Source organism: Streptomyces sp. NPDC090499 (assembly GCF_044769305.1).
Lineage (GTDB): Bacteria > Actinomycetota > Actinomycetes > Streptomycetales > Streptomycetaceae > Streptomyces.
Genome location: NZ_JBIVXP010000001.1, coordinates 1 through 54,938 on the forward strand (window position 1 = coordinate 1; position 54,938 = coordinate 54,938).

The 54,938-nt window shown below is 71.5% G+C and carries 53 protein-coding genes and 3 pseudogenes (1 of these 56 running past the window's edge); 25 read left to right on the forward strand and 31 right to left on the reverse strand.

From position 1 onward, the window contains the following. The 4 genes and pseudogenes from ACIQVL_RS00005 to ACIQVL_RS00020 all read right to left on the reverse strand — a co-directional run. Positions 1-215: hypothetical protein (locus ACIQVL_RS00005; RefSeq protein WP_403473845.1), on the reverse strand; the 215-nt coding region annotated here is incomplete at its 3' end. A 125-nt stretch (positions 216-340) separates the two neighbouring features. After that, positions 341-697: pseudogene (locus tag ACIQVL_RS00010) on the reverse strand (DNA-3-methyladenine glycosylase); the annotation flags it as partial. A gap of 612 nt (positions 698-1,309) precedes the next feature. Then, a complete protein-coding gene (locus tag ACIQVL_RS00015) occupies positions 1,310-1,921 on the reverse strand; it encodes a DNA-3-methyladenine glycosylase (protein ID WP_403435505.1) in 612 nt (203 codons plus the stop codon). 23 nt (positions 1,922-1,944) lie between these two features. Further along, positions 1,945-2,193, reverse strand: a pseudogene (locus ACIQVL_RS00020) (DNA-3-methyladenine glycosylase); the annotation flags it as partial. Positions 2,194-2,345: 152 nt separating this feature from the next. On the opposite strand from ACIQVL_RS00020, the gene ACIQVL_RS00025 reads away from it, so the two are divergent. From ACIQVL_RS00025 to ACIQVL_RS00035, 3 genes are all read left to right on the forward strand, one after another. Then, the gene (locus tag ACIQVL_RS00025; RefSeq protein ID WP_403435476.1) at positions 2,346-3,128 is read left to right on the forward strand and encodes a sporulation protein; all 783 of its coding nucleotides are present in this window, start codon (positions 2,346-2,348) and stop codon (positions 3,126-3,128) included. 65 nt (positions 3,129-3,193) lie between these two features. Next, entirely contained in the window at positions 3,194-3,733 is a 540-nt protein-coding gene (locus tag ACIQVL_RS00030) for a YbhB/YbcL family Raf kinase inhibitor-like protein (protein ID WP_403473846.1), read from the forward strand. A 166-nt stretch (positions 3,734-3,899) separates the two neighbouring features. After that, positions 3,900-4,409 (forward strand): HNH endonuclease, encoded by a 510-nt coding sequence (locus tag ACIQVL_RS00035; RefSeq protein ID WP_362581043.1) that lies wholly within the window; start codon positions 3,900-3,902, stop codon positions 4,407-4,409. Positions 4,410-4,549: 140 nt separating this feature from the next. On the opposite strand, the gene ACIQVL_RS00040 is transcribed toward ACIQVL_RS00035, so the two are convergent. The 3 genes from ACIQVL_RS00040 to ACIQVL_RS00050 form a co-directional block, all read right to left on the reverse strand. Then, positions 4,550-5,494, reverse strand: a complete 945-nt coding sequence (locus ACIQVL_RS00040; protein WP_403383000.1) for an SPFH domain-containing protein — start codon at positions 5,492-5,494, stop codon at positions 4,550-4,552. A gap of 130 nt (positions 5,495-5,624) precedes the next feature. Further along, positions 5,625-6,059 carry an NfeD family protein gene (locus tag ACIQVL_RS00045; RefSeq protein ID WP_403435471.1) on the reverse strand — a complete coding sequence of 145 codons (435 nt, stop codon included), beginning with the start codon at positions 6,057-6,059 and terminating at the stop codon, positions 5,625-5,627. A 70-nt stretch (positions 6,060-6,129) separates the two neighbouring features. Then, the gene (locus tag ACIQVL_RS00050; RefSeq protein ID WP_403435469.1) at positions 6,130-6,921 is read right to left on the reverse strand and encodes an ABC transporter ATP-binding protein; all 792 of its coding nucleotides are present in this window, start codon (positions 6,919-6,921) and stop codon (positions 6,130-6,132) included. A 150-nt stretch (positions 6,922-7,071) separates the two neighbouring features. Between ACIQVL_RS00050 and ACIQVL_RS00055 the strand changes: the two genes are divergently transcribed. Continuing rightward, the gene (locus ACIQVL_RS00055; RefSeq protein ID WP_403473847.1) at positions 7,072-7,857 is read left to right on the forward strand and encodes a hypothetical protein; all 786 of its coding nucleotides are present in this window, start codon (positions 7,072-7,074) and stop codon (positions 7,855-7,857) included. Between the two features lie 168 nt (positions 7,858-8,025). On the opposite strand, the gene ACIQVL_RS00060 is transcribed toward ACIQVL_RS00055, so the two are convergent. The 3 genes from ACIQVL_RS00060 to ACIQVL_RS00070 form a co-directional block, all read right to left on the reverse strand. Beyond that, complete coding sequence (locus ACIQVL_RS00060) at positions 8,026-8,274, reverse strand: chaplin (RefSeq protein ID WP_403435465.1); 249 nt, start codon at positions 8,272-8,274, stop codon at positions 8,026-8,028. 171 nt (positions 8,275-8,445) lie between these two features. Then, positions 8,446-9,087 carry a response regulator gene (locus ACIQVL_RS00065; protein ID WP_403435463.1) on the reverse strand — a complete coding sequence of 214 codons (642 nt, stop codon included), beginning with the start codon at positions 9,085-9,087 and terminating at the stop codon, positions 8,446-8,448. Then, on the reverse strand, positions 9,080-10,225 hold the full coding sequence (locus ACIQVL_RS00070) for a GAF domain-containing sensor histidine kinase (RefSeq protein WP_403435462.1): 1,146 nt from the start codon (positions 10,223-10,225) through the stop codon (positions 9,080-9,082). Before ACIQVL_RS00070 ends, ACIQVL_RS00065 begins: the two co-directional genes overlap by 8 nt. A gap of 226 nt (positions 10,226-10,451) precedes the next feature. On the opposite strand from ACIQVL_RS00070, the gene ACIQVL_RS00075 reads away from it, so the two are divergent. From ACIQVL_RS00075 to ACIQVL_RS00085, 3 genes are all read left to right on the forward strand, one after another. Then, positions 10,452-11,147, forward strand: coding sequence for an SDR family NAD(P)-dependent oxidoreductase (locus tag ACIQVL_RS00075; protein WP_403435460.1), 696 nt, complete (start codon positions 10,452-10,454; stop codon positions 11,145-11,147). Beyond that, a complete protein-coding gene (locus ACIQVL_RS00080; protein ID WP_403435457.1) occupies positions 11,144-12,226 on the forward strand; it encodes an S-adenosylmethionine:tRNA ribosyltransferase-isomerase in 1,083 nt (360 codons plus the stop codon). Before ACIQVL_RS00075 ends, ACIQVL_RS00080 begins: the two co-directional genes overlap by 4 nt. Before the next feature lie 296 nt (positions 12,227-12,522). After that, positions 12,523-13,335 (forward strand): transglycosylase SLT domain-containing protein, encoded by an 813-nt coding sequence (locus tag ACIQVL_RS00085; RefSeq protein ID WP_403435456.1) that lies wholly within the window; start codon positions 12,523-12,525, stop codon positions 13,333-13,335. Between the two features lie 96 nt (positions 13,336-13,431). Here the strand turns inward: ACIQVL_RS00085 and ACIQVL_RS00090 are convergent, their stop codons facing one another. Next, complete coding sequence (locus tag ACIQVL_RS00090; protein WP_403474774.1) at positions 13,432-15,966, reverse strand: FHA domain-containing protein; 2,535 nt, start codon at positions 15,964-15,966, stop codon at positions 13,432-13,434. Positions 15,967-16,324: 358 nt separating this feature from the next. Between ACIQVL_RS00090 and ACIQVL_RS00095 the strand changes: the two are divergent. Both ACIQVL_RS00095 and serB read left to right on the forward strand, forming a co-directional pair. Beyond that, positions 16,325-17,506 (forward strand): annotated as a pseudogene (locus ACIQVL_RS00095) (streptophobe family protein); the annotation flags it as partial. Positions 17,507-18,482: 976 nt separating this feature from the next. Further along, complete coding sequence (gene serB / locus ACIQVL_RS00100) at positions 18,483-19,691, forward strand: phosphoserine phosphatase SerB (protein ID WP_403435454.1); 1,209 nt, start codon at positions 18,483-18,485, stop codon at positions 19,689-19,691. Between the two features lie 99 nt (positions 19,692-19,790). Here serB and ACIQVL_RS00105 read toward each other — a convergent pair whose 3' ends face one another. From ACIQVL_RS00105 to ACIQVL_RS00120, 4 genes are all read right to left on the reverse strand, one after another. Next, the gene (locus ACIQVL_RS00105; protein WP_403435452.1) at positions 19,791-20,309 is read right to left on the reverse strand and encodes a SixA phosphatase family protein; all 519 of its coding nucleotides are present in this window, start codon (positions 20,307-20,309) and stop codon (positions 19,791-19,793) included. Between the two features lie 90 nt (positions 20,310-20,399). Continuing rightward, on the reverse strand, positions 20,400-20,606 hold the full coding sequence (locus ACIQVL_RS00110; protein WP_403473848.1) for a hypothetical protein: 207 nt from the start codon (positions 20,604-20,606) through the stop codon (positions 20,400-20,402). 176 nt (positions 20,607-20,782) lie between these two features. Beyond that, complete coding sequence (locus ACIQVL_RS00115) at positions 20,783-20,899, reverse strand: SGM_5486 family transporter-associated protein (protein ID WP_089107830.1); 117 nt, start codon at positions 20,897-20,899, stop codon at positions 20,783-20,785. Positions 20,900-21,001: 102 nt separating this feature from the next. Beyond that, positions 21,002-22,366 (reverse strand): CynX/NimT family MFS transporter, encoded by a 1,365-nt coding sequence (locus ACIQVL_RS00120; RefSeq protein ID WP_403473849.1) that lies wholly within the window; start codon positions 22,364-22,366, stop codon positions 21,002-21,004. Positions 22,367-22,445: 79 nt separating this feature from the next. Between ACIQVL_RS00120 and ACIQVL_RS00125 the strand changes: the two genes are divergently transcribed. After that, positions 22,446-23,138 (forward strand): FadR/GntR family transcriptional regulator, encoded by a 693-nt coding sequence (locus tag ACIQVL_RS00125; protein WP_403435446.1) that lies wholly within the window; start codon positions 22,446-22,448, stop codon positions 23,136-23,138. Here ACIQVL_RS00125 and ACIQVL_RS00130 read toward each other — a convergent pair. From ACIQVL_RS00130 to fabG, 3 genes are all read right to left on the reverse strand, one after another. After that, positions 23,116-23,466 (reverse strand): hypothetical protein, encoded by a 351-nt coding sequence (locus ACIQVL_RS00130; protein WP_403473850.1) that lies wholly within the window; start codon positions 23,464-23,466, stop codon positions 23,116-23,118. The genes ACIQVL_RS00125 and ACIQVL_RS00130 overlap by 23 nt on opposite strands. A 173-nt stretch (positions 23,467-23,639) precedes the next feature. Continuing rightward, positions 23,640-24,407, reverse strand: a complete 768-nt coding sequence (gene fabI / locus ACIQVL_RS00135) for an enoyl-ACP reductase FabI (protein WP_046727988.1) — start codon at positions 24,405-24,407, stop codon at positions 23,640-23,642. A 5-nt stretch (positions 24,408-24,412) separates the two neighbouring features. Beyond that, the gene (gene fabG, locus ACIQVL_RS00140; protein ID WP_403435442.1) at positions 24,413-25,132 is read right to left on the reverse strand and encodes a 3-oxoacyl-[acyl-carrier-protein] reductase; all 720 of its coding nucleotides are present in this window, start codon (positions 25,130-25,132) and stop codon (positions 24,413-24,415) included. Positions 25,133-25,329: 197 nt separating this feature from the next. Here fabG and ACIQVL_RS00145 point away from each other — a divergent pair, with 197 nt between their 5' ends. The 3 genes from ACIQVL_RS00145 to tyrS are packed head-to-tail and all read left to right on the forward strand — an operon-like array spanning position 25,330 to position 29,607. Continuing rightward, the gene (locus ACIQVL_RS00145; protein WP_403473851.1) at positions 25,330-26,892 is read left to right on the forward strand and encodes a TldD/PmbA family protein; all 1,563 of its coding nucleotides are present in this window, start codon (positions 25,330-25,332) and stop codon (positions 26,890-26,892) included. Next, a complete protein-coding gene (locus tag ACIQVL_RS00150; protein ID WP_403473852.1) occupies positions 26,889-28,283 on the forward strand; it encodes a metallopeptidase TldD-related protein in 1,395 nt (464 codons plus the stop codon). The genes ACIQVL_RS00145 and ACIQVL_RS00150 overlap by 4 nt, the downstream gene beginning before the upstream one ends. A 55-nt stretch (positions 28,284-28,338) precedes the next feature. Then, positions 28,339-29,607: a tyrosine--tRNA ligase gene (tyrS, locus tag ACIQVL_RS00155; protein WP_403435438.1), complete on the forward strand. Its 1,269-nt coding sequence runs from the start codon at positions 28,339-28,341 to the stop codon at positions 29,605-29,607. A gap of 91 nt (positions 29,608-29,698) precedes the next feature. On the opposite strand, the gene ACIQVL_RS00160 is transcribed toward tyrS, so the two are convergent. Further along, entirely contained in the window at positions 29,699-29,977 is a 279-nt protein-coding gene (locus ACIQVL_RS00160; RefSeq protein ID WP_403435436.1) for a GlsB/YeaQ/YmgE family stress response membrane protein, read from the reverse strand. A gap of 245 nt (positions 29,978-30,222) precedes the next feature. On the opposite strand from ACIQVL_RS00160, the gene ACIQVL_RS00165 reads away from it, so the two are divergent. Both ACIQVL_RS00165 and ACIQVL_RS00170 read left to right on the forward strand, forming a co-directional pair. Further along, a complete protein-coding gene (locus tag ACIQVL_RS00165; RefSeq protein ID WP_403473853.1) occupies positions 30,223-30,654 on the forward strand; it encodes a DUF3099 domain-containing protein in 432 nt (143 codons plus the stop codon). Positions 30,655-30,886: 232 nt separating this feature from the next. Beyond that, positions 30,887-31,111, forward strand: a complete 225-nt coding sequence (locus ACIQVL_RS00170; protein WP_403473854.1) for a hypothetical protein — start codon at positions 30,887-30,889, stop codon at positions 31,109-31,111. Between the two features lie 43 nt (positions 31,112-31,154). Here ACIQVL_RS00170 and moaA read toward each other — a convergent pair whose 3' ends face one another. The 3 genes from moaA to ACIQVL_RS00185 all read right to left on the reverse strand — a co-directional run bounded on the left by moaA (position 31,155) and on the right by ACIQVL_RS00185 (position 34,271). Further along, positions 31,155-32,144: a GTP 3',8-cyclase MoaA gene (gene moaA / locus ACIQVL_RS00175; RefSeq protein WP_403435430.1), complete on the reverse strand. Its 990-nt coding sequence runs from the start codon at positions 32,142-32,144 to the stop codon at positions 31,155-31,157. A 154-nt stretch (positions 32,145-32,298) separates the two neighbouring features. Continuing rightward, positions 32,299-33,918, reverse strand: a complete 1,620-nt coding sequence (locus tag ACIQVL_RS00180) for a cation acetate symporter (RefSeq protein WP_403435429.1) — start codon at positions 33,916-33,918, stop codon at positions 32,299-32,301. Beyond that, entirely contained in the window at positions 33,915-34,271 is a 357-nt protein-coding gene (locus tag ACIQVL_RS00185) for a DUF485 domain-containing protein (protein ID WP_403435427.1), read from the reverse strand. The genes ACIQVL_RS00180 and ACIQVL_RS00185 overlap by 4 nt, the downstream gene beginning before the upstream one ends. 335 nt (positions 34,272-34,606) lie before the next feature. On the opposite strand from ACIQVL_RS00185, the gene ACIQVL_RS00190 reads away from it, so the two are divergent. The 4 genes from ACIQVL_RS00190 to ACIQVL_RS00205 all read left to right on the forward strand — a co-directional run bounded on the left by ACIQVL_RS00190 (position 34,607) and on the right by ACIQVL_RS00205 (position 40,452). Continuing rightward, entirely contained in the window at positions 34,607-36,133 is a 1,527-nt protein-coding gene (locus tag ACIQVL_RS00190) for a S8 family peptidase (RefSeq protein WP_403473855.1), read from the forward strand. Between the two features lie 62 nt (positions 36,134-36,195). Continuing rightward, positions 36,196-37,731: a S8 family peptidase gene (locus ACIQVL_RS00195; RefSeq protein WP_403473856.1), complete on the forward strand. Its 1,536-nt coding sequence runs from the start codon at positions 36,196-36,198 to the stop codon at positions 37,729-37,731. Positions 37,732-37,777: 46 nt separating this feature from the next. Next, positions 37,778-39,154, forward strand: coding sequence for a CoA transferase (locus tag ACIQVL_RS00200; protein WP_403473857.1), 1,377 nt, complete (start codon positions 37,778-37,780; stop codon positions 39,152-39,154). Between the two features lie 296 nt (positions 39,155-39,450). Beyond that, entirely contained in the window at positions 39,451-40,452 is a 1,002-nt protein-coding gene (locus ACIQVL_RS00205; RefSeq protein ID WP_403473858.1) for a CopD family protein, read from the forward strand. A 52-nt stretch (positions 40,453-40,504) separates the two neighbouring features. On the opposite strand, the gene ACIQVL_RS00210 is transcribed toward ACIQVL_RS00205, so the two are convergent. From ACIQVL_RS00210 to ACIQVL_RS00245, 8 genes are all read right to left on the reverse strand, one after another. Continuing rightward, the gene (locus ACIQVL_RS00210) at positions 40,505-41,551 is read right to left on the reverse strand and encodes a zinc-dependent alcohol dehydrogenase family protein (protein ID WP_403473859.1); all 1,047 of its coding nucleotides are present in this window, start codon (positions 41,549-41,551) and stop codon (positions 40,505-40,507) included. A gap of 36 nt (positions 41,552-41,587) precedes the next feature. Further along, positions 41,588-42,253 carry a lysoplasmalogenase gene (locus ACIQVL_RS00215; protein ID WP_403435416.1) on the reverse strand — a complete coding sequence of 222 codons (666 nt, stop codon included), beginning with the start codon at positions 42,251-42,253 and terminating at the stop codon, positions 41,588-41,590. Continuing rightward, positions 42,250-43,116, reverse strand: a complete 867-nt coding sequence (locus ACIQVL_RS00220) for a sterol desaturase family protein (RefSeq protein ID WP_403473860.1) — start codon at positions 43,114-43,116, stop codon at positions 42,250-42,252. The genes ACIQVL_RS00215 and ACIQVL_RS00220 overlap by 4 nt, the downstream gene beginning before the upstream one ends. 100 nt (positions 43,117-43,216) lie before the next feature. Next, positions 43,217-43,930 carry a VIT family protein gene (locus ACIQVL_RS00225; RefSeq protein WP_403435412.1) on the reverse strand — a complete coding sequence of 238 codons (714 nt, stop codon included), beginning with the start codon at positions 43,928-43,930 and terminating at the stop codon, positions 43,217-43,219. Positions 43,931-43,975: 45 nt separating this feature from the next. Further along, positions 43,976-45,202, reverse strand: a complete 1,227-nt coding sequence (locus ACIQVL_RS00230; RefSeq protein ID WP_403473861.1) for an amidohydrolase family protein — start codon at positions 45,200-45,202, stop codon at positions 43,976-43,978. After that, positions 45,199-46,485, reverse strand: a complete 1,287-nt coding sequence (locus ACIQVL_RS00235; RefSeq protein ID WP_403435409.1) for an amidohydrolase family protein — start codon at positions 46,483-46,485, stop codon at positions 45,199-45,201. The genes ACIQVL_RS00230 and ACIQVL_RS00235 overlap by 4 nt, the downstream gene beginning before the upstream one ends. A gap of 30 nt (positions 46,486-46,515) precedes the next feature. Then, complete coding sequence (locus ACIQVL_RS00240; protein WP_403473862.1) at positions 46,516-47,400, reverse strand: SDR family NAD(P)-dependent oxidoreductase; 885 nt, start codon at positions 47,398-47,400, stop codon at positions 46,516-46,518. Continuing rightward, a complete protein-coding gene (locus ACIQVL_RS00245) occupies positions 47,400-48,203 on the reverse strand; it encodes an acetoacetate decarboxylase family protein (RefSeq protein ID WP_403473863.1) in 804 nt (267 codons plus the stop codon). The genes ACIQVL_RS00240 and ACIQVL_RS00245 overlap by 1 nt, the downstream gene beginning before the upstream one ends. A gap of 223 nt (positions 48,204-48,426) precedes the next feature. On the opposite strand from ACIQVL_RS00245, the gene ACIQVL_RS00250 reads away from it, so the two are divergent. From ACIQVL_RS00250 to ACIQVL_RS00270, 5 genes are all read left to right on the forward strand, one after another. Continuing rightward, positions 48,427-49,416, forward strand: a complete 990-nt coding sequence (locus ACIQVL_RS00250) for a DEDDh family exonuclease (RefSeq protein ID WP_403435404.1) — start codon at positions 48,427-48,429, stop codon at positions 49,414-49,416. 113 nt (positions 49,417-49,529) lie between these two features. Then, positions 49,530-49,763 carry a hypothetical protein gene (locus ACIQVL_RS00255; protein ID WP_093508408.1) on the forward strand — a complete coding sequence of 78 codons (234 nt, stop codon included), beginning with the start codon at positions 49,530-49,532 and terminating at the stop codon, positions 49,761-49,763. A gap of 49 nt (positions 49,764-49,812) precedes the next feature. Then, positions 49,813-50,607 (forward strand): SURF1 family protein, encoded by a 795-nt coding sequence (locus tag ACIQVL_RS00260; protein WP_403435402.1) that lies wholly within the window; start codon positions 49,813-49,815, stop codon positions 50,605-50,607. A gap of 70 nt (positions 50,608-50,677) precedes the next feature. Beyond that, positions 50,678-52,462 carry a glycoside hydrolase family 15 protein gene (locus ACIQVL_RS00265; protein ID WP_403435400.1) on the forward strand — a complete coding sequence of 595 codons (1,785 nt, stop codon included), beginning with the start codon at positions 50,678-50,680 and terminating at the stop codon, positions 52,460-52,462. 5 nt (positions 52,463-52,467) lie between these two features. Next, a complete protein-coding gene (locus ACIQVL_RS00270) occupies positions 52,468-53,223 on the forward strand; it encodes an SDR family oxidoreductase (RefSeq protein ID WP_403435399.1) in 756 nt (251 codons plus the stop codon). 12 nt (positions 53,224-53,235) lie between these two features. On the opposite strand, the gene ACIQVL_RS00275 is transcribed toward ACIQVL_RS00270, so the two are convergent. Next, a complete protein-coding gene (locus tag ACIQVL_RS00275) occupies positions 53,236-53,961 on the reverse strand; it encodes a TetR/AcrR family transcriptional regulator (RefSeq protein ID WP_403473864.1) in 726 nt (241 codons plus the stop codon). A 95-nt stretch (positions 53,962-54,056) separates the two neighbouring features. Between ACIQVL_RS00275 and ACIQVL_RS00280 the strand changes: the two genes are divergently transcribed. Beyond that, a protein-coding gene (locus tag ACIQVL_RS00280; RefSeq protein WP_403473865.1) for an FAD-dependent oxidoreductase crosses the window boundary here: on the forward strand, positions 54,057-54,938 show its 5' portion. Its footprint extends 243 nt past the window's final position; 882 of the gene's 1,125 nt are visible here — the first part of the coding sequence; it begins with the start codon at positions 54,057-54,059; its stop codon lies beyond the right edge, outside the window.

Consider the following 54,938-nt stretch of genomic DNA (forward strand, 5'->3'; position numbering starts at 1 on the left):
CGACCCGATTTCCTCGGCGCTTTCCAGGTTTCCGCTCTCGCGTTTCCCTTTCCGGCGTTTCCGACTCTATCAGATCCTTTCGGCGTCTGATTCCCGGTCAGCGGGATTGTCTTGCAGGCTTTCCGGCTTTCGCCCGTCGGCCTTTCGACATTCACTACGTTAGCCGATTCCCGCCGGGACTCATAATCGAGTTCCGTGGGCTCGAATTCGGACATGCGGGCACGCCGAAATCGACCCCGTCAGGGGAAGTCGTAGGTAGTGGGTGGCCACTTCCGGCTGCTGGCGATTGCCATACCCGGTTCAGCGGCTCGGGCCACATTACGCACCTTCCAGGGACGCGTCAACTTGAGCGGCGCCTCGGTACATGGGCCCGATAGGGGCTCACGGTGGAGTCGTCGGCGATCCAGTAGCGCCAGGGATGGATGTCGCCGTCGCCGCCCTCGCCGGCGACTCCGGTGCGCGGACCGTTGCGTACCTGGTCGGAGGGGGCGGGGGTGCCGGTCACTACCCGCAGCGGGGTCTCGCCGTCGGCCACCGCGTCCGTGCCGTCCGGGGCCCGGTCGACGCCCAGGGCGGTGGCCAGGCGGGCCGGCCCTTTGGCCAGTTCTCTGTCATATCGGGCCGAAAGTCGACGTTTGCGGGCGAGTTCGGCGCCCTCGACGATCTCGCCGGCCCGGAGCAAGGCCGAGCACTGCCGGATCACGTTCCGGAACCCCTGAGATCCGATCACGGAGAGCCGAGCCGGCTGTCGGCGCTCAGTGAGCACGGGCCCTGTCTGACGAGAGTCGGGGGGCCCTTCGTCATACCCGGCGAGGGAGTACCGAGCAACACAGACCAGAGGTGCGCTGGAGGGGACGCGCAGCGTGAGCGACACGCGCCCCTGTGCTGGCCCCTCTCGACTTTCCCCGTGGTCGGCAGGGGTCCGCATCGTTGCAGCCGCCAGACAGCTTTGTACGTCCTTGTACGACAACGGCCCCCGGTGTAGAGCCGAGGGCCTGTCTGAAACCTCGGCGAGGGCGTGCAGGGGCAGACTGTCGGGTGCGGTCATCGTGCTGATCTCCTTCGTGACTCGACATCTCGAAGATCAGCCGGTGGCCGTTCATCTATGCGGGCACCGTCCTGACGCCGAAGCAAACCCCCGGATCAGGTCGAACCCGTACACCACTTCCCTGGACGCAACCCGGCGCACGTCGTCCGTCACTCGACCGGCAAGGAACGCGCCACACGCCACGCTCGCGAGCGATCACTCGTCTTCTGGCCCAACTCCGCGCCGACTCACCGGCGAGCCGCGAGCATGGCGCACAGCGGCTCAGGCTCCGGCGGACGGCTTGGCTCTCGGGCTCAGTCGGTACGCCGAGACCGTTGGATCACCGGCGAGGTAGAAGCGGTGCTGCCAGTCGTGGGCCTTGCTCACGCCTACCCGAGGACCAACCCGGATGAGTGCGGCGGGTACTGGCTCACCCTCGGACAGCGCGACCGAGGCGCCTGTCAGTAGGTCTGTGCCGTTGTGCTCTGCCGTGATGCCGAGCGCTTGGCAGAAGTTCCCCGGACCCCGCGCGAGACGTGGACTCTCGACCTTGCCCCCTCGCCGCTCGCGGGCCAGGTCTTCCCCTTCGATGACCCTGCCTGCCCGGATGAGGACAGCTGTAGCGATGCCGTCTGCCCCGGTGACGATGTTGGCGCACCAGTGGAGTCCGTGAGACCGGTAGACGTACAGGTGTCCCGCAGGTCCGAACATGACGACGTTTCGGGGTGTCCTGCCTCGGTAGGCGTGGGAGGCAGGGTCGGCCGAACCGGAGTATGCCTCGGTCTCCGTGATGGTGATGCTCACGGTTCCCTCGGGGGTCTCGTGGGTGAGGACGGCACCGAGCAGCTTGGGGGCGACTTCCTCAGCAGGGTGAGCAAGGAAGGCAACATTCATGCTGACCGCCTTGACATGCCGTTGGTGAAGTAGACGTACACGTGTCCGGGCGGACCGAACATCACTTCGCTGCGGGGGGTGGGACCGCGGTAGGCGTGCGAGCCGGGGTCGTTCGGGCCGTCGTACGCCTCCACCTCTGTGAGGCGCACCGCGATCGGGCCGTCCGGGGTGGTGCGGACCAGGATGCGGCCGAGGAGGTCGGGGGCGACCTCCAGTACAGGGCGGTCGAAGAAGCTTCTGGGGAGTGGCGTACGGTCCGGGGGCGCGATCATGGCGTCCGAGCCTAGTCCAGACCGGGGACGCCAAGGGCTGGTCAAGGATTCGTCTGCTTGCCAGGGTGTGGGCCGGAACCGGTGGTGACCGGATCGCGTTTGTAGGGATCAAGGGTCCGTCCGTACGTAGTAGGTAGTAGTAGAGGAGAGTCATGGGGTTCAAGAAGCTGCTCGCGAGCCTGGGGGCCGGCGGGGCGTCCGTCGAGACGGTGCTCACCGAGGTGAACGTCGTACCGGGCGGTGTCGTCCAGGGCGAGGTGCGGATCCAGGGCGGCTCGGTGAACCAGGAGATCCAGGGACTGTCCGTGGGGCTCCAGGCACGGGTCGAGGTGGAGCGCGGCGACGAGGAGTACAAGCAGAACATCGACTTCGGCAAGACGCGGCTCGGCGGCGCCTTCGAGCTGCAGGCCGGGGCCGTGCACGCGGTGCCGTTCGGGCTGGAGATCCCGTGGGAGACGCCCGTCACGATGATCGACGGGCAGGCGCTGCGCGGGATGCACATCGGGGTGACCACCGAACTGGACATCGCGCGTGCCGTCGACTCCGGGGACCTGGACCCGATCAACGTGCATCCGCTGCCGGCGCAGAAGGCGATCCTGGACGCCTTCATCCAGCTGGGCTTCCGGTTCCGGAACGCGGACCTGGAGAAGGGACACATCCGGGGGACGCGGCAGACGCTGCCGTTCTACCAGGAGGTCGAGTTCCACCCGCCGTCCCAGTACCGGGGGCTGAACCAGGTCGAGCTGAGCTTCGTGGCGGACGCGCACGCCATGGACGTCATCCTCGAAATGGACAAGAAGCCGGGGCTGTTCAGCGAGGGCAGTGACACCTTCCGGTCGTTCCAGGTGGGTCTGCACGACTTCCACGGGACCGACTGGGCGGCTTATCTCAACCAGTGGCTGTCCGAGGTCGGCAGCAAGCGCAACTGGTTCTAGGCTCGGGGACTGCGGATTCCGTAACGGGTTCCGTAATCGATCAGTATCGATCAGGAGGTACCGAGGTGACCGAGCTCAAGCGGCGGCCTCTCCCCCATGACTTCCATCCGTCCGTCCCGTCGTTCACGGTGACGAGCGAGGACATCGAGGAAGGGGCGACGCTCAAGGACGCTCAGGTCTACGCCAAGGGCAACACCTCGCCGCAGCTGCGGTGGGAGGGCTTCCCGGCCGGGACCAAGAGCTTCGCCGTGACCTGCTACGACCCGGACGCCCCGACGGGCAGCGGGTTCTGGCACTGGGTCCTGTTCGACATCCCGGTCTCGGTGACCGAGCTGCCGGCGGGCGCGGGCAGCGGCAAGTTCGAAGGGCTGCCCGAGGGCGCGGTGCAGGTGCGCAACGACTACGGGTCGAAGGACTTCGGCGGTGCCGCGCCGCCGCCCGGGGACGGGTCGCACCGGTACGTGTTCACGGTGTACGCGGTGGACCAGGAGAAGCTCGGTCCGGACGCCGATGTGTCGCCTGCCGTCGTCGGGTTCAACCTGCGGTTCCACGCGATCGCGCGGGCGCAGCTCATCGGGGAGTACGAGAACCCCGAGCAGGGCTGACGCAGCGCGCGAAATCAGCTGAGCGTTCATTGAACGTTTGCCCGTCTCTGGTCATGGAAGTGATCAGGGGCGGGCAGTTTTTATTGCGTTGTCCATCTCGGCGCGCCCGTCCAGAGTTGATCCAAGCCCGCCGGGGGTGGGCAGGTGCACATGGGAGGTGGGCTGGATGCGTGACACGCTGGTGCTGAACGCGAGCTTCGAGCCGCTGTCTACGGTGACGTTGAACCGCGCCGTCGTTCTGGTGCTCCAGGACAAGGCCGTCGTCGAGCAGGCCCACCCCGAGCTGCGCATGCGCGGTGCCGAGGTGGACATACCTGCGCCCCGGGTCATACGGCTGTGCAGGTATGTGCGGGTGCCCTTTCGGAGACAGGCGCCGTGGTCGCGGCGGGGGGTGCTGGTCAGGGACCGGCACCGGTGCGCGTACTGCGGGAAGCGGGCGACGACCGTGGACCATGTGGTGCCGCGGGCGCAGGGTGGTCAGGACTCGTGGCTGAACACGGTGGCCTCGTGTGCGGAGGACAATCACCGTAAGGCGGACCGGACGCCGGAGCAGGCGGAGATGCCGTTGCTTCGGAAGCCGTTCGAGCCTTCGCCGCAGGATGCGATGCTGTTGGCCATGGGGGCCGAGGATCTGGCGGCGTTGCCTGAGTGGCTGGCGGGGGATGTGGCCGCCTAGGAGAGTGCCTGGTCTCGGTCGTTCGGCGACTGCGACTGTGTTGTGGCTGATCGCGCCCACGCGGCGGAGCCGCATATCAAATACAGCCCCGCGCCCCCCAAAAAAAGGTGGGCGCGGGGAACGTTTGGTTTGTGGCGCCGTTAGTCGATGTTGGGCTTCTCGCGGCGTTCCTGGGAGGGGACGTTGCCGCCGCCGTTGGAACCGCCGCCCAGGGAACCGAAGTTGCCCATCGCGCCGGAGAGGCCCTTGAGGGCGTCGCCGATTTCGCTGGGGACGATCCAGAGCTTGTTGGCGTCGCCCTCGGCGATCTTCGGGAGCATCTGGAGGTACTGGTAGGAGAGGAGCTTCTGGTCCGGGTCGCCGGCGTGGATGGCCTCGAAGACCGTGCGGACCGCCTGGGCCTCGCCCTCGGCGCGCAGGGCAGCCGCCTTGGCCTCGCCCTCGGCGCGCAGGATCTGGGACTGCTTCTCGCCCTCGGCGGTGAGGATCGCCGCCTGGCGGGTGCCTTCCGCGGTGAGGATCGCGGCGCGCTTGTCACGGTCGGCGCGCATCTGCTTCTCCATCGAGTCCTGGATGGAGGTCGGCGGCTCGATCGCCTTGAGTTCGACGCGGTTGACGCGGATGCCCCACTTGCCGGTGGCCTCGTCGAGGACGCCGCGCAGGGCCGCGTTGATCTCCTCGCGGGAGGTCAGGGTGCGCTCCAGGTCCATGCCGCCGATGATGTTGCGGAGCGTGGTGACCGTGAGCTGCTCGATGGCCTGGATGTAGCTGGCGACCTCGTAGGTGGCCGCGCGGGCGTCCGTGACCTGGTAGTAGATGACGGTGTCGATGTTCACGACCAGGTTGTCCTGGGTGATCACCGGCTGCGGCGGGAACGGGACGACCTGTTCACGCAGGTCGATGCGGTTGCGGATGGTGTCGATGAACGGGACCACGATGTTGAGGCCCGCGTTCAGGGTCCGCGTGTAACGGCCGAAGCGCTCGACGATGGCGGCGCTCGCCTGCGGGATGACTTGGATCGTCTTGATCAGGGCGATGAAGACCAACACCACCAGAATGACCAGGACGATGATGACCGGTTCCATCGTCGCTCCCCGTACCCTTCTCCGCCTCGGCGCTTCGGCAGATCTTATGGTTGTTGAAGATCTTGCTGGATGAGTCTGACAGACGCACGCGCAACTCGGGGACTCTTCTGTTCAGTTGAGTCTTACGAGGTCAGATGACGATCGCGGTGGCCCCCTCGATCTCCACGACGTCGACTTCCTGACCCACTTCGTAGGCACGGTCCGGGTCGAGGGCGCGTGCCGACCAGATCTCGCCGGCGAGCTTGATCCGGCCGTCCGCGCCGCCGTCGACGCGTTCGAGTACGACGGCCTGTCTGCCCCTCAACGCGTCGACGCCGGTGGCGAGTTGCGGGCGCTGGGCGGCGTGCCGGTTCGCGATGGGCCGGACGACGGCGATCAGTGCGACCGAGACGACGACGAAGACGAGCACCTGGATGACGGTGCCCGCGCCCAGTCCGGCGGTACCGGCGGCGGCCACGGCGCCGACCGCGAACATGCCGAACTCCGGCATCGCGGTCACCACGAGCGGAATTCCGAGCGCCGCCGCGACGACGAGCCACCACACCCATGCGTCGATGCTGTTCACACAGTCATGGTAGGGCCGGGGTGCCGACCACGACAGTGCGCTCTGCCGGGTCAGGGCCCGTCAGATCCGGTCAGGACAGGGGCAGTCCGTGGGCGGTCCAGCGGTCGCCGAGCTGCTCGACGACGAGCGGGAGGCCGAAGCAGAGGGAGAGGTTGCGGGAGGAGAGTTCGAGTTCCAGCGGGCCGGCGGTGAGGACCTTGCCCTGGCGGATCATCAGGACGTGGGTGAAGCCGGGGGCGATCTCCTCGACATGGTGGGTGACCATGATCATGGAGGGGGCGATCGGGTCGCGGGCGAGCCGGCCGAGGCGGCGGACCAGGTCCTCGCGGCCGCCGAGGTCGAGTCCTGCGGCGGGTTCGTCGAGGAGGAGCAGTTCGGGGTCGGTCATCAGGGCGCGGCAGATCAGGGTGCGCTTGCGCTCGCCCTCGGAGAGGGTGCCGAACTTCCGGTCCACGTAGTCGGTCATGCCGAGGCGGTCCAGGAAGGCGCGGGCGCGCTGCTCGTCGACCTCGTCGTACTCCTCCTGCCAGTGGGCGGTCATGCCGTAGGCGGCGGTGAGCACGGTCTCCAGGACGGTCTGACGCTTGGGGAGCTTCTCGGCCATGGCGACGCCGGCCATGCCGATGCGCGGGCGCAGGTCGAAGACGTCGACCTTGCCGAGGGTGTCGCCGAGGATGGTGGCGGTGCCCTTGCTGGGGAAGAGGTAGCTGGAGGCGACGTTGAGGAGGGTGGTCTTGCCGGCGCCGTTGGGGCCGAGGATGACCCAGCGCTCGCCCTCCTTCACCGACCAGGAGACCTGGTCCACCAGAGCCCGGCCCTCCCGGACCACGGATACGTCCTGAAGCTCCAGAACATCGCTCATGAGCGCGTTGTCTCCCCTTGCAGTGTCGCCGTTCTCGGCTGTCGCGTACGCCTGTGGCCCGGGTGGCGGCGCCGGTGGGCGCAGCCCTTATGAAATCTACGCCACGAGTGCGCCGCTCCATTCCATCGGTCCTGTCCTTAGGGTGGGGGCATGCTCTCGGAACCGCGTTCAGGACGCCTCGCCGCTTGGGGAAACGCCCTTTTGGCCGGACTTGTCTCTCCGGATGACGCCGTGCTCGCCATCGTCGGCGAGGACGCGGTGCACCGGGTGGAGGGGCTGCCCGGTGAGTCCGCTCCGGTCGGGCTCACGCTGGCGCTGGGGCGGCTGCGGACGCTTGGGGCGACCGGGCTGCGGGTCGCGCTGCCGGCGTCGGGGCATCCGCTGGGGCTGAGCGGGCCGCCGGAGTTCAACGCGCGGGCGCTGGACGCGGAGGAGGCGGTGATCTGCCACGGCGCGGCCCTCGGGCTGGTGCCGGAGGTGTACGAGGCCGGGCCGGCCGGTGATGTGCATGTCGAGGTGGTCTGGCACGTGCTGCCGGTGCGGGAGGCCCCGCCGGCCGACGTGCCCTCGCTCGGTGAGGCGGAGCGCGAGCTGGCGGAGGCGCTGCGGGACGCGACCGACGTGCTGTCGAAGCTGGACGTCGCGGGGTCGGGGCCGGTGGCGGAGGCGGCGATCGACGCGTACCGGGCGCGCGCGGAGCGGGGCCGGGAGGTGCTGGCCCCCGGGTATCCGCCGCGGGCGGTGCGGGTGCTGGAGCTGGCGCAGCGGGTGGGGCTGCTGGTATCGCTGGCCTACGACCACGGGCACGGCGGGGCGGTGAGCGCGTCGGAGATGGCGGCGCGGTCGCTGGCGCTGCGGCCGGTGGAGCGGACGGCTCGGCGGGCGCAGGTCGCGGCGTACAACTCGGTTGTGGAGGAGCGTGAGCGGGGGCGCTGAGCGCCTGACGCTCCGCTGGAAGTGCCGTGAGATGTCGTCGGTCCTCTGCGGCGCCGTCGTGGCTGGTCGCGCAGTTCCCGCGCCCCTTACGCGGCACTGGGCGGACAAGCCGACCGGCCTTCCGGGGTGTCCGGAAGGCCGGAGGTCGTGCCGCTGGGCGGCGTGGTCTCAGTGGTTGAGGCCGAGGTTGCCGAAGGCGGGGTTCAGCACGCCGATGACGTTGATGCTGTTGCCGACGACGTTGACCGGAATGTCCACCGGGGCCTGGATGACGTTGCCCGAGACGACGCCCGGAGAACCGTGGGCGGCGCCGGTCGCGGTGGCACCGCCGGTGTGGGCGGAGGCCAGTCCCGCACCGGCGGCCACGATCCCGCCGGCCACCATCGTCACGGCCGCTGCCTTCTTCAGGTTCTTCACTTCTTGAGTCCTCCTTGGCGATCGCCGCGGCGGTCGCCGCAGCACGCACTGGAGAACGGCGGCGGCCGGGCGGAGGATGCGCCGTCCGGGTGACATTCCCACGACGGTATGAATCTCAGCCCGGAAGGCGACCCTCCGGGTTGCCGTCGGTGAAGCGTTGCGGAGGGCGTTTCAGCCGGTCACGCCATGGCGAACGGCCCACAGGGCGGCCTGGGTGCGGTCGGCGAGGTCGAGCTTCATCAGGATGTTCGAGACGTGTGTCTTGACGGTCTTCTCGGACAGCACCAGCGCACGCGCTATCTCCCGGTTGGAGCGGCCGTCGGCGATCAGCCCCAGGACCTCGCGCTCCCGTTCGGTGAGCGAGCCGCCCCTGCCCTGGCCGGAGTTGGCCTCCTCCTGGGTGAGCAGGGCGCCGGCCACCTCGGGCTGGAGCAGGACGTGCCCGGCGTGCACGGAGCGGATGGCGGCGGCGAGCGCGTCCGGATCGACGTCCTTGTAGACGTATCCGGCGGCGCCCGCGCGCAGGGCCGGGACCACCGTGCGCTGTTCGGTGAAGCTGGTGACGATCAGCACGCGCGCGGGGTTGTCGAGTTCGCGGAGCCTGCGCAGGGCCGCGACACCGTCCAGGCCGGGCATCTTGACGTCCATGAGGACGACGTCGGGGGTCAGCTCCTGGGCGCGCTCGACGCCTTCCGCGCCGTCGGCGGCCTCGCCGACGACCTCGATGTCGTCCTGGACCTCCAGAAAGGTGCGCAGGCCCCGGCGGACGACCTGGTGGTCGTCGACCAGCAGCACCCGGATCGCGTCAGCCACCGGGGACCTCCATCTCGATCGTGGTGCCCTTGCCGGGCGCCGATTCCACGGTCAGCGTGCCGCCGACGCCGCTCGCCCGGTCCCGCATGGAGACCAGGCCGAGGTGGCGTCCGGCGCGCCGGGTGAGGTGCGGGTCGAAGCCGCTGCCGTCGTCGGTGACCCGCAGGACGGCGCCGCCGCCGCGCCGGTCGACCGTCACGTCGACGTGGCCCGCCCCGGAGTGTCTGAGCGCGTTGTGCAGGGCCTCCTGGGCCACCCGGAGCAGGGCCTCCTCCTGGGCGGCGGGCAGGGCGCGGAAGCCGGCGGCGGCGAAGGTCACGCGCGCGGTGTGGGCGCGGTCGAGGACCTGGACCTGGGTGCGCAGGGTGGCGAGCAGGCCGTCCTCGTCGAGGGCGGCCGGGCGCAGCTCGACGACGGCCGCGCGCAGTTCGTCGATGGCCTCGGCGGCGAGCACGGCGACCTGCTGCAGCTCGCCCTTGGCGCGGGAGGGGTCGCGGTCGACCAGGGCGGCGGCGGCCTGGGCGGTCAGGCGCAGCGAGAAGAGCTTCTGGCTCACCGCGTCGTGCAGCTCGTGGGCGAGCCGGGAGCGTTCCTCGGCGATGGTCAGCTCGCGGCTGCGCTCGTAGAGGCGGGCGTTGGTGAGGGCGATGGCCGCGTGCTGGGCGAGGGTGGAGAGGAGTTCCTCGTCCTCGGCGGTGAAGCCGCAGCCGCCCTGGGGCTTCGCGCAGTTCTTGTTGGCGAGGAACAGCGCGCCGATGACCTCGTCGCCGTCCCGGATCGGCAGGCCCAGGAAGTCGGACATGTCGGGGTGGGCGGAGGGCCAGCCCTCGAAGCGGGGGTCCGTGCGGACGTCGGCCAGCCGCTCGACCTTCGCCTCGCGCAGCATCGCCGCGAGGATGCCGTGCTGGCGCGGGAGCGGACCGATGGCCTTCCACTGGGCGTCGGTGACGCCGTCGACGACGAACTGGGCGAAGCCGCCGTGGTCGTCGGGCACCCCCAGCGCGGCGTACTGGGCGTCGAGCAGCTCACGGGCGGAGGCGACGATCGTCTTGAGGACGTCGCGCACCTCCAGATGCCTGCTCATGGCCAGCAGCGCGGAGCTCACCGCCGCCAGACCGGACCGGGGACCTTGACTCATGTCCTCACGGTACCGGCGGGGTCCGACAGCACGGATCAGGCCGGGGGCGGCAGGGCCTGGGCCGGTGGCCGTAGATCCGGGGACCTAGGGCCCGGGTCCCGGACCGGCGGCTTAGTCCGAAGGGCCCCGCCCGGTTGCGCCCCGCGCCCGAGGCGGCCGGGGCGGTCCGGTTCCTACGTTGGGATCACCGCCGACGCGGGCGGACGGAGCCGAGGGGACGGTTGTCATGCCGGTAGCGATCATCACGGGGGCCTCCAGGGGGCTGGGGCGGGCGCTGGCCGAGGCGCTGGCCGCGCGCGGCTGGGATCTGGTGCTGGACGCCAGGGGGGCCGGGGCGCTGAAGGAGACGGTGGCGGCCGTCACGGGGCACGGGGTGCGGGTCACGGCGCTGCCCGGCGATGTGACGGACGCCGGGCACCGGGCCGGTCTGGTGGCCGCCGCGCGGGAGCTGGGCGGGGTGGACCTGCTGGTGAGCAACGCCAGCGCGCTGGGCGCCGAGCCGCTGGTGCGCCTGGGCGAGCTGCCCCTGGCCGGGCTGCGGCGAGCCCTGGAGGTGAACGTGGTGGCCGCGCTGGGCCTGGTCCAGGAGGCGCTGCCGCTGCTGCACGGGTCGGCGGCGGGCGCCGTGGTCACGGTCAGCTCGGATGCCGGCGCCGAGGCGTACGAGACCTGGGGCGGCTACGGCGCCTCGAAGGCGGCGCTGGACCAGCTGGCGGCCGTGCTCGGCGTGGAGGAACCGGGGCTGCGGGTGTGGGCGGTGGATCCCGGGGACATGGCGACCGAGCTGTATGCGGCGGCCGTACCGGACGACGACGATCCGCGGCCGGCGCCGGAGTCGGTCGTACCGGCCTTCCTGCGGCTCCTGGACGAGCGGCCGGCGAGCGGGCGGTACGGGGCACCGGCCCTGGTGGAGGGGCGATGACGACGGTGGTGCGGGTGCCCGAGGAGCTGTCCGCGCGGGTGCCGGCCGAGCAGCGCGGGCCGGGCCTCGAGCGGGACGCCGTACGGCTGCTGGTGTCGCGCGGGACGGTGGTGTCGCATCACGTCTTCGCGGAGCTGCCGTGCCTGCTGCGGGCCGGGGACCTGCTGGTGGTGAACACCTCGCCGACGCTGGCGGCGGCGGTGGACGGGCGGGCGGGGCACGCGCGCGTGGTGGTGCACTTCTCCACGCGCGGGGACGACGGGCGGTGGGCGGTCGAGCTGCGGGAGCCGGACGGGAAGGGGACCACACGCGCGCGTGCGGGTACACGCGCGGGAAGTGAGGTGCGGCTGCCCGGAGGCGGACGGCTGTTCCTGGAGGAGCCGCTGAGCGCGCGGGGCGAGCGGCTGTGGTGGGCGCGGGCCGCCGCGGACGTGCGCGGGGTGCTGCGGGAGCACGGGCGGCCCATCCGTTACTCCTATACGGAGCGGGACCAGCCGTTGTCCGTCTACCAGACGGTGTTCGCCCTGCCGTCGGCGGACGGGGCGGGGAGTGCGGAGATGCCGAGTGCGGCCCGGCCCTTCACCGCACGGCTGGTGGCGGAGCTGGTGAGCCGTGGGGTGCAGTTCGCGCCGATCACGCTGCACACCGGGGTGTCGTCGGGGGAGGCGCACGAACCGCCGTACGCGGAACGTTTCGCCGTGCCGGAGGCGTCGGCGCGGCTGATCAACAACGTGAAGGCCGGGGGCGGCAGGGTGATCGCGGTGGGGACGACCGCCGTGCGGGCCGTGGAGTCGGCCGCCGGGGGCGACGGGGCGGTGCGGGCGGCCGAGGGGTGGACGGAGCTCGTGGTGACGCCGGAGCGCGGGGTGCGGGTGGTGGACGGGCTGCTGACCGGGCTGCACGAGCCGGAGGCCTCGCATCTGCTGATGCTGGAGGCGGTCGCCGGGCGGCCCGCGGTCGACCGCAGCTACGAGGAGGCGCTGCGCGGTCTCTACCTGTGGCACGAGTTCGGCGACGTGCACCTCATCCTCCCGGAGGAGGGCCCTCACACAGAGGATTGCGCCAGCAACTCCCGGTGAGATTGATGTACGAACGATGTGAGGCCGCACATAGGGCGCACATCACGTACGAACGGACATAGGAGATAAAGAGTCACGGCGTGAACGGGGCAGACGTTCTAGTCTGTCCCGATTTGCCCATCCGGGCTCCACTACCGCGGTTCGTACGTCACACCTTTGCCACGGCATTTTGCGGCCGCTAAGAATGGCTGCCGTCGCTCAGCACCACGGGTTCCCCCGGCGGTGTTCGTGCAGGAGGAGCCGGTCTCCTCCGCGGACAACGAGCGACTCCGCGCTATTCGAAGAGGTCCACTGCCATGCCCAAGCACGCCCACAGTCCCACGCTGACCAAGCACCACAAGATCGCGCTCGCCGGTGTCGCCACGCTCGGCGCCGCCGCCCTCGCCTTCTCGGCCGTGCCCAGCAGCGCCGAGACGATCGCGTCCGGTACCCCCCGTGCCGCCGCCCAGGCGGTCGCCGGCACCACGCAGGTCAAGGACGTCACGGGCAAGGTCACCGACCAGCTGGCCCTGCAGAACGTCAAGGTCGAGGCCATCGCCGCCAAGAAGAAGGCCTCCGCCCACCAGCTGCACGTGGCTCACGCGAAGAAGGTCCACGCGGCCCACGTCGCCCACGTGAAGCAGGCCCACGCGAAGAAGCTGCACGCGGCCCACGCCAAGCACGCCCACGCGGTCCACGTGAAGCACGTCGCCGCCGTCAAGCAGGCCGCCGCCAAGCGCGCCGCCCAGCAGGCCGCCAGCCGGTCCGCCGCGCGCCCGCAGCTCCAGCAGGCCGCCGCGAAGACCTACGCCAACAACCTCGACGGCTGGATCCGCCAGTCCCTCGACATCATGAACGCCAAGGGCATCCCGGGCTCCTACAACGGCCTGTACCGCAACATCATGCGGGAGTCCTCCGGCAACCCCAACGCCATCAACAACTGGGACATCAACGCCATCAACGGCATCCCCTCCAAGGGTCTGCTCCAGGTCATCCCGCCGACCTTCGCCACCTACCACGTGGCCGGCACCTCGTGGAACATCTACGACCCGGTCGCCAACATCACGGCCGCCTGCAACTACGCCGCCCACCGGTACGGCTCGATGGACAACGTCAACAGCGCGTACTGAGGCCGCGCGGACCTCTGCACGCACACGTCGAAGGGCGGCACCCCGTTGCGGGTGCCGCCCTTCGGCGTCGTACGACGTCACGAGGAGCGCCGCGTGCTACTTCCGCATGACCTCGGGCTCGTGGCGGCGCAGGAAGCGGGCCACGAGGAAGGCACAGACCACACCGAGGGCCATCAGGGCGATCATGTCCAGGGTCCAGGCGCCGGCGGTGTGCGCCCACAGCGGGTCGTCGGGCTTGCCCTTGCCGGGCGGGGCGATCCCGTTGAAGTCCAGGGTGGCGCCCGCGGCGGCGACGGCCCAGCGCGACGGCATCAGGTACGAGAACTGGTTGACGCCGACCGTGCCGTTCAGGGCGAACAGGCAGCCGGTGAAGACGACCTGGATGATCGCGAACATCACCAGCAGCGGCATGGTCTTCTCGGAGGTCTTCACCAGGGCGGACATGACCAGGCCGAACATCATCGACGTGAAACCCAGCGCCATCACCGGCAGGCAGAGCTCCAGCAGCGTGAGGTGGCCGAAGACCACGCCCTCCGCCGGGATCTTCCGGCTGGCGAAGCCGATGACGCCGACCAGCAGCCCCTGCAGGACCGTGACGATACCGAGCACGAAGACCTTGGACATCAGGTACGCGGAGCGGGACAGGCCGGTCGCGCGCTCGCGCTCGTAGATGACCCGTTCCTTGATCAGCTCACGGACGGAGTTCGCGGCACCGGCGAAGCAGGCACCCACCGCCAGGATCAGCAGGACCGTGGTGGCCGTGCCGTTGGGGACGGGCTGCTTCGTCGCCGGATTGATCTCGGTGTTGACCAGCAGGTCCTTGCCGGAGTCGATCAACAGGCTCACCGAGCCGAGGACGAGCGGCAGAACCACCGTCAGGATCAGGAAGCCCTTGTCGGAGGCGATCACGGACACGTACCGGCGCACGAGCGTGGCGAACTGCGACAGCCAGCCCTGTGGCTTCGGCGGCTTCATCACCTGCATCGGCGGCATCTGCACCGACTGCGGCGCGATCGCGTCGATGTCCGCGGCGTACATCTGGTAGTGCTGCGAGCCCTTCCAGCGGCCCGCCCAGTCGTAGTCGCGGTAGTTCTCGAAGGCGGAGAAGACGTCGGCCCAGGTGTCGTAGCCGAAGAAGTTCAGCGCCTCCTCCGGCGGGCCGAAGTAGGCGACCGAGCCGCCCGGCGCCATCACCAGGAGCTTGTCGCACAGCGCCAGCTCGGCCACCGAGTGGGTGACGACGAGGACCGTGCGGCCGTCGTCGGCGAGGCCGCGCAGCAGCTGCATGACATCGCGGTCCATGCCCGGGTCGAGGCCCGAGGTGGGCTCGTCGAGGAAGATCAGCGACGGCTTGGTGAGCAGCTCCAGGGCCACCGACACGCGCTTGCGCTGGCCGCCGGAGAGCGAGGTGACCTTCTTCTCCTTGTGGACGTCGAGCTTCAGCTCGCGCAGCACCTCGTCGATCCGGGCCTCGCGCTCCTCGCCCGTGGTGTCGGCGGGGAAACGGAGCTTGGCCGCGTACTTGAGGGCCTTCTTGACGGTCAGTTCCTTGTGCAGGATGTCGTCCTGCGGGACCAGACCGATGCGCTGGCGCAGCTCGGCGAACTGCTTGTACAGGTTGCGGTTGTCGTACAGGACCTCGCCCTCGTTGGCGGGGCGGTAGCCGGTGAGCGCCTTGAGCAGGGTCGACTTGCCGGATCCGGACGGGCCGATGACCGCGATCACGGACTTCTCCGGGACGCCGAAGGAGACGTCCTTGAGGATCTGCTTGCCGCCGTCGACCGTGACGGTCAGGTGGCGTGCGGAGAAGGAGACCTCACCGGTGTCGACGAACTCCTCGAGCCGGTCGCCGACGATCCGGAAGGTGGAGTGGCCGACGCCCACGATGTCGTCCGCGTCGAGCAGCGCGCTGCCGCCCTTGGCGATCGGCATGCCGTTGACGTACGTGCCGTTGTGCGAGCCGAGGTCGCGGATCTCCATGCGGCCGTCGGGCATGGAGTGGAACTCGGCGTGGTGGCGCGAGACCTGCAGGTCGGAGACGACCAGTTCGTTGTCCAGGGCACGGCCGATGCGCATCACGCGGCCGATGGAGAACTGGTGGAACGTGGTCGGGCTGCGGTCGCCGTAGACCGGCGGCGCCCCCGCGCCACCACCGGAGGCCATGGCCGGAGCACCCTGCTGCTGCGGGATCGCCGACGGGGCCTGCTGCCAGCCCTGTTGCGGAGCCGGCTGCTGCACGGCCGAAGGCTGCGGAGCCGGCGGCTGGGACCAGCCCGCGCCGCCCGCGCCCTGCGCCGCGAACGGCTGCTGCCGGGGCTGCGGTTGGGCGACGGCGGCCGCGGCGCCGGACAGGCCCAGGCGCGGTCCGTCGTTCGCGTTGCCGAGATGGACGGCCGACCCCGGGCCGATCTCCGAGCGCTGGACCCGGCTGCTCTGCACGAAGGTGCCGTTGGTGCTGCCGTGGTCCTCGATGACCCAACTGCGGCCGTCGAAGCTGATCGTGGCGTGCCGCCAGGAGACCCTGGCGTCGTCGAACACGATGTCCCCCTGCGGATCCCGTCCGAGGGTGTATGACCTGGACGGATCGAGCGTCCAGGTGCGTCCGTTTGATTCCAGTACGAGTTCCGGCACTCCAAGCCCCATGAGTAGTCCCCCGAGTTACCCCCATCACAGGGAGTCTAGGGATGTCGAACATCGTCGGGAACTATTTCAGGCTCGGCCCTCTGACCGAAAGCCGGGCCTTGTGCGGGCCTCGTACGAGCGCTTCAACTCTTTCCGTTGACGGGGTTGAAACCGGGCCGGAGAGTGGTAATCCACGCGAGGGGGACAAGCGCGGCGGAGTGGTCCGGCGCGGCTGCGGATCGGGGGGCCTGCCATGAGTACTGGTGCGTCCGGTACGGGAATCGAGCACGGAAGGCACGGCGGGCGGCTGCCGTGGGCCGACATCCTGCTGTCCTCGACAGCCGCGGTGAGCTGGGCGTTGATCGGTATGGCGGGCACGGCCGCACTGGGCCTGCACCTGCTGCGGGCCGACGCGGCGGGCTCACTGGGCCCGATGACCGCGGCAGTTGTGGCGCTCGGGGCGGGTGGTTCGGTCACCCCGGACGGCGATCTGTCCGCTTTCGGCCTGACCGGGGCGGAGGCCACCACGGCCATCGAGATCACGCCACTTGGGGTGAGCCTGGTCGGTGCGCTCCTTTTGTCATGGTTCTTCTTACGGTCCCTGCGCACGGCCGGAGTTGTGATCTCCCCGGCCGAACTGCTGGCCCGCGCGGGCTCGGTGGTGGTGCTGTTCGTGGCGGTCCTGGGCGGACTGGCCTGGGCCGGGCACTCCGTCGTGACGATCGACGGCGGTGCCCTCGGCCTGGACAGGCTGACCGGCGGCGGGAGCGGGGGCGGAAGCGGCGGCGGGCTGAAGATCCCCGGCATCGGTGACGTCGGCGGGCTGCTGCCGGACCGCCTGGGCGACCTCGTGCACGCGAACGCGGCGGTCGGCTTCAGCGTGGACACGACGGCGACCCTGCTCGGCGGACTCGGCTGGTCGGTGGGCGTCCTGCTGATCGCCCTGCTGGCCTCGCGCCGGACTCCGCTGCCACCCGGCTGGGCGGCGGTGCACCGGACGGTACGGCCGGCGGCCTCGGCGCTGGTGACGGTGCTGCTGGTGGCCGTGGCGGCCGGCTGGGCGGCGGCGGCCTTCGCGGCGATCGGCGACCCGCATCCGGCGCGGATCATGGGCGCGGCCCTGCTCGGTGCCCCGAACGGCGTCTGGCTCGGCATCCCGATCGGGCTCTTCGTCCCCTTCGACGGCAGGGCCACGGGTGTCCTGACCATGTTCCTGCCGCACCCCCTGGACGAGCTCCTGAACTCCGGGTCCGACCAGTCGGTGACGCTGGGCCACCTGGCCGGCCTGGACGGGCGGGTGTGGCTGCTGGGGGTAGCGGCGGCCCTGCTCATGCTGCTGGCCGGGGTGTTCACGGCGGTCCGGACGCCGGTGCGGCGCACTGCGCTCGGCTTCGCCGGGCGGTGTGCCGTGCCGCTGGGTATCGCCACCGCTGTCACGCTGCCGCTGCTGGCCTGGCTGGCGGACGTGTCGGTGGACGCCTCGCTGTCGGTGCTGGGCTTCGACGCGTTCGGGGCGGGGATCCAGCTGCACGGTGAGCTGGGCATGGCGTTGCTGCTCGGCGCGGTCTGGGGTGCGGCGGCGGGGGCCGTGGGGGCGCTGCTGGCGTGGGTGACCGGAGCGGCGGGGTCGCGGACGGCTCCGCTGGCACTGGGTGACGGCACGGCGGGCGGCGGGCCTGCCCGCCAGGGGGCCGGCCGGGCGCCGGAGCCGGTCGGGAGCGGGACGGCGGGGCCGTACGTGCCGGGCACGCCGTACCGGCCGCCGAATCCGAACACGAACCCCTATCTCCGGGTGCCGCAGGAACTGCGGGAGCCCGGGGGCGGCCGAGAGGCCCGGCCCGGTGGAGTGCCAGGGGCGGGGACGGCACCGCCGGGCGGTTCCGCGGCCCCGGGCCGTGGGGCCCCCGGGGCCCCCCCCCCCCCCGCCGCCGCCCCCCCCCCCCCCGCGGCCCCCCCGGCCCCCCCCGGGCCCCCCCCCCGCGGGCCCCCCCCCCCGGGGGCCCCCCCGGCCGCCGGGCCCCGGAGCAGAGCCGGGCCGGCGGCGGCCCCTCCGACGTACCGCCGCCCGGCTCGGGCGATGTGTACGGCGCTCCCACCATGGCGCGCCCCCTCGATCCGCCGCCCCGCTCCGCGCGGCCCCGGCCGGGAACGCGGCGGCCCGGCGGGCCCCAGAGCGGTCCGGACGCCGGGCCTCCTCCGCCGCCTCCCCCGCCACCGCCACCGCCACCGCCACCGCCGCCCGGACGGCCCCGGAGGTGAGGCCGGGCGCACGGTTCACGGCCTCCGTGCGGATCAGGGCGCGTCCGTACGGATCACGGCGCGTCCGCCGCGTGCGGGTGGTGGCGCCGAACCGTGCGTGACGGCTCGGCGGGATGCGCGCCGCCCCCGGCCGTGGACGGCGCACGCACGTTCGCTCGTGGGGTGGCGGCAAGGCGTCCGACACCGGCCCGACACCTATTGTTCCGTGTCCGTCAGGCGGACCACCTGCGCCGCAGGCACTGGGTGCCGGTTACCTTGGTTACACCATGAGCGATCCGCAGACCTCCGAGCTCCCCACTCTCCTCGTCAAGATCTTCGGCAAGGACAGGCCGGGCATCACGGCCGGCCTCTTCGACACGCTTGCCGCCTACATGGTCGACGTGGTCGACATCGAGCAGGTCGTCACGCGTGGCCGCCTGGTGCTGTGCGCGCTCGTGACCCAGCCCCCGGCCGGGCTGGAGGGCGACCTCAGGGCGACCGTGCACAGCTGGGCCGAGTCGATGAAGATGCAGGCGGAGATCATCTCCGGGCACGGCGACAACCGCCCGCGCGGCCTCGGCCGCTCCCTGGTCACCGTCCTCGGCCACCCGCTGACCGCCGAGTCGACGGCCGCCATCGCCGCCCGGATCGCCAAGACCGGCGGCAACATCGACCGTATCTTCCGACTCGCCAAGTACCCGGTGACCGCTGTCGAGTTCGCGGTGTCCGGCGTGGAGACCGAACCGCTGCGCACCGCCCTGGCCTCGGACGCGGCCGAGCTCGGCGTGGACATCGCGGTGGTCTCGGCGGGCCTGCACCGGCGGGCCCAGCGGCTGGTCGTCATGGACGTGGACTCCACGCTGATCCAGGACGAGGTGATCGAGCTCTTCGCGGCGCACGCCGGCTGCGAGGACCAGGTCGCCCAGGTGACGGCGGCCGCGATGCGCGGCGAGCTGGACTTCGAGCAGTCGCTGCACGCGCGCGTGGCCCTGCTGAAGGGGCTGGACGAGTCGGTCGTGCAGAAGGTGCGCGCGGAGGTCCGGCTGACGCCCGGCGCGCGGACCCTGATCCGTACGCTGAAGCGGCTCGGCTACCAGGTCGGCGTCGTCTCGGGCGGTTTCACCCAGGTCACCGACGACCTGAAGGAGCGGCTGGGGCTGGACTTCGCCCAGGCCAACACGCTGGAGATCGTCGACGGGAAGCTGACCGGCCGGGTGACCGGCGAGATCGTGGACCGGGCGGGCAAGGCGCGGCTGCTGCGCCGGTTCGCCGCCGAGGCGGGCGTGCCGCTGGTGCAGACGGTGGCTGTCGGCGACGGCGCCAACGACCTCGACATGCTGAACGCGGCCGGTCTCGGGGTCGCCTTCAACGCCAAGCCGGTGGTCCGCGAGGCCGCGCACACGGCGGTGAACTTCCCGTTCCTGGACACGGTCCTGTATCTGCTGGGCGTCACCCGCGAAGAGGTCGAGGCGGCGGACACCCACGACGAGAGCTGAGCGCCGTCCGGCCGGTCCGGACACGGGGGCCGGGCACCGGTCTCCACGGTGCCCGGCCCCCGTCGTGTCACGTCGGTGGCGGTGCGCTGCTCTTACGCCTCACTCGGACGGTGCCCAGTAGTCCGCGAGCGTGGCCGCACCGGGTTCCAGGGCCTTCCAGGAGCCCTCGTGCGTCAGGAGGGCGAAGGCGGCGGCGGGAAAGCCCCGGCGGTCCATCCGCTCACGGGCGTCGGTCTCCGCGCTGCCGGCGAGGATCTCGGCCAGGCCGTGCACGCCGGGGTTGTGGCCGATGAGGATCACGGTCTGTACGTCGTCGGGCACCTCGTTGAGCACGGCGATCAGCTCGCCCGGCGAGGCCTCGTACACCCGCTCCTCATAGACGGTTTTCGGCCGGTGCGCGAGTTCGTGGACGGCGAGCTTCCAGGTCTCCCGGGTACGCACGGAGGTGGAGCACAGGGCCAGGTCGAAGGTGATGCCGCTGTCCGCGAGCTTGCGTCCGGCGACGGCGGCGTCCATTCGGCCCCGCTCAGCGAGCGGCCGCTCGTGGTCGGTCACCTGTGGCCAGTCGGCTTTCGCATGGCGGAAGAGGACAATCCTGCGGGGTTCTGCGACGCTCATGGCACCCAGCTTCGCATGAAACAGGCCATCGGGCGCAGGGAGTTGACATGCGGCTTCGCCCGGTCCGCGGGTGCCGAGCCCCTGGCCGGGCTAGCGGGAGACGATCTGCTGGACCCGCTCGAAGAGGTGGGTGACGGCGGGGTCCCCGCCGGCCGCGTGGGCGTCCGCCGGGTTGAGTATCAGCATCAGCAGGGCGACGAAGGCAAGCGCGGGAAGGGCGAGCGCCCACCAGGGGAGCCGGATGTCTACGCTGCCCGGGGTCGCCGGGTGGGACCGGGTGTGCGTGGGGGCCGGCATGATCGCCTCCGTGGGCTCCGGGGTCTGTCGGCCGCCCTCGCGGCCACACCTCGAAACTACGGAATCCGCGGTCGCCGCCCCATCCGGTGACCCACCCACTTGACCCTGACCCTCACCCCCTAGGGGATGGTGGTGCTAGCCCTACCACCGGCCGCGGGGGCGGCGGCCGGCCGTGGTCAGGGTGACGCGAGGGTCGCGATGACGGCGATGACGATGAAGATGGCGAAGAACGAGCCGAAGACGATCAGCATCTTCTTCTGACCGTTCTGGGGGTTCGGGTCGAGCACTGGCATGGGGCCAGTCTGGCACCCCGGGGCGCGGAAGGACCGCGCGGGGTGGCCGCGACACGGGCAGAGAGGGGCCGGCGGGTCGCCGGTGGCGGGGCCGGTGCGGGGTCAGGCGGCCGTCGTGGCCGCCTCGTCCTCCACGATGCGGTTCCGGCCCGCCAGGACGCCGACGGCCATCTGCGGGATCATCAGGCCGACCATGAGGGCGATCGGCAGGCCCCAGCCGCCGCTGTGCTGGTAGAGCACGCCCACCAGCAGCGGGCCGGGGATGGAGATCAGGTAGCCGGTGCTCTGGGCGAAGGCGGAGAGCTGGGCGACGCCCGCGCCGGTCCTGGCCCGCATCCCGACCATGGTGAGGGCCAGCGGGAAGGCACAGTTCGAGATGCCCAGCAGGACTGCCCAGGCCCAGGCGCCGCCTGCGGGCGCGAGGTACAGGCCGGCGTATCCGGCGAGGCCGCAGACGCCGAGCGCGATCACGATCGGCCCCTGGTGCGGCAGCCGGGTCGCCACGCGCGGGATGACGAAGGCCAGCGGTACGCCCATCACCATGGTGACGGCGAGCAGCAGTCCGGCCGTGCTCGCGGAGACGCCCGCGTCCCGGAAGATCTGTGCCATCCAGCCCATCGTGATGTAGGCGGCGGTGGCCTGGAGCCCGAAGAACACGGCGAGCGCCCAGGCGGTGCGGCTGCGGGTGATCCGCAGAGCGGGCGGCTGCCGCTCCGCACGCGCGCGTGCGCCGGCCTCGGCCTCGGGGGCCGGCGCCGTTCCCCGGTCCCGTGCCAGCGGAATCCAGGGCAGCACCGCGACCGCGGCGAGCCCGCCCCAGACGGCCAGCCCGGTCTGCCAGCTGCCGCCCAGCGTGTCGGTCAGGGGGACGGTCACCGCGGCGGCCACCGCGGTGCCGGCGGCGAGCGCCATCGAGTACAGCCCGGTCATGGAGCCGACCCGGTCCGGGAACCAGCGCTTGACGATGACCGGCATCAGCACGTTGCTGACGGCGATGCCCATCAGCGCGAGCGCGCTGCCGGCCAGGAACCCGGCGGTGCTCCCGGCGTACGGCCGTATCAGCAGGCCTGCCGTGACGGCCGCCATGCCCGCGCAGACCACGGCCGCCGGGCCGAAGCGGCGGGCGAGGCGGGGGGCCATGACGCCGAAGACGGCGAAGCAGAGCGGGGGCACGGAGGTGAGCAGTCCGGCCACGCTGCCGCTCATGCCGAGGCCGTCGCGGACCTCCTCCAGGAGCGCGCCGAGGCTGGTGATGGCGGGCCGGAGGTTGAAGGCGGACAGCACGATGCCGACGACGACCAGCCGTGTCGCCCACGCGCGCGTGACGGCCGCGGGGCTGCCGCCGGATGCCGTCCCGCGTGCCGCCCCAACTGTCACAGCTGCCCCAGCTGTCTCGGTTATCTCGGTTGTCTCGTTCGCCTCAGAGGCCGTGGTGCCGGTTTCCTTGCCTGCCATGAGGCCCATCATAGAATCATGGGATGAATGGTTGTCCATCCCCGGGCCGTCCCGGCCGCTCCCGCCGGGACCTCGCGTGCGAAGGTGTGTCATGCCTCTGAGCCATCCGCGCCGCTCGGCGCTGTCCGAGCAGGTCATCGCCGCGCTGCGGAACCAGATCACCTCGGGTGAGTGGCCGGTCGGCTCGCGCATCCCCACCGAGCCGGAGCTGGTCGAGCAGCTCGGGGTGGCCCGCAACACCGTCCGGGAGGCCGTCCGGGCGCTGGCCCACAACGGCCTGCTGGACATCCGCCAGGGCTCGGGAACGTACGTCTCGGCCACCAGCGAGCTGGCCGGGGTGATGCACCGCCGGTTCGCCGGAGCCGACCCCCGGCACATCGCCGAGCTGCGCTCCACGCTGGAGTCGTCGGCCGCCCGGCTGGCCGCGGCGCGCCGCACCGAGAAGGACCTCAGGCAGCTCGACGCGCTCCTGGCGCGCCGCGAGCAGGCCTGGCGGTCGGGCGACGCGGAGGACTTCGTGGCGGCGGACGCGACCCTGCACCTGGCCGTGGTGGCCGCCTCGCACAACGACGTGCTGACGGCGATGTACGCCGACCTGGGCGAGGTGCTGCGGGACTGGCTGCGCGCGGACGTCGGCGCCGAGCTGACGCCGCAGTCGTACATGGACCACACCCGGCTGGTCGAGGCGATCCGCGCGGGCGACGCGGACGCGGCCGCCAAGGAGGGGGCGAGCTACCCGTTCCTGTGCCGTCCGGACCGGTTCAGCTCACCTTCTGGTGACTGATCCACACCGCGCGGACGTCCTTCCAGCAGCGGCCGGCGAGCCGTACGGTCATCGCCGGGCCGGTGTCGACCGGGGAGCCGTCGGTGTCGATGTCCCACCACTGGGCGCACTCGATGTGCAGCCGGACCCGGTCGGTGTCGACGTAGGGGTTGTGGCAGTAGGCCACCACGTGGGAGCCGCGGACGGTGGTCCGGCACGACGCGCCGAACAGCTGCGGGGCCGGCTTGTGTCCGTCCGGCACGCGCGCGTGCGACTCCGCGGCGCAGGGCGGCGACACCGCGAGGGCGAGGGCCAGGGTCACCGGGGCCAGGCTGCGGGAAAGGCGCACAAGGGGGACCTCCTCGGCCGGGCTGGGGAGGGACGTCGCGCGGTGCACACGCCACCGGGGTGCGCCGCCGCGTCTCCAGAGTGCGCCGCCCGGCGGGTGAGCACCCGGCCGGTGGGCCGAACGGGTGAGGCCCGTACCCCTGGCGGGATACGGGCCTCGACGAGTCGTACGGGTCAGGCGCCGATGGCGTGCAGACCGCCGTCGACGTGGATGATCTCGCCGGTGGTCTTCGGGAACCAGTCGCTCAGCAGGGCGACGATGCCCTTGCCGGCCGGCTCCGGGTCCTTGAGGTCCCACTCCAGCGGGGAGCGGTGGTCCCAGACGGCGGCCAGGTCGCTGAAGCCCGGGATGGACTTGGCGGCCATGGAGCCGATGGGGCCGGCCGAGATGAGGTTGCAGCGGATGTTCTGCTTGCCCAGGTCGCGCGCGATGTAGCGGCTGGTGGCCTCCAGGGCGGCCTTGGCCGGGCCCATCCAGTCGTACTGCGGCCAGGCGTACTGCGCGTCGAAGGTGAGGCCGACGACCGAGCCGCCGTTCTGCATCAGCGGCAGGCAGGCCATGGTCAGCGACTTCAGGGAGTACGCCGAGACGTGCATGGCGGTGGCGACGGACTCGAACGGCGTGTTGAGGAAGTTGCCGCCGAGGGCGTCCTGGGGGGCGAAGCCGATGGAGTGGACGACTCCGTCGAGGCCGCCGAGCTCCTCGCCGACGAGGTCGGCAAGGCGGCCGAGGTGCTCGTCGTTGGTGACGTCGAGCTCGATGACCTTGGTGGGCTTCGGCAGCTTCTTGGCGATGCGCTCGGTCAGCGTGGGCCGCGGGAACGCGGTGAGGATGATCTCGGCACCCTGCTCCTGGGCCAGCTTGGCCGCGTGGAAGGCGATGGAGGACTCCATCAGCACACCCGTGATCAGGATGCGCTTGCCCTCGAGGATTCCACTCATGGTGATCAGTGACCCATTCCCAGTCCGCCGTCAACGGGGATGACGGCTCCAGTGATGTACGAGGCGTCGTCCGAGGCGAGGAACCGCACCGTCGCGGCGACCTCCTCGGGCTCCGCGTACCGGCCGAGCGGCACCTGAGCCACGATGGTGGCGCGCTGCTCGTCGGTGAGCACCTTGGTCATGTCGGTGTCGACGAAGCCGGGCGCGACGACGTTGAAGGTGATGTTGCGCGAGCCCAGCTCACGGGCGAGGGACCGCGCGAAGCCGACCAGGGCGGCCTTGGACGCGGCGTAGTTGGCCTGGCCGGGGCCGCCGTAGAGGCCGACGACCGAGGAGATGAGGACGACCCGGCCTTTCTTGGCGCGCAGCATGGCGCGGTTGGCACGCTTGACGACCCGGAAGGTGCCGGTGAGGTTGGTGTCGACGACCGAGGTGAAGTCCTCCTCGGACATCCGCATCAGGAGCGTGTCCTTGGTGATGCCGGCGTTGGCGATCAGGACCTCGACCGGGCCGTGCGCGTCCTCGATCTCCTTGTAGGCCTGCTCCACCTGCTCGGAGTCGGTGATGTCGCACTTGACGGCCAGGATGCCCAGTTCCTTGAGCACGGCCGGCGGCTCGCCGGAGCGGTACGTGACGGCAACCTTGTCGCCGTTGTCGGCGAAAGCGTGGGCGATGGCGAGGCCGATGCCCCGGTTGCCTCCAGTGACGAGAACCGAGCGGCTCAACGGATCACCCTTTCGATCGGTCTGACAACCCGCCCGAACAGCTGGCATGACAGGCGGCTTCATCAAAAACCTATCGGTCCGGCCGTCACGGCGACCAAGTGGGCACCGACAGTGGCTCGGGGGTGTCGCTGTCGGGTCCCTACAGAAAGGCCCGACGCCGGGCCGAAACCTGTGGTCCACGGACACGCGGGCGCGACATGATCGGACGGACAGGCCACGACAGCAGGGAGACCTCCGTGCCTCATTCCATCGACGAAGCCTTCACGGCGCTTCCGCTACGGGCCCTGGCCGACGCCGCGCTGGCACGCGCGCGTGCGCTGGGGGCCGAGCACGCGGACTTCCGGTTCGAGCGGGTGCGCAGCGCGTCCTGGAGTCTCAGGGACGCCAAGCCCGCCGGATCCTCGGACACCACCGACCTCGGGTACGCGGTCCGGGTCGTGCACGGCGGCACCTGGGGCTTCGCGTCCGGGGTGGACCTGACCCTGGACGCGGCCGCCAAGGTCGCCTCCCAGGCGGTGGCGATGGCCAAGCTCTCGGCGCAGGTCATCAGGGCCGCAGGGTCGGACGAGCGGGTGGAGCTGGCCGGCGAGCCGGTGCACGAGGAGAAGACGTGGGTCTCGGCGTACGAGATCGACCCGTTCTCCGTGCCGGACGAGGAGAAGGCGGCGCTGCTCGCGGAGTGGAGCGCGCGGCTGCTGGCGGCGAACGGCGTCAACCACGTCGACGCCTCGCTGCTCACCGTCCACGAGAACAAGTTCTACGCGGACACGGCCGGGACCGTGACGACCCAGCAGCGGGTGCGGCTGCATCCGCAGCTGACGGCCGTGTCGGTCGACGAGTCCAGCGGCGAGTTCGACTCGATGCGGACCATCGCGCCGCCGGTCGGCCGCGGCTGGGAGTACCTCACCGGCACCGGCTGGGACTGGGACGCCGAACTGGAGCAGATCCCGGAGCTGCTGGCCGAGAAGATGCGGGCGCCGAGCGTCCAGGCGGGTCTGTACGACCTGGTGGTCGACCCCTCCAACCTGTGGCTGACCATCCACGAGTCCATCGGCCACGCCACCGAACTGGACCGCGCGCTCGGCTACGAGGCCGCCTACGCCGGCACCTCCTTCGCCACCTTCGACCAGCTCGGCAAGCTGAAGTACGGCTCCGACCTGATGAACGTCACCGGCGACCGCACCGCCGAGCACGGCCTGGCGACCATCGGCTACGACGACGAGGGCGTCGCGGCGCAGTCCTGGGACCTGGTCAAGGACGGCACGCTCGTCGGCTACCAGCTGGACCGCAGGATCGCGCGGCTGACCGGCTTCGACCGCTCCAACGGGTGCGCGTACGCCGACTCCCCCGGGCACGTCCCCGTGCAGCGCATGGCCAACGTGTCCCTGCAGCCGGACCCGGCCGGGCTGGCGACGGAGGACCTGATCGGCGGGGTCGACCGCGGGATCTACGTGGTCGGCGACCGTTCCTGGTCGATCGACATGCAGCGCTACAACTTCCAGTTCACCGGGCAGCGGTTCTTCAAAATCGAGAACGGCCAAATCACCGGGCAGCTGCGCGACGTCGCCTACCAGGCGACGACCACCGACTTCTGGGGCTCCATGGCGGCCGTCGGCGGCCCCCAGACGTACGTCCTCGGCGGCGCCTTCAACTGCGGCAAGGCCCAGCCGGGACAGGTCGCCGCGGTGTCACACGGCTGCCCCTCGGCCCTCTTCAAGGGCGTCAACATCCTCAACACCACCCAGGAGGCCGGTCGATGAGCGCCCGTAGCAACAAGCCGCACGAGATCGTCGAGCGCGCTCTGGAACTGTCCCGGGCCGACGGCTGCGTGGTCATCGCCGACGAGCACTCCACCGCCAACCTGCGCTGGGCCGGCAACGCGCTCACCACCAACGGCGTCACCCGCGGCCGTTCGCTCACCGTCGTCGCCACCGTGGACGGCAAGGAGGGCACGGCCTCGGGTGTCGTGACCCGGTCGGCCGTGACCGCCGACGACCTGGAGCCGCTGGTGCGGGCCGCCGAGGCCGCCGCGCGCGGTGCCGGGCCCGCCGAGGACGCCCAGCCGCTGGTCACCGGCGTACCGGAGGCGCCGGACTTCACCGACGCGCCCGCCGAGACCTCCTCATCCGTGTTCGCCGACTTCGCCCCGGCGCTCGGCGAGGCCTTCGCACGCGCGCGTGCCGGCGGCCGCGAGCTGTACGGCTTCGCCAACCACGAGCTGGTGTCGACGTACCTGGGCACCTCGACCGGGCTGCGCCTGAGGCACGACCAGCCCACCGGCACGCTGGAGCTGAACGCCAAGTCGCCGGACCGTACCCGCTCCGCCTGGGCCGGACGTTCCACGCGGGACTTCAAGGACGTCGACCCCGGCGCGCTCGACGCCGAGCTCGCGGTACGGCTCGGCTGGGCCGAGCGGCGGGTGGACCTCCCGGCCGGCCGGTACGAGACGCTGCTGCCGCCGACCGCGGTCGCCGACCTGCTGATCTACCAGCTGTGGTCGGCGTCCGGGCGGGACGCGGCCGAGGGCCGGACGGTGTTCTCCAAGCCGGGCGGCGGCACCCGCGTCGGCGAGAAGCTGACCGACCTGCCGCTGACCCTGCGCAGCGACCCGAACGAGCCGGGCCTGGAGTCCGCGCCCTTCGTCGTCGCGCACTCCTCCGGCGGGGACCGGTCCGTCTTCGACAACGGGCTGCCCGCCGGCGCCACCGAGTGGGTGTCGCAGGGCGAGCTGAAGCACCTGACGACCACCCGGCACACCTCGGGCCTCACCGGGCTACCGGTCGCCCCGGCCGGCGGCAACCTGATCCTGGACGGCGGCCAGGACCACCTCCTGGAGGAGATGGTCGCGGCCACCAAGCGCGGGCTGCTGCTGACCTGCCTCTGGTACATCCGCGAGGTCGACCCGGCGACGCTGCTGCTCACCGGCCTGACCCGGGACGGCGTCTACCTGGTGGAGAACGGCCAGGTCACCGGGCAGGTGAACAACTTCAGGTTCAACGAGTCGCCGGTGGACCTGCTGGGCCGGGCGACCGAGGCCGGGCGCACGGAAAAGACGCTGCCGAGGGAGTGGAGCGACTGGTTCACTAGGGCTGCGATGCCCGCGCTGCGGGTGCCCGACTTCAATATGAGCTCTGTCAGCCAGGGCGTATAACCTCGTAGCCGTGGCCGTACGGCCGCCGCGAGATCATCAAGGAGACACGAGAACCGTGACGGACATCGTCGACGAGCTGAAGTGGCGGGGGCTCATCGCCCTCTCCACGGACGAGGACGCATTGCGCAAGGCGTTCGCGGACGGTCCCGTCACGTTCTATTGCGGTTTCGACCCGACCGCGCCCAGCCTGCACCTCGGCAACCTCGTGCAGATCCTGACGATGCGCCGGATCCAGCAGGCGGGGAACCGCCCGCTGGGCCTGGTCGGGGGTGCCACCGGCCTGATCGGTGACCCGAAGCCGAACTCCGAGCGCACGCTCAACGCGCCCGAGGTCGTCGCCCAGTGGGTCGAGCGGCTGCGCGCCCAGATCGCTCCGCTGCTGGACTTCGAGGGTCCGAACGCGGCGGTCATGGTCAACAACCTGGACTGGACGCAGGGCCTGTCGGCCATCGAGTTCCTGCGGGACATCGGCAAGCACTTCCGCGTGAACAAGATGATCGCGAAGGAGGCCGTGGCCCGGCGCCTGGAGTCCCAGGAGGGCATCAGCTACACGGAGTTCAGCTACCAGATCCTCCAGGGCATGGACTTCCTCCAGCTCTACCGGCGGTACGGCTGCACGCTGCAGACCGGCGGCAGCGACCAGTGGGGCAACCTCACCTCGGGCACCGACCTGATCCACAAGGTCGAGCCCGACGCCGTGGTGCACGCGCTGGGCACACCGCTGATCACCAAGGCCGACGGCACCAAGTTCGGCAAGACGGAGTCCGGCACGGTGTGGCTCGACCCGGAGATGACCACGCCGTACGCCTTCTACCAGTTCTGGCTGAACGCGGACGACCGGGATGTCTCCAAGTTCCTGCGGATCTTCAGCTTCAGGTCCCACGAGGAGATCGAGGAGCTGGAGCAGCAGACCGCGGAGCGTCCGCAGGCGCGGGCGGCGCAGCGGGCGCTGGCCGAGGAGCTGACGACGCTGGTCCACGGAGCCGGCCAGACCGCCGCGGTGATCGCCGCGTCCAAGGCGCTGTTCGGGCAGGGCGAGCTGGCGGAGCTGGACGGCCGGACGCTGGCGGCGGCGCTGTCCGAGGTGCCGCACGTCAAGGTCGCCGAGCTGGGTCCGGTGGTCGACCTGTTCGCCGAGGTCGGGCTGGTGGCGTCCAAGTCCGCCGCGCGGCGGACCGTGAAGGAGGGCGGGGCCTACGTGAACAACGTGAAGGTGACCGCCGAGGACGCGGTGCCGGATCCTGCGGAGCTGCTGCACGGACGGTGGCTGGTGCTGCGGCGCGGGAAGAAGAACCTGGCGGCCGTGGAGGTCGTCGGTTCGTGAGCGCCGTGGGGGGTGCGGGGTACGTTGTCGGCCGCGGGTTCGGGTTCGATGTGGCTGGTCGCGCAGTTCCCCGCGCCCCTGACGGGGCGCGTCAGATGCGCTGTTTGCGCTTTCCCAGCGTCGCCGTGTACGCCATGTCGCCCAGGAAGACGATGATGATCGCCGCCACCAGCTGGAACAGGTGACGGGTCCAGTCGATGCCTCTCGTCTCCGCCACGCCGACCGCGCGGGCGATCGCGTTGCCTGCGATGGCGCCCAGGATGCCGAAGATGGTCGTCAGCCACAGGGGGCTGTGCTGCTTGCCCGGGATGACCGCCTTCGCGATGAGGCCCAGCACGAAACCCACGATGATCGCCCACAACCAGCCCATGACTGCCTCCTCGTACGGCTCGACGTGAGCATTACGCCAAGTGTCGGCCCGTACGCCGTACGGCGCATGTCGGTGCCGCCGTACGCGCTACGGCGCAGGGCGTTCACGCAGGCCGGAGGGCGACCCGGTCTCGAAGGCGACGCAGGCACGGCGTAACGTGGGAAGGGTTCCGGCCCGGTTCCCCGAGTGGGCGCGGACCGGGTACGGGCCGGGGAGAGTCCGATGCGGGCGGATGGTGGAATGTGATGCGGAAGCAGCGCGGCGACGGCAACGTCCAGGTGTTCCGGATCACCGGAGCCCGTACCGGCCTGGCGGAGGACGTACGCGGCCGGCAGCGGCGGTACGTCATCTCGATGGGCATCCGGACCATGTCGGTGATCCTCGCGGTGACGTTGTGGAACGTCGAACGGTACGTCGCCGTCGTGGCCTTGGTACTCGGGGCGCTGCTGCCCTATGTCGCCGTCGTCATCGCCAACGCCGGACGGGAGCGGCCGCAGTCGCTTCCGTCGACCTTCGAAGTCACGCCGACCCGTGTGGGGGCACCTCCCACGCTTTCGGCAGTGCGGGAGATCGCGCCGCCGCGGCGCGAGGAGGCACAGGCGGAATCCGTCCCGGAGGACGTGGTGGCGGATCCGGCGGCGGGGCCCGTGCGCGGCGAGCGGCCGGAGCCGGTCTGAGCATCATGGACGCCGTGCGGACGGTTGGCGGTTCCGCCCGAAGCTCAAGAAATGCTCAGATCGATCGTGCTGTTCCAGTGCCGGGCCAAGGGTGACCCGTGACATACTGCGTACGCGCTCCGCATCCCCCGTCGGAGCGACGGACCGACGCCGGGCAGCTCCCCCCGTGGCTGCTCGGCGTCGCCTTGTTTGCGGGGCTTTTCTGCGAGACGAAGCGGTGCGAGACGAAGCAGTGAGTGACGTTGTCTGTTCGGCGAAGGGCTGTCGCGAAGCCGCGGTGTGGGTGCTGGCGTGGAACAACCCGAAGATCCACACACCGGAGCGGCGCAAGACCTGGCTCGCCTGCGAGGAACACCGGGAGCATCTCTCCCAGTTCCTCGGTGTCCGGGGGTTCCTGAAGGACGTCGTGCTGCTGCGGGAGTGGGAATCGCCCGGCTCACCCGAGCAGGACGGGTAGACCGGGTAGGGCGGACAGGGGCCGGATACGGGGGATGCGCGGGCTAGCCGCCGATCGCGGACATCGGCCGGTCCGGCTGCACGAACTGCGGATCGTCCAGTCCCGCCCCCGCCTTCTTTCCCCACATCGCCAGCCGCCACCTGCGGGCGATCTCCTCGTCCGGCGCGCCGGAGCGGAGCGCGCCGCGCAGGTCCGTCTCCTCCCGTGCGAACAGGCAGGTCCGTATCTGGCCGTCGGCCGTGAGGCGGGTGCGGTCGCAGGCCGCGCAGAACGGGCGGGTGACCGAGGCGATGACGCCGACGCGGTGCGGGCCGCCGTCGACCAGCCAGCGCTCCGCCGGGGCCGAGCCGCGGTCGTCGGCGCCCTCGGGGGCGAGGTCGAAGCGGGTGCGGAGGGAGGCGAGGATGTCCCCGGCCGTCACCATGCTGTCGCGTTTCCAGCCGTGCTGGGCGTCGAGCGGCATCTGCTCGATGAAACGCAGCTCGTAGTCATGGGCCACCGCCCAGGCGAGGAGGTCGGGGGCCTCGTCCTCGTTCAGGCCGGGCATCAGGACCGTGTTGACCTTGACCGGGGTGAGGCCGGCGTCGTGGGCGGCTCGGAGGCCGTCCAGGACGTCCTGGTGGCGGTCGCGGCGGGTGAGGGTCTTGAAGACGTCCGGGCGGAGGGTGTCCAGGGAGACGTTGACCCGGTCCAGGCCGGCCGCCTTGAGAGCCGTCGCGGTCCGGCGCAGGCCGATGCCGTTGGTCGTCAGGGACATCCGCGGGCGCGGGGCCAGGTCCGCCACGCGCTCGACGATGCCGACCAGGCCGGGGCGCAGCAGCGGCTCGCCGCCGGTGAAGCGGACCTCCTCGATGCCCAGCAGCCGGACGGCGATGTCGATCAGCCGGACGATCTCGTCGTCCGTGAGCAGGTCGGGCTTGGCCAGCCACTGCAGGCCCTCCTCGGGCATGCAGTACGTACAGCGCAGGTTGCACCGGTCGGTCAGCGAGACTCTCAGGTCGGTGGCCACCCGGCCATAGGTGTCGATGAGCACGCGGGCCCCCTCCCTCGTCGCGGATCGGATCTCGGCCGTCTCTTGTGAGCCTACGTGACGGCACTGACATCGGGAGAGGCCTGATGCCACGAGGTACGACGCGGCCGCGTCGTAGGATCCTATGATCCCGTCGACGCGGCCAGTCGTACGAACCTCAGTGCGCTCCGGTGCCGGTCAGGGACCGCACCTCCAGCTCCGCGTACTTGGCGTCGTCCGGCGCCTCCTTGGAGAGGAGGGTGCCCACGACGCCGAGCAGGAATCCGACCGGGATCGAGATGATGCCCGGGTTCTCCAGCGGGAACCAGTGGAAGTCGACGCCCGGGAACATCGACGTCTCCTTCCCGGACACCACCGGTGAGAACAGCACCAGGCCCACCGCGGTGACCAGGCCGCCGTAGATCGACCAGAGGGCTCCGGCGGTGGTGAACCGCTTCCAGAAGAGGCTGTAGAGGATGGTCGGAAGGTTGGCGGAGGCGGCGACCGCGAAGGCGAGCGCGACCAGGCCGGCGACGTTGAGGTCGCGGGCCAGGGCGCCGAGCACGATCGACACGGCGCCGATGCCGACGGTGGCGTAGCGGGCCGCGTTGATCTCCTGCTTCTCGGTGGCCTGGCCCTTCTTGATGACGTTGGCGTAGATGTCGTGCGCGAAGGACGACGAGGACGCCAGGGTGAGGCCCGCGACCACCGCGAGGATCGTCGCGAAGGCCACCGCGGAGATGGTGGCCAGCAGGATCGCGCCCCAGTTGGAGTCGACGCCGCCCAGGTGCAGGGCGAGGAGCGGGGCCGCGGTGTTGCCGGACTTGTTGGAGGCGATGATCTCGTCGGGTTTGATCAGCGCGGCCGCGCCGAAGCCGAGGGCGAGGGTCATCAGGTAGAAGGCGCCGATCAGGCCGATCGCCCAGAGGACGGACTTCCGGGCGGCCTTGGCGGTGGGCACGGTGTAGAACCGGATCAGGATGTGCGGCAGTCCGGCGGTGCCGAGGACCAGGGCGATACCGAGGGAGAGGAAGTCCAGCTTGCTGGTGCCGGTGGCGCCGTACTTCAGGCCGGGCTCCAGGAAGGCGGCACCCTTGCCGCTGTTGTCGGCGGCCTTGCCGAGCAGGTCGGAGACGTTGAAGTGGAACTTGGCGAGGACCATGAAGGTCAGCAGCAGAGCGCCCGCGATGAGCAGCACGGCCTTGACCATCTGGACCCAGGTGGTGCCCTTCATGCCGCCGATGGTGACGTAGACGATCATCAGGACGCCGACCAGGGCGACGATGCCGATCTTGCCGCCGTCGCTGGTGATGCCGAGGAGGAGGGAGACGAGGACGCCGGCTCCCGCCATCTGGGCCAGCAGGTAGAAGATCGAGACGACGATCGTCGAGGTGCCGGCGGCGGTGCGGACCGGGCGCTGGCGCATGCGGTAGGCCAGCACGTCGCCCATGGTGTAGCGGCCGGAGTTGCGCAGCGGCTCGGCGACCAGGAGCAGGGCGACCAGCCAGGCGACCAGGAAGCCGATGGAGTAGAGGAAGCCGTCGTAGCCGAACAGGGCGATGGCACCGGCGATGCCCAGGAAGGACGCGGCGGACATGTAGTCGCCGGAGACGGCGAGGCCGTTCTGGAAGCCGGTGAACTGGCGGCCGCCCGCGTAGAAGTCGGCGGCGTCCTTGGTCTGGCGGCCCGCCCAGACGGTGATGACGAGGGTCGCGGCGACGAACACCGCGAACAGGGTGATGATCAGCGTCCGGTGCTCACTGGCCTCGCCGGCCGCCATCGTGATCGCGGGGCTCATGCGCCGCCCTCCATCCGGGACTTGATGGCCTCCGCCTTGGGGTCGAGCTTGGCGGCGGCGTGCCGGGCGTACCACCAGGCGATGAGGAACGTGGTGAGGAACTGGGCGAGCCCGAGGACCAGCGCCACGTTGATGTTGCCGACGACCTTGGTGCCCATGAAGTCGTCCGCGTAGCTGGAGAGCAGGACGTACAGCAGGTACCAGGCGATGAAGGCGAAGGTCAGCGGGAAGGCGAAGGAGCGGTAGGAGTGCCGCAGTTCGGTGAACTCCGGACTCTGCTGCACCTCGGCGAACTCCTCGCCGGAAGGGAGCCGGGTCTGCGTGTTCGAGGGCGGTGGTGTCTCGGTGGCCACGGAGTCTCCTCGCGATACGGACATGCGGATTCTGACCTCACAGACATGTGGATCACACACGCAGAGTCCTGGTGCGACTCCGGTGCGTGATTCCGACGGGGGGCCTCGATCCTGCTGTGGCTCCCTCCCCGAGGTCACGGCGCCACGCGTGGTCGGGTTCAACTCGCCCGAGTTCTTTCGGAAGTCGTCGGTGCAAGTCACCTCCGGTCATTGCTGGCCGGTGAGTGCGGGAGATAGCTTCGGCCCTGCACCACCCGTCATGTACCTGCCCAAGCGCACCTCGCGTCTTGGGCGGTCCCGTTTTCGGCTGATGTTCCGGATGATGTGGAGACCCCATGGCTCATCTGCGTTCCAGACGGGGGCTGGCGCTCGCCGTCCCGGTCGTCCTGTCGCTGACCGCCTCGCTCGGCCTGCTGCCGACGGCGGCATCGGCGGCATCGCCGTCCGCCCGGGTGACCCGGGCGGCGGACGGGCCGAACCTGGCCTACGTCGTCAACACCAGGACGGACCATCGCACGATCGAGTCGGTGCAGCGGGCGGTCACCCGCAACGGCGGCACGATCGTCGCGACGTACGACAAGATCGGCGTGATCGTCGTGCACTCGGCGAACCCGGACTTCGGCGCGGCACTGCGCGCGGTACGCGGGGTGCAGTCGGCGGGTGCCACCCGGACGGCCGCACTGAGCGCGGCGGGGACCACCGACGAGGGCGCCGTGCAGATGCTGTCGAAGGCGGAGGCCGCACGGATCGGGCAGCGGGCGGCGGCGGGCCAGGAGCCTCTTGAGGCCGACCAGTGGGACCTGCGGACGATCGGCGCCGACAAGGCCGCCGCGATCAACCCGGGGAGCCGCTCGGTGACGGTCGGCATCATCGACACCGGCGTCGACGACACCCACCCGGACATCGCCCCGAACTTCTCCGCAGCGCAGTCCGCCAACTGCGTGAGCGGCAAGGCGGACACGACGTACGGCGCCTGGCGGCCGGCGGACGCCGACCACTACCACGGCACCCACGTCGCCGGCGAGATAGCCGCGGCCCGCAACGGGATCGGCGTGGCCGGCGTGGCACCGGGCGTGAAGGTCGCGAGCATCACGGTGGCCCAGCCCGACGCGACGCAGCTGTTCTACCCGGAGAGCGTGGTCTGCGCCTTCGTCTTCGCCGCCGACCACGGCATCGAGATCACCAACAACAGCTACTACGTTGACCCGTGGCTGTACAACTGCATGGACGACCCCGATCAACGCGCCATCGTTGACGCGGTCAACAGGGCGCAGCTCTACGCCCAGAGCAAGGGCACGCTCAACGTGGCCTCGGCGGGCAACTCGAACGACGACCTCGACTCGCACGCCCTCACGGACACCTCGAGCCCGGACGACTCGACGGCCACCACCCGGACGGTCGACCCGCACGAGTGCTTCGACGTACCGACCCAGCTGCCCGGCGTGGTCACCGTGAGCGCGGTCGGCGTCAACGACACGAAGTCGTACTACTCCAGCTACGGCCGGGGCGTCGTCGACGTGGCGGGCCCGGGCGGCGACAAGTACCAGATCCCGGACACGCCGTCGAAGAACGGCCGCATCCTGTCCACCCTGCCGAACGACCAGTACGGCTTCCTCCAGGGCACCTCGATGGCCTCCCCGCACGTGGCCGCGGTGGCCGCGCTGCTGAAGTCGACGCACCCGCACGCCACCCCGGCCCGGCTGCTGGCCCTGCTGAAGGCCGAGGCGGACAACCCGGGCTGCCCGGCGGGACCGTACGACGGGGACGGCGACGGTGTCGTCGACGCCACCTGCGTGGGCGGCAAGCACGTCAACGGCTTCTACGGATCCGGTGTCGTCGACGCGCTCCGCGCGGTCGAGTAGGCGCCGCAGAGCAGGACCTCCCGCACGGCACGCCCGTTCCGCGAACGAACTGGAGACCTCAGATGACCGCGCCCCAGCCGCGCCACCGCCGCGTCCTCGCCCTCCCGCTCGGTATGGCCATGGCCACGGCCCTCGCCTTCCTGCCCAACGTCCCGGCGTCCGCCGCCGACACCGGCGCGGCCACGTCCGCGGCCGCCGCCGACGACCCGACGTCCCTCAGCTATGTCGTCAACGTCCGTCCCGGACACGGCACTTCCGAGCGCGTGCAGAAGGCGGTCGCGCGGGCCGGCGGTTCGGTGGTGATCGCGTACGACGAGATCGGCGTGATCGTCGTCCATTCGGCCAACGCCGACTTCGCCAACACCATCCGGAAGGTGCCCGGCGTGGACTCGGCCGGCAACACCCGCAACGCGCCGCTGCCCGCCCAGTCGACCACCGACGTCGGCACGCCCGAGGTGCTGAGCTCCGAGCAGATATCGGCGGCGGACGCGCAGGCGGCCGACGGGCAGGACCCGCTGGAGCCGCTGCAGTGGGACCTGCCGGCCATCAAGGCGGACAAGGCGCACGAGAAGACCCTGGGCAGTTCGAAGGTCACCGTCGCCGTCATCGACACGGGCGTCGACGACACCCACCCGGACATCGCCCCGAACTTCTCCGCCGCGCAGTCCACCAACTGCGTCTCGGGCAAGCCGGACACGACGTACGGCGCCTGGCGGCCCACCGCGGCGGAGAGCCCGCACGGCACGCACGTGGCGGGCGAGATCGCGGGGGCCAGGAACGGGATCGGCATCACCGGTGTGGCGCCGGGCGTCAAGGTGGCCGGCATCAAGGTCGCCACCACCGCCGGGTACTTCTACACGGAGGCCGTGGTCTGCGGCTTCGTGTGGGCGGCCGAACACCACATCGACGTGACCAACAACAGCTATTACACCGACCCCTGGTACTTCAACTGCACCGGCGACCCGAACCAGAAGGCGCTCGTCGACGCCATCACCCGGGCCTCGCAGTTCGCGGAGCGCAAGGGCACGGTCAACGTCGCGGCGGCCGGCAACGAGAGCTACGACCTGGCCTCCCACTCGATCACCGACCCGGTCTCGCCGAACGACGGCACGCCCGTCGACCGGGTGATCGACCCGCACAAATGCTTCGACATCCCGACCCAGCTGCCCGGTGTGGTCACGGTGGCGGCGACCGGCGCGAAGGGCCTGAAGTCGTCGTTCTCCAACTACGGCCTCGGGGTCATCGACATCGCCGCGCCCGGCGGCGACTCGACGGCCTACCAGGCGCCGGAGCCCCCTGCCACCAGCGGCCTGATCCTCGGCCCGCTGCCGGGCGGCAAGTGGGGCTACATGGCCGGTACGTCGATGGCGACCCCGCACGTCGTCGGCGTCGCCGCATTGATCAAGTCGACCCATCCGCACGCCTCCGCCGCCCTGGTGAAGGCCCTGCTGTACGCCGAGGCGACCGCCACGCCGTGCACCGACCCGTACGACATCAACGGCGACGGCAAGATCGACGCGGTGTGCGAGGGCTCCAGGAACCACAACGGCTTCTACGGCTGGGGCACGGCCGACGCCCTGGCGGCGGTGACCAGGTAGCACCGGAGTACATATATTGATTCAGTCAATAATGCATAGTGCAGTCATGACTGGAATCAATTACGGGTGGTCCGCGCTGGGCGGCGATCCGTCACTGCTCTCGCGTGTCACGACCGTGACGCGCGAGGGCACCCTCCCGGCGCGCCTTCCGGTGCGCCAGCTCGCCCGCGCCTGCGTCGGCGCCTGCGCGCTGGCCGCCGCCGAGCTGGCGGCGCGGCGGACCGGGGCCGCGGAGCCGCCCCGGGTCCGGGTGGACGACGGGGCCGTGGCGGCGGCGTTCACCAGTGAGCGGCACCTGCTGGTCGACGGGCGGGCGCCCGTGCAGTTCGCCCCGTTGTCCCGGTTCTGGCGCGCGGCGGACGGGTGGGTGCGCACCCACGCCAACTACCCCCACCACGGCGCTCGGCTGCTGCGTGCGCTCGGCCTGCCGGAGCACGCCTCCCCGGAGGAGGTCGCCGCGCGGATCGCCGCGCGGCCCGCACTGGACGTGGAGCACACGGTCTACTCCGCCGGCGGGCTCGCCGTGGCGCTGCGTTCCCCCGGGGAGTGGGCCGGGCACGAGCAGGCGGCCGCCGTGGCCGCGCACCCCCTCGTCGAGCGCGGCCGCCTGGACACGGCACACGCGCGCGTGCTCCCGCCGCTCGGCGCCGGCGCCGCTCCCCTGCTGCCCGCCGCCGGGCTGCGCGTCCTGGACCTGACCCGGGTCCTCGCCGGACCGGTCGCCACCCGCACCCTCGGGCTGCTGGGCGCCGACGTCCTGCGCCTGGACGCGCCCCGGCTGCCCGAACTCCCCGACCAGCACGCCGACACGGGCTTCGGGAAGCGCTCGGCGACGCTGGACCTGACGACGGACCGCGCCGCCTTCGAGGAGCTGCTGGCCGCGGCGGACGTCGTGGTCACCGGCTACCGGCCGGGCGCCCTGGACCGGTTCGGGCTCTCCCCCGAGGCACTGGCCGAGCGGCGGCCCGGACTGGTCGTGGCCCAGGTGTCGGCGTGGGGCACGTACGGGCCGTGGGGCGGGCGGCGCGGCTTCGACAGCCTGGTGCAGGTCGCCACCGGCATCGCGGAGACCGAGGGCCCGGCGGACCGGCCGGGCACGCTGCCCGCGCAGGCCCTGGACCACGGCACCGGCTATCTGCTGGCGGCAGGCGTGCTGCGGGCCCTGACCGAGCAGTCGTACGACGGGGGCAGCAGGTTCGTACGGCTGGCGCTGGCGCGGACCGCGCGGTGGCTCACGGAGGAACTGGAGCCGGGCCCCGCGGCCGGCGAGCCGTACGAGGGGCCGGACGCCTGGCTCGCCGGGACGGACAGCCCGCTGGGGCGGTTGCGGTACGCGCGTCCGCCGTTGTCCTTCGCCGGCGGCCCGGCCGACTGGGCGCGGCCACCGGTGCCGTGGGGGTCGAGCCCGGCCCGTTGGGCGTGAGCGCCGGGGCTTCAGGGCTTCGGGGCTTCAGGGCTTCAGGGCTTCAGGGCTTCGGGACTTCGGGACTTCGGGACTTCGGGACTTCGGGACTTCGGGACTTCGGGACTTCGGGACTTCGGGGCTTCGGGGCTTCGGGGCTTCGGGGCTTCGGGGTGAGGACGGTCCCGGCCCGCCCGGCGTGATGGGCGGGCGCCCCAGGATGGCCGGAAACGTATGAATGGGTGGTATGACCTTCCGCCAGCTGTTTTCCTGTACTTGCCCGCTTCTGTCATGGCTGGTGGAGATCAGGGGGGCCGTTGACACGACCGACCGCCGAGGTGGCCGCGGGTGGCTCCGCGAGACACCCGGGGACTTGGCGGGCCGTCGCCGTCCTGGTGCTGGCGGCGGTTGCCGCGCTGGTACCGCTGCTCGGGCCGTCCGCCGCGCTGCGGGGCACCGGGGAGGCCGCGGCGCCCGGGGTGGGCGGTATCGCCCTGCTGCGGGGGGTGCTGTTCGCCGCCCTGTGTGTGCCGGCGGGTGAGCTGTTCGTGGACCGGCTGGTCCGCCGGCTGCCGGACGCGCCGCGCGAACGGCCCACCGGCTGGGCGGTGTTCGCGGCCGCCGCCGGGTTCGTCGCCGCGCTGGGACTCGCGTCGGTCGTGTCGACGGGCAACCTGGTGCCGCGCTCGCTCGCCGACATCGACGTGGGCGGCCTGTACCGGTCGCGCGACGGCATGTTGGCACTGGTCGAGGTCAACGCCTTTCTGCTGGCCGGTCTGTGCGCCCGCACGCGCCGCCCGGCGACCCAGATGTGGCCGCTGGCGGCGGTGGCCGTCGCCGAGGCGCTGCGCGCCCACCCCGCGCCCGAGCACAGCCCGTTGCTCGGCTCCGCGCTGACCCTGGTGCATCTGACGTGCGCGACGCTGTGGGTGGGCGGCCTGCTGCATGCGTTGCGCGTGCTGCGCCGGTGGCGCGACCGCAGGGCCGGGGCTGCGCTGCTCGGGCTCTACGCGCGCGTGGCCGCCGTGCTGCTCGCCGCCATCACCGCGACGGGTGTGTGGAGTGCGCTGCGGCGGATGCCCGCGGGCACGGTCCTGGACCAGCTGACGACGACGGCGTACGGGCGCACCCTGCTGGCCAAGGTGATCCTCGTCGCCGCCGTCGCCGTGCTCGCGCTGTGGGCCCGGTACCGGGTGCGCCGGGCGGCCGACCCGCTGACCGCGTACGTCCCCGCGCGGGCCGAGGTGGCCGTGCTGGGCGTGGTGGTCGCGGTGTCGGGGGTGCTGACGGCGCTGCCGCTGCCGATCAGATGGACTTGATCAACGGTCATCCACGGATCGACGTGGTCAACCACAGCCGTCTGTCATTGATTCAGCCGTTCGTGACGAGCACCTTCAGGGCGGTGCGCTCGTCCATCGCCTTGTAGCCGTCGGGCACGCCCTCGATGCCGACGGTGAGGTCGAAGACCGGCGACGGGTCGATCGTGCCGTCGAGGACGTCGGGCAGCAGGTCGGGAATGTAGGCGCGGACCGGGGCGACACCGCCGCGCAGGGCGATGTTCCGGTCGAACATGACGCTGAGGTCCAGTCCGGTGCCGCTGCCGTGCGGGACGCCGACGAAGCCGATCGCGCCGCCGTCGCGGGTGATGTCGACGGCCGTCCGCATGGACTGCTCGGTGCCCACGGCCTCGACCACGGCGTGCGCGCCCTGGCCCCGGGTGAGTGCGCGTACGGCGTCCACGGCCGCGTCCCCGCGTTCGGCGACGACATCGGTGGCGCCGAAGCGGCGCGCGATGTCGGTGCGCACCTCGTGCCGGCCCAGCGCGATGATCCGCTCGGCACCCAGCCGCTTGGCGGCCAGTACAGCGCACAGGCCGACCGCGCCGTCGCCGACGACGGCCACCGTGGCGCCGGGCCGGACGCCCGCGCCGAGGGCCGCGTGGTGGCCGGTGCCGAGCACGTCGGAGAGGGTCAGCAGGGCGGAGAGCAGGTGGTCGTCGGAGGCGGCGTCCTTCGGCAGTTGGACCAGGGTGCCGTCGGCGAACGGGACCCGCACGGCCTCGCCCTGGCCGCCGTCGTACCCCACCGCGCCCCAGAAGCCGCCGTGCTCGCAGGACGTGGTCAGGCCCTCGCGGCAGTAGTCGCAGACGCCGTCGGACCACATGAAGGGGGCGACCACGAGGTCCCCGCGCCGCACGGTGCCCACCTCGGAGCCGGTCTCCTCGACCACGCCGAGGAACTCGTGGCCGATGCGCTGCCCCGGCTGCCGGGCCGCCTCGCCCCGGTAGGCCCACAGGTCGCTGCCGCAGATGCAGGCGCGCTGCACCCGTACGACGGCGTCGGTGGGCAGCTGCACCACGGGCTCGGGCACGTCCTCCACGCGCATGTCGAACGGGGCGTGGATGGTGGTGGCGCGCATGGCGAGGGTCCTTCTCGTGCGGTGGCGTGGGTGCGCTCAGGGGGTGGTCGAGCGCACTTCACGGTACGCCGTGGCCGGGGCGCGGCGCGCGTCGAGGGTGCCACGGACCAGCAGGAACTGTGCCGCCGCGTAGGTGAGCATGATCCAGAAGTCGGGTCGGGGCAGCTGCGGCCAGTCGGCGACGCCGGTCGCGATCAGCGTGTCGGAGACCATGAAGAGCGCGCCGCCGAGCGCGGCTGCCTTGCCGAGCCGGGTGGCGGCGGTGTACGCCATGGCGGTGAGCAGGGTGCTGTAGCCGGCCACCGGGACGCGCAGGCCGGTGGGCAGGTCGGGCCAGAGCAGGGCGACCAGGGTGACGAGGGCCGCGGCGTAGGCGAGGCCGAGCAGACGCGCACGCGCGTGTGGCGGGCCCTGGCGGCGGAAGAGGACGAGGTAGCAGACGTGCCCGGCGGCGAAGGAGGCCATGCCCGCCATGAAGGCGGGGTCGGCGTCGGACAGGAGCAGGACGTCGCCGCCCCAGCCGCACAGCAGGGCGGCGACGAGGAGCCGCGGGGCGCCCGCGCGGGCGGCGGACGCGGCGAGCAGGGGCATCAGGAGCACCTTGGCGACGACATGCCCGGTGCGGAAGCCGACGGCCAGGAAGGCGAGGTCGAGGACGACGGCGAGGGCGAAGGCGGCGAGCAGCTCCCGGGACGCTCTCACGCGGCCACGGACTCCTCGGCCTGCTCCACGGCGGGCGCCGGCGCCCAGCCCGGCCCCCGGAACAGCCGCCCGGCCCGCTCCCGCCAACTGCGCGCGGCCCTGATGTCCTTGGCGATGGCGACGTACTCGTGGGTGGCCACCTTGACGGGGTTGAACGTGTTGATGTTCTTGGTCAACCCGTACACGGGCCGCTCGGTCTCCGGCACCCAGGACCCGAACAGCCGGTCCCAGACGATCAGGATCCCGCCGAAGTTGCGGTCCAGGTAGCCGCCCTGGGAGGCGTGGTGCACGCGGTGGTGGGACGGCGTGTTGAACACGAACTCGAACCACCGGGGCATCTTGTCGATGCGTTCGGTGTGGATCCAGAACTGGTAGACGAGGTTGGCGGACGAGCAGAAGGCGAGCGCGGCCGGGTGCACCCCCACGGCCACCAGCGGGAGGTAGAACGGCCAGACGGTCAGCGAGGTCCAGGGCTGGCGCAGCGCGGTGGAGAGGTTGAACTTCTTGCTGGAGTGGTGGACCACGTGGCAGGCCCACAGGATGCGGATGACGTGGTGGCCGCGGTGGGACCAGTAGTAGAAGAAGTCCTGCGCGAGCAGCATCAGCGGGACCGTCCACCACAGGACGGGGACGCGCAGCGGGGTCAGTGCGTACACCGCCGTGTAGATCATGACGATCGGGATCTTCCACACGAAGTCGAAGACGAGCGATCCCAGCCCCATGCCGATGCTCGTGGCCGCGTCCTTGGCCTCGTACCCGGCCTCGTCGTCGTCGGGATGGATGCGGTAGCTGATCACCTCGATCACGGTGAGCAGCACGAAGGCGGGTATCGACCACGTCACGACATCGGGCAGGTTCGGCATGTGGGCACCGTAGAACCGCCGGTCGACCGCGGCTAGACGTTGTTACCCACAAGTATTACCTGCGGTATGCGCTTGCTTGTTGGCGATCTCCGCCAACGGGCTAGATCCCGGCCGCCCCCAGCAGCCTCCCCGCCGCGTACGTGACCCCCATGGCCAGCGCTCCGCCCAGGACGTTGCGCAGCACCGCCGGGCCGACCGCGGCCGCTCCCAGGCGGGCGCTGGCCCAGCCGGTCAGGACGAGCGCCGCCAGCACCGAGCCCACCGTCACCGGGAGCCGCCAGTCGGAGGGCGGCAGGACGATCGCGAGCAGCGGCAGCAGCGCCCCCACGGTGAACGCCAGGAAGCTGGCGAGGGCCGCGTTCCAGGGGTTGGTCAGCTCGTCGGGGTCGATGCCCAGTTCCACGCTCGCGTGGGCCTTCAGGGCGTCGCGTTCCGTCAGCTGGCCCGCCGCCTCGCGGGCCACCTCCCGGGACAGGCCGCGCCGCTCCAGCAGCTCGGTCAGCTCTTCCAGTTCCGCCTCGGGCTGCTCCTTCAGCTCGCGCTTCTCCTGCGCCAGTGCGGCGAGTTCGGAGTCGCGCTGGGTGGACACCGAGACGTACTCCCCCGCCGCCATCGACATGGATCCGGCGAGCAGTCCCGCCAGGCCCGCCGTCAGCAGGGCATTGCGGTCGGCCGTGGCGCCCGCGACGCCGACGACGATGCCCGCCGTCGACACGATGCCGTCGTTCGCGCCCAGGACGGCCGCCCGCAGCCAGTTCAGCCGGGAGCCGAGCGCTCCCCCATGGGCCTCGTCGTCATGCGTGGGTTCGGTCACAGCAGGGAGGATCGCACCCCGGGGCCGACGGGCGCCGTACCGACGTCACCAGACCCGTACCGAAGCCCCTCGCGCGAACACCGGGCTCGTCGCGTCCGCCGGCGGGTCCGGCAGCGGTTCGGCGATCTCCGCCACCGTCGGTCCCGCCTTCGCCGCGATCGGGTCCAGGAGGTCCAGGTCGAAGCCGTACACGCGGGCCGCGTTGCCGCCGAGCATCGCGGCGAGCTCGCTCTGCGGAACGCCGGCGAAGGCGAAGCGCAGGCCCTCCCTGGTGTACGGGTACGTGCCCTCGTCGTGCGGGTAGTCGCTGCCCCACATGATCTTGTCCAGGCCGATGCGGTCACGCAGCGGCACCTCGTGCGGGCGCATGAAGCTGGCGCCGACGAAGCAGTTCTCGTGCCACACCTCGGAGGGCGGCCTGCCCATCGCCTCCGCGAGGCCGACGCCGAACTTCGCCTCCGCGGTCGTCGCCCGCGCCGCCGCCAGCAGGCGGCCGTGGTAGTAGTCCAGCATGGCCAGGACCCCGGGGATCCAGCCGGAGCCCTGTTCGGTCAGGACCAGTTTCAGCTCCGGGTGGCGGCGGAAGGCGCCGCCGAAGACCAGGTGCCAGAGCGCGCGGTGCGAGAACCAGGTCGTCTCGACCATGAAGACCGCGCGGGCGGCCGGTTCGTCGCCGAGCGGCGGGGAGGCGGAGCCCGCGTGGTGGTTGACGGGGACGCCGAGTTCCGCGCAGACGGCCCAGATCGGGTCGTACACGCGCGCGTGCAGTTCGGGCAGGCCCGAGCCGGGCGGGGTGCCCGGGAGCATCAGCCCGCCCTTCAGGCCCGCCGACACGGCCCGGCGGATCTCCTTCACGGCCTCCTCGACGTCGTTGAGGAGGATCTGGAAGACGCCCGCCCGGCGGCCCGGCGCCGCCGCGCAGAAGTCGGCGAGCCAGCGGTTGTGGGCGCGCAGGCCCGCCCAGCGCCGCTCGAACTCCGCCGCGGTCGGCGCGGGGGCCATGAGCGAACCCGACGGGAAGAACGGCGGGATGGTGTTCGGGAAGATCACCTCCGCGACGATCCCGTCCGCCTCCAGCTCCGCGAGCCGCCGCGCGGAGTTCCAGTTGCGGTCCGCCGAGTCGGCGAGCAGGTCCTCGTACGGGTTGACGTACGTCGCCGCCCAGCCGTCGAAGTCGTCGTGGTACCGCTTCTCCAGGTAGGGGCGGTAGTCGAGGAGGTCCGCCCCCGCGTGGCAGTCGGCCGAGATCACCGTGTAGCGGTCGTCGCTCACGACGTCACCCCCAGAGCCGGGAAGTCGTTGCCGGTCAGCCAGTGCCGGCCCACCTCGCGCGAGCGGGACCAGGACGCCGCCACCACCGCCTGGTCGGCCGGCTGGCCGAGGTCAAACGGGGTGGGGCCGATGCGCCGGGCGAGCGGGGCCAGGCGGGCCACGTCGAAGCCGAAGGCCTCGGCGGCCGCGAGGCCGAGCATCCGGCGGGTCTCGGTCACCGGGATGTCGTGGAAGGTGCGGCGCAGCCACGCGCGCGTGTCCGGCCAGGTGCCCTCGGGGTGCGGGAAGTCGCTGCCCCAGAGGATGTTGTCGACGCCGATCTCGTAGCGCTGCGCGAGTTCCCGGCGCTTGGTGTTGGTGGCGCAGACGAACACCTGCCGGTCCAGGTACTCGTGCGGCGGGCGGGTCAGCTCCTCGAAGGGGGAGAGTTTCTTGCCGCCGTGCGCGCCGAGGTAGAGGCGGTCCATGAACCACAGCAGGTTCGGCAGCCACCAGCATCCCGACTCCGCGATGCCGAAGCGCAGTCCGGGATGGCGTTCGAAGACGCCGGACCAGAGCAGGAACCACAGCGGGCGGGCCGGCCACCACGTCACCTCGCTGACGTAGATGCCGAGATGGTCGCCGTACTCGTCGCGCGGGGCCGCGCCGGAGTGCGTGAGGACCGGCATCCCGCACTCGGCGGCGGCCGCCCAGACGGGGTCGTAACGGCGGTCGTGGTACGGCTCCCTGTCGACCCACATGGCGGGGATCATCAGCGCGCCGAGGCCGGACTCCTTCGCGCGGTACACCTCGGCGACCACACGGTCCGTCGGGGCCGTGACGGGCAGCAGGGCCACCCCGCAGTGCCGTTCGGGGTGCTCGGACACGAAGTCGGCCAGCCAGCGGTTGTGGGCCTGTGCACCGGCCATGCCGAGCTCCGGGTCGTGGTCCCCGGACAGGCCGAGGCCGACCCCGAAGGGCGCCGCGGTCCGGCTGTCGACCGCGTCGGCGTCCGGGAAGACCACCTCGGCGGCCACCCCGTCACCGTCCAGCTCCTTCACGCGCTGCCCGGCGTCCCAGCCCCCGCGCAGCCCCTCCTCGTTGTCCTGGAACCACCTGGCCGCGAATGCCTCGTTGCGGATGCCGAGCCGGGTCATCTCCTCCCGGCGGCGGTCGCGCCCGGCGAGGAACTCGTCGAAGTCCCGGTGGAACCGGGCGTCCAGATAGGGCCGGTACTCCTCGGTGGGCAGCCCGGCATGGCAGTCGGAGGAGATGATCAGGTATGGGTCGTCGTACACGGTCACCACTGCCCCCTGTCGGTCCAGGATGAGGTGTCAGTCCAGGATGAAGTTCTCGAGGTACGAGGGGTTCGAGCGGTCCAGCATCGAGCGCGCCCTGGCCCGGATCCGGGCGTCGCTGTGCCCGCTCTCCGGGAGCAGCCAGAAGCGGTCCGCGCGGATGCCCGCCACGACGAACCCGGCCACCTCCTCGACGGGCGTGAAGGCGACCTCCTTGCCCGCCGCCCGCATCGCCGCCTCCCACTGGTCGAGGCTGCGGTACGGCGTCCGGCGCGGCCGTTCCTTGGCGTAGCGGTCGGGGCGGTTGCGGTGCGACTCCCACAGGCCCGTGCGCAGCATGTGCGGCCCCGGGAAGAACACCGAGGCGCCCACGCGCGCGTGCTCGGCCCTGAGGTGGGCGTACAGGGACTCGGTCAGCGTGACGACGGCCGCCTTCGTGACCGCGTACACGGAAGCCGTGGGCAGCGGGGCGATACCGCCGTCACCGGAGGATGTATTGACCACATGACCGGGTTGACCCGACTTGATCATCCTGGGCAGGAAAGCCTGTACACCGTGGAAGACGCCCCACACATTGACCTCGAACGCCCACTTCCAGTCGTTCGGTTCGTGCTCCCACATCCGGCCCTCGGCGCCCGAGCCGACCCCGGCGTTGTTGCACAGGACGTGCACCGCGCCGTAGGTGTCGTAGGCCGACTCGGCCAGCTCCAGGACCTGTTCGCGGACGCCGACGTCGACCACGCGCGCGTGCACGTCGGCGCCCTCCGCACGCAGTCCGTCGGCGGCCTTCTCCAGGGCGGCCGGCTCGACGTCGGCGAGGACCACCTTCAGGCCCTCGGCGGCGAACCGCCGGGCCATCGCGAGCCCGATGCCGCTCGCCGCGCCGGTGACGACCGCGACCTGTCCTTCGCGTAACTCCATCAGGACCCGCTCCCCTCGGCGTCCTGCGGGGGCGCGTCGTGGATCTGGCGCGGGTCGTCGTAGCGCTGGTGGACGTACGGCAACAGGGCCTGGGCATCGACCCGTTCGGCGATCCGGCCGCGCTGGCCGCTGGTCTTCTCGCCGAGGGTGAGGTCCAGCAGGCGCAGCACCGGCAGGTCGGCGACCGGGTCGTACGCGGACTCACGGAGGATCACCTCTCCGGTGACGCGCTCCAGCCGGCGGACCTTCTCCTCGCGTACGCAGTGCACCAGCAGCGGGTCGCCGTCGAAGCCCGAACCGTCCACCGCCGGGAGGAACTTGAAGTAGAAGTCGGTCTTCGGGGCGGGCTCGGGCAGCGGCAGCGGGCCGTCGACCGTGCCGCGCACCTCCACGAAGGCGACGCCGTGCCGGGCGAGGGCCGCGCGGACCTGTGCGCCCTCCTGCTCGACGGTCACCTCGCCGAGCTTCTTGGGCTCGCCGAAGACCTCGCGGCCGCCGGTGAGGGCGCGCTCGTGGGTCATCGGCATGACCAGCGGGTACCAGCCCTCGGCCGTGCCGTGCGCGGCGGCGACCGCGAACGAGCCGGCGCCGAGCGGGTATCCGGGCAGTTCGACCTTGCTGATGCTGACCCGGGCCAGGGGCCGGCCGGTGGGCTTGAGCGGTGGCGGCAGAACGGCCGCGACCGCGTCCGGGTCGGTCTCCCAGACGGCCACCACCCCGGTGGACCAGACGTCCGGGAGCTTCGTGGTGCGCGCGGCCGCGATCTCCGCCTCGGTCCGAGCGCCGTACCGTACGCGTGCCATCCGCCGTACCGCCCTTCCGTCGGCTGTCCGTGCTCATGGCGGGGTGCACGTTTGCACCGGGCGGCGAAAAGGTCCATAGCCACGCGAAGGGCGATCAGGACGGAGCCCGCGGGCGTGCGACGGGCCGTCAGGACGGACGAGGCATCAGGACATGCGAACGGGCGGCCCCGGCGGGCGGCCTGACGGTCCGGGCTGTCGGTGCGGGCCCGTATCCTCAATGACCATGCTCGAAGACCGTACGACCGCAGTGTCCCCCGGCACCCCGTGGCCGGCCGCGTATCCCAAGGGGTACGCCGTCGTCGACGTGGAGACCACCGGACTGGCCCGGGACGACCGGATAATCAGCGCGGCCGTCTACCGGCTGGACGAGCGCGGCGAGGTCGAGGACCACTGGTACACGCTGGTCAACCCCGAGCGCGACCCGGGTCCCGTGTGGATCCACGGCCTGACGAGCGAGGTGCTCGACGGCGCGCCGCTCTTCACCGACATCGCCGAGGAGTTCTCGGCCCGGCTGGACGGCCGGGTGCTGGTCGCGCACAACGCGGTCTTCGACTGGCAGATGATCGCGCGGGAGTACGCGCGCGCGAAGGCCGAGGTCCCGGTGCGGCAGCGGCTGTGCACGATCGCGCTCGCCAAGGAGTTGGACCTGCCGCTGCCCAACCACAAACTGGAGACCCTGGCGGCGCACTTCGGGGTCGTGCAGCGGCGGGCGCACCACGCACTGGACGACGCGCGCGTGCTCGCGGAGGCGTTCCGGCCCAGCCTGCGGGCCGCGGCGGCGGGCAACGTACGCCTGCCGCTCCTGGAGTGCCGCCCCCTGACGGAGTGGTCGGACACGCCCCGGATCGGGCCCCAGGCGAGCGGCGGGTACGGGGGCTACCGGCCCGGCAGCTGGCGGCCGTCCCGCAAGCGCCCGGCGTGCCCCTACCCGAACCCGGGCCGGTACGAGGACGGCAGGCCGCTGAAGCAGGGCATGCGGGTGGCGTTCTCCGGGGACACGTCGATCGAGCGGGACCTCCTGGAGGACCGGGCCGTCGAGGCCGGTCTGCACGTCTCGACGAGCGTCTCGCGGCTCACCAGTCTGCTCGTCACCAACGACCCCGACTCGGGCACCTCGAAGGTCCTCAAGGCCCGCCAGTTCGGGACGCCGGTGGTCGACGAGGCGGCCTTCGGGCAACTGCTGCGGGACGTGGCACCGGCCACCCGGCAGTGACCGCCCGCGCGGGCCGTACACCCGTCCGTACGGGCCGTGCGGACGGGTGATTGCCGTACGACTCGCCCGGCGCCCGCTCGCCCGCGCGCGGCCGACCGCCCACCCTGTGGCGCATGGCGAAATGTGAAGTTTGCGGCAATGACTACGGAATGACCTTCGAGGTGCACGCGCAGGGCGCGGTCCATGTCTTCGACTGCTTCTCCTGTGCGATCCACCGCATGGCCCCGGTCTGCGAGCACTGCAAGGTCTCGATCATCGGCCAGGGCGTGGAGGCGGACAACCAGTGGTTCTGCGGCGCCCACTGCGCCCGGGAGGCCGGGAAGGCGGGCATCGTCGACCGCGTCTGACCCGGTACCCGCCCGAACGCGCCCCACGACCGAGTTGTACGGTCGTGGGGTGTACCGCTTCCTGTTGACCCGGCAGTGGCTGATCCTCGCCCTGGTCTCGCTGCTTCTCATCCCCACGATGATCCGGCTGGGGTTCTGGCAGAAGCACCGGTACGAGGAGCGCAGCGCCCGCAACCAGCTGGTCGCCGACGCCCTCGGTGCCAAGCCGGTGCCGGTGGAGGAGGTGACCGAGCCGGGGCATGCCGTGACCCGCAAGGAGCGGTACCACACGGTCACCGCGACCGGCACCTTCGACACCGCCGACGAGGTCGTCGTCCGCCGCCGCACCAACTCCGACGACGAGGTCGGCTATCACGTTCTCACCCCCTTCGTGCTGACCGACGGCAAGGTGCTGCTGGTCAACCGCGGCTGGATCCCGTCCGACGGCCCGAGCCAGACCGCCTTCCCGAAGATCCCGGCGCCGCCGGCCGGCAAGGTCACCGTCCAGGGCCGGCTGATGCCCGACGAGACCACCGCGGCGAGCGGCATCAAGGACCTCAAGGGCCTGCCCGCCCGGCAGATCATGCTGATCAACAGCGAGGAGCAGGCGCGCCGGCTCGGCAAGCAGGTGCTCGGCGGCTACATCCAGCAGACGGCACCCGAGCCCAAGGGCGACACCCCGGAACAGATTTCCGACCCGGGCAAGGAGGACGCGCCGCTGAACTACGCGTACATGATCCAGTGGTGGCTGTTCGCCGCGGGCGTCCCCTACGGCTTCTTCGTGCTGACCCGCCGTGAGGCACGCACGCGTGCGGAGGCGGCGGAGCAGGAGACGGCCGAGGCAGCCGAACCGGCCACCGTCTGAACTCCGTACCGCGTCACTCCCCCGGCCCACCCCTTGATTGGCCCTCCGGCCGGCAGGGAAACCGGCTCCCGTGGACCGACGCATCGAGGACTACGCACTCATCGGCGACGAGCAGACCGCGGCCCTGGTCGGCCGGGACGGCTCCATCGACTGGCTGTGCCTGCCCCGCTTCGACTCCGCCGCCTGCTTCGCCAGGCTCCTGGGCGACGAGGACCACGGCCACTGGCGGATCGCCCCCGGTGGCGCCACGACCTGCACCCGGCGCGGCTACCGGCCCGACACCCTGGTCCTGGACACCGAGTGGGAGACCGCCGAGGGCACCGTCCGCGTCACCGACCTGATGCCCCAGCGCGAGCACGCGCCGGACGTCGTGCGCATCGTCGAGGGCGTCAGCGGCCGGGTCACCGTGCACAGCACGCTCCGGCTCCGCTTCGACTACGGCTCGGTCATCCCGTGGATGCGCCGCTCCGGCGGCCACCGGGTCGCGGTCGCCGGTCCTGACTCGGTGTGGCTGCGCAGCGAACCGTCGGTGCGGACCTGGGGCGAGGACTTCGGCACGCACTCCGAGTTCACCGTCGCGGAGGGCGAGCGGGTCGCGTTCGTGCTCACCTGGCACCCCTCGCACCAGCAGCGGCCGCCGCTCGTCGACCCGTACGAGGCGCTGCGGGCCAGTGTCACCGACTGGCGGCGCTGGACCGCCCGCTGCACCTACGACGGCCCGCACCGGGACACGGTCGTGCGCTCCCTGATCACCCTCAAGGCGCTCAGCTACGAGCCGACCGGCGGCATCGTCGCGGCGGCCACCAGCTCGCTGCCCGAGGAGCTGGGCGGGGTGCGCAACTGGGACTACCGGTTCTGCTGGCTGCGCGACTCCACCCTCACCCTCGGCGCCCTGCTCGCCGCCGGCTACCACAAGGAGGCCGAGCGCTGGCGTGACTGGCTGGTGCGCGCGGTCGCCGGCGACCCGGCGGACCTGCAGATCATGTACGGCCTCGCCGGCGAGCGCCGGCTGCCCGAGTTCGAACTGGACTGGCTGCCCGGCTTCGCCGACTCCAGGCCGGTACGCGTCGGCAACGGCGCCGTCGACCAGCTCCAGCTGGACGTGTACGGCGAGGTGATGGACTCGCTGTCGCTGGCCCGCAGCGCCGGTCTGCCCACCAAGCCGCACATGTGGGCCATCCAGTGCGCGCTGATGAAGTTCCTGGAGACGGCCTGGCGGCAGCCGGACGAGGGGCTGTGGGAGGTGCGCGGCGGCCGCCGCCACTTCGTGCACTCCAAGGTGCTGGTGTGGGTGGCCGCGGACCGGGCGGTACAGACCCTGGAGGACCACGCGGAGCTCAAGGGCGAGTTGATGAGATGGCGCGCGCTGCGCGACGAGGTGCACCGGGAGGTGTGCGAGCAGGGGTACGACCCGAAGCGCAACACCTTCACGCAGTACTACGGCTCACGCGAGCTCGACGCCGCCCTGCTGCTGATCCCGCGCGTCGGCTTCCTGCCGCCGGACGACCCCCGGGTGGTCGGCACGGTGGACGCCATCCGCGACGACCTGGGGCAGAACGGGTTCCTGCGCCGCTACGACACCGACGCGATCGGCGTCGACGGGATGCCGGGCGGCGAGGGCGCCTTCCTGGCCTGCTCGTTCTGGCTCGCGGACGCGCTGCACATGACGGGCCGCACCGACGAGGCGAAGGAGCTGTTCGAACGGCTGGTGGGGCTCGTCAACGACGTGGGGCTGCTGTCCGAGGAGTACGACCCGGAGACCGGGCGTCAGCTGGGCAACTTCCCGCAGGCGTTCAGTCACATCGGTCTGGTGAACACCGCCCTCACGCTCTTCGGCGGCGAGCGGGCAGGATAGGGGCCATGGATCTTGGACTGAAGGACCGGGTGTACGTCGTCACCGGAGCGACCCGCGGGCTGGGCCACGCGGCCGCGCGCGAGCTGGTCGCGGACGGGGCGAAGGTCGTGGTGACCGGCCGCGACGAGAAGCGGGCCGCCGACGTGGCGGCCGAACTGGGGCCGAACGCGGTGGGCGTGGGCGTCGACAACGCGGACCCGGCGGCGCCGGAGCGGCTGATCGCGGTCGCGCGTGAGCGGTTCGGGGGGTTCGACGGGATCCTCGTGAGCGTGGGCGGGCCGCCGGCCGGGTTCGTCGCCGACAACACGGACGAGCAGTGGCAGAGCGCGTTCGAGTCGGTGTTCCTGGGGGCCGTACGGCTCGCCCGCGCGGCCGCGGCCGGGTTGCGGGACGGCGGGGTCATCGGGTTCGTGCTGTCCGCTTCGGTGTACGAGCCGATTCCCGGGCTGACGATCTCCAACGGGCTGCGGCCGGGTCTTGCCGGGTTCGCCAAGTCGCTGGCGGACGAACTGGGGCCGCGCGGGATCCGGGCGGTGGGGTTGCTGCCGTCCCGGATCGACACGGACCGGGCGCGGGAGCTGGACAGGATGTCCGCCGACCCGGAGGCGACGCGGGCCGAGCACGAGTCGCGGATTCCGTTGCGGCGGTACGGGACCCCGGAGGAGTTCGGGCGGGTGGCGGCGTTCCTGATGTCGCCGGCCGCGTCCTACCTGACGGGGATCATGGTGCCCGTCGACGGGGGGATGCGGCACGGGTTCTGACCCTGCCACGGGTCAACCGGACACGGGCCGCAGACTGTTCACGAGCAGGCCGAGGGCGAACTCGAAGCGGTCCTGTCCGGTGCCGGAGATCAGCTCGGCGGCATGGCGTCGGGTCTGCGGGAACCTCTCGGCAGGCAGTGCGGTGAAGCGGTCCAGCAACTCCTCGCGGCCGAGCACCCATTCCTGGTCCTGGTGCCGGCGCCGTTGCCGGACCAGCGACTGCTCCAGCGCATAGGCGCTGACGTAGAGGGACAGCGCGTCGCGGGCCCATCCGGCCGTCCGCGGTTCGATGCCGCCCGCGAGCAGGATCGCCAGGATGCCTTCGCCGACCCGCAGCGTCTCCAGGTTGGTCGACACCACGGCCAGCGCGGCGCGCGAGACCCCGGGGTATTCCAGGTACAGGTCACGGATCTCCGTGTACACCCCGATCAGCTGCTCGCGCCAGGCGGCCGGGGCCGGTTCGGGGAGCACGACCTCGGCGTAGAGCCTGCCGATCAGCAGATCGTCGATGTCGTCCTTGTTGACGATGTGCGCGTACAGCGACGACGGACCGGTGCCGAGCACGGCGGCCACCCGGCGGACGGTCAGCGCGTCGTATCCCTCGGTGGCGACGACTTCCAGGGCGGCGTCGGTGATCCGCTCGACGGTGATCGGCCTCCGGCGCGGCGCCGGCGCGGCGGCCTCCCCCGCGGGTTGGGCGTGGCGGGCTGCGCGGTGTCGGCGGGGGTCTGCGGGCATGCCCACCACTATAGCTTGACGCGATCTAAGTTCGTTGAGTAGAACTTAGATCGTCAGACGAACTAAGTTCGTAACGAGGTCCCCGGAGGTGTGGGATGCGAGTTTCCGTCGTCGGAGCCGGTCTGGGAGGCCTGGCTCTCGCGCAGGGTCTGCGCGGCGCCGGGATCGAGGCCGAGGTGTTCGAGCGCGACCCTGGGATCGTGGCCCGGTTCCAGGGCTACCGGCTCGTGCTGGACCCGGCCGGTTTCCAGGCGGTGCGCGCCTGTCTGCCGGCGCGCTGGCACCCGCTGCTGGACGAGATCGTCATGGACGCCTCCGCCGAGCAGCTGGTCCTGGACCCGCAGCTGAACGAGATCGGCAGGCTCGGCGCGGGCCGGACCGGCATCGTGGTCGACCGGCAGGTACTGCGGCACCTGTTGCTCACCGGCCTCACCGTGCACACCGATGCCGCCCTGACCGGCTACGACGTGTCGGCAGACGGCAAGGTCACGGCCCGCTTCGCCCGCCGCGGCCCGGCCACCGCCGACCTGCTCGTCGGCGCGGACGGCGTCGCCTCCGCGGTCCGCGGGGTGCTGGCGCCGCAGACCGTCCCGACCGACACCGGCGTCCGGTTCGTGATCGGCCGCACCCCGCTGACCGACGAGTTCGCCGGCCTGTCCAAGGCCTACGGCTCGAAGATCACGGGCGACGGCGTCAGCCTGCTGCTCGGCGCGATGCGCTTCCGCACCCCGCCGAAGCAGGCCGCCGAGCGGCTGGCACCCGACGTCACGCTCCCCGACATCGGCGACTACGTGCGCTGGGCCATGATCCTGCCGCCCGACGGCTCGACGGCGGACCCGACCGCGCAGGACGCCGTGCTGTCCAGGATGGCGGGGTGGCACCCGGAGCTGCGCGCGCTGATCGAGCAGGCCGACCCGGACAACACCGCGCTGCTGTCCATCCGGGTGGTCAAGCCCGGCGGGCGCTGGCCGTCCGGC

What these genes read in the sequence shown, in the direction of transcription:
- ACIQVL_RS00160 (WP_403435436.1), bottom strand. Translation starts at nt 29,977, where the DNA reads ATGGGCTGGTTGTGGGCGATCATCGTGGGTTTCGTGCTGGGCCTCATC.
- ACIQVL_RS00125 (WP_403435446.1), top strand. Translation starts at nt 22,446, where the DNA reads ATGCCTCTGAGCCATCCGCGCCGCTCGGCGCTGTCCGAGCAGGTCATC.
- ACIQVL_RS00055 (WP_403473847.1), top strand. Translation starts at nt 7,072, where the DNA reads ATGCTCTCGGAACCGCGTTCAGGACGCCTCGCCGCTTGGGGAAACGCC.
- ACIQVL_RS00180 (WP_403435429.1), bottom strand. Translation starts at nt 33,918, where the DNA reads ATGAGCCCCGCGATCACGATGGCGGCCGGCGAGGCCAGTGAGCACCGG.
- ACIQVL_RS00070 (WP_403435462.1), bottom strand. Translation starts at nt 10,225, where the DNA reads ATGAGTCAAGGTCCCCGGTCCGGTCTGGCGGCGGTGAGCTCCGCGCTG.
- ACIQVL_RS00240 (WP_403473862.1), bottom strand. Translation starts at nt 47,400, where the DNA reads ATGGAGTTACGCGAAGGACAGGTCGCGGTCGTCACCGGCGCGGCGAGC.
- ACIQVL_RS00040 (WP_403383000.1), bottom strand. Translation starts at nt 5,494, where the DNA reads ATGGAACCGGTCATCATCGTCCTGGTCATTCTGGTGGTGTTGGTCTTC.
- ACIQVL_RS00245 (WP_403473863.1), bottom strand. Translation starts at nt 48,203, where the DNA reads ATGGCACGCGTACGGTACGGCGCTCGGACCGAGGCGGAGATCGCGGCC.
- ACIQVL_RS00200 (WP_403473857.1), top strand. Translation starts at nt 37,778, where the DNA reads ATGACTGGAATCAATTACGGGTGGTCCGCGCTGGGCGGCGATCCGTCA.
- ACIQVL_RS00120 (WP_403473849.1), bottom strand. Translation starts at nt 22,366, where the DNA reads ATGATGGGCCTCATGGCAGGCAAGGAAACCGGCACCACGGCCTCTGAG.
- ACIQVL_RS00085 (WP_403435456.1), top strand. Translation starts at nt 12,523, where the DNA reads ATGCCCAAGCACGCCCACAGTCCCACGCTGACCAAGCACCACAAGATC.
- ACIQVL_RS00270 (WP_403435399.1), top strand. Translation starts at nt 52,468, where the DNA reads ATGGATCTTGGACTGAAGGACCGGGTGTACGTCGTCACCGGAGCGACC.
- ACIQVL_RS00035 (WP_362581043.1), top strand. Translation starts at nt 3,900, where the DNA reads ATGCGTGACACGCTGGTGCTGAACGCGAGCTTCGAGCCGCTGTCTACG.
- ACIQVL_RS00165 (WP_403473853.1), top strand. Translation starts at nt 30,223, where the DNA reads ATGCGGAAGCAGCGCGGCGACGGCAACGTCCAGGTGTTCCGGATCACC.
- ACIQVL_RS00015 (WP_403435505.1), bottom strand. Translation starts at nt 1,921, where the DNA reads ATGAATGTTGCCTTCCTTGCTCACCCTGCTGAGGAAGTCGCCCCCAAG.
- ACIQVL_RS00190 (WP_403473855.1), top strand. Translation starts at nt 34,607, where the DNA reads ATGGCTCATCTGCGTTCCAGACGGGGGCTGGCGCTCGCCGTCCCGGTC.
- ACIQVL_RS00075 (WP_403435460.1), top strand. Translation starts at nt 10,452, where the DNA reads ATGCCGGTAGCGATCATCACGGGGGCCTCCAGGGGGCTGGGGCGGGCG.
- ACIQVL_RS00115 (WP_089107830.1), bottom strand. Translation starts at nt 20,899, where the DNA reads ATGCCAGTGCTCGACCCGAACCCCCAGAACGGTCAGAAGAAGATGCTG.
- serB (WP_403435454.1), top strand. Translation starts at nt 18,483, where the DNA reads ATGAGCGATCCGCAGACCTCCGAGCTCCCCACTCTCCTCGTCAAGATC.
- fabI (WP_046727988.1), bottom strand. Translation starts at nt 24,407, where the DNA reads ATGAGTGGAATCCTCGAGGGCAAGCGCATCCTGATCACGGGTGTGCTG.
- ACIQVL_RS00255 (WP_093508408.1), top strand. Translation starts at nt 49,530, where the DNA reads ATGGCGAAATGTGAAGTTTGCGGCAATGACTACGGAATGACCTTCGAG.
- ACIQVL_RS00220 (WP_403473860.1), bottom strand. Translation starts at nt 43,116, where the DNA reads ATGCCGAACCTGCCCGATGTCGTGACGTGGTCGATACCCGCCTTCGTG.
- ACIQVL_RS00150 (WP_403473852.1), top strand. Translation starts at nt 26,889, where the DNA reads ATGAGCGCCCGTAGCAACAAGCCGCACGAGATCGTCGAGCGCGCTCTG.
- ACIQVL_RS00080 (WP_403435457.1), top strand. Translation starts at nt 11,144, where the DNA reads ATGACGACGGTGGTGCGGGTGCCCGAGGAGCTGTCCGCGCGGGTGCCG.
- ACIQVL_RS00195 (WP_403473856.1), top strand. Translation starts at nt 36,196, where the DNA reads ATGACCGCGCCCCAGCCGCGCCACCGCCGCGTCCTCGCCCTCCCGCTC.
- ACIQVL_RS00105 (WP_403435452.1), bottom strand. Translation starts at nt 20,309, where the DNA reads ATGAGCGTCGCAGAACCCCGCAGGATTGTCCTCTTCCGCCATGCGAAA.
- ACIQVL_RS00210 (WP_403473859.1), bottom strand. Translation starts at nt 41,551, where the DNA reads ATGCGCGCCACCACCATCCACGCCCCGTTCGACATGCGCGTGGAGGAC.
- ACIQVL_RS00110 (WP_403473848.1), bottom strand. Translation starts at nt 20,606, where the DNA reads ATGCCGGCCCCCACGCACACCCGGTCCCACCCGGCGACCCCGGGCAGC.
- ACIQVL_RS00025 (WP_403435476.1), top strand. Translation starts at nt 2,346, where the DNA reads ATGGGGTTCAAGAAGCTGCTCGCGAGCCTGGGGGCCGGCGGGGCGTCC.
- ACIQVL_RS00250 (WP_403435404.1), top strand. Translation starts at nt 48,427, where the DNA reads ATGCTCGAAGACCGTACGACCGCAGTGTCCCCCGGCACCCCGTGGCCG.
- ACIQVL_RS00050 (WP_403435469.1), bottom strand. Translation starts at nt 6,921, where the DNA reads ATGAGCGATGTTCTGGAGCTTCAGGACGTATCCGTGGTCCGGGAGGGC.
- ACIQVL_RS00275 (WP_403473864.1), bottom strand. Translation starts at nt 53,961, where the DNA reads ATGCCCGCAGACCCCCGCCGACACCGCGCAGCCCGCCACGCCCAACCC.
- ACIQVL_RS00145 (WP_403473851.1), top strand. Translation starts at nt 25,330, where the DNA reads ATGATCGGACGGACAGGCCACGACAGCAGGGAGACCTCCGTGCCTCAT.